Source organism: Actinomyces oris, assembly GCF_001937665.1.
Classification (GTDB): Bacteria; Actinomycetota; Actinomycetes; order Actinomycetales; family Actinomycetaceae; genus Actinomyces; species Actinomyces stomatis.
Map to the genome: position 1 here is coordinate 22,687 of NZ_MSKL01000004.1, position 47,441 is coordinate 70,127.

Here is a 47,441-nt window from a genome sequence, read left to right on the forward strand (position 1 = left end):
GAGGTGTCAGCCCGCCTGCTGCGTGGATGCCCCGCGTCAGGACTGGTTGAAGTCGGTCGTCGTCAGCTTCCCGTCGCGCAGCTTGGAGAAGAAGTCCGGAGCGGTCGTGTCCTGCAGCAGCACCGTCTCGCCAATATCGGCGTCCTCGGGGGCGTAGGCGGTGTCCTCAATGGGCGGTGCGCCGGTCAGGCCACTGCCGGAGGCGGATCGGAAGGCCAGGACCATCTGGGCGATGCTCATGGTGCCTGCGCTCTGATCCACCGTGAGGGCATTCGTGCCGGCGTCGACCAGGGCGTCCTGCCGGGAGAAGGAGAATGCGGTGGACGGCGCGGCCGCCTTGGAGACCACCGCGGAGATGACGGCACGCTGGCGCTGGCCACGCCCGACATCGCCAGTCGGGTCCGACTTGCGCATCCGGGAGTAGGCCAGTGCCTTCGACCCGTCCACCGTCTGACACTTGCCGTGGGAGGTGTCCCAGACCAGGCCCGAGTCCTCGTCGGCGACGTCGTAGTCCAGGCAGACATCGACCCCGCCGACGGCGTCGACCATCTGGGACACCCCGGTCATGCCGACCTCCACGTAGTGGTCCACGGTCAGCCCGGAGAGCTTCTCCACGGTCTGGACCAACAGCTTGGGACCGCCGAAGGAGTAGGCGGCGTTGATCTTGTTCTCCCCGTACTCGGGGATGTCCACGAAGGTGTCACGCGGCAGGGAGGTCAGGCTCGTCTGCCCGTTCTCCGCCTTGTGCAGCAGCATGATGGAGTCGGCGCGCGCCCCCTCTGTCTCGTCCTGGACGGCGCCTCCGCGCGCGTCGGACCCCACGATGAGCCAGGTCTCGCCCGGAGTGTCGGCCGCCCCGGACAGGGCGTCGACGCGGTGGAGCTGGGAGGAGACGTCGTTCCACAGCCAGGCGACCCGGGCTGCGATCAGTGCCAGGACGACGACGATGACGGCGACCGTCCAGCCCACGATCCGGCGCCATCTCGGACGGAATCGCTTCGGCTGGCGCGGCTGCTCGGGCTTGAGAGCCGGTTCACCCGGAACCGGCTCTCGTGGGGACTGTGGGCCCGGGGACCCTACGGGGTAGGTGCCGCGTCGCACGGGCATCGCCCGTGTGCGCTCAGGCCCGGACGCGGCACTGCCTTCGGCGGCATCCGACTCCAAGGGGATCGCACTCGACCCGGCCCGGGCGTGACTGCCTCGCTGAGACGGGGTGGTGGAGCGACGGGGCTGGACCGAGGGCGGCTGCTGGCCCTCTCGCTCAGAGGCGGACTGAGGCGAGGCCGGCTTGTCGCTGTCCTGACGGCCCAGGACTGAGTGCCGCTGGGGTTGTCGGGCAGCTGTCGATGACGGGCGGCGCGGGGAGCCGCCGGCGACATCAGTGGGCTGGGCAACGGACTCGCCATCGGGTGCCTCCCCGCGCTCGCGGCTGCGCTGGTTGACAGCATCAATGGGGCGCTGCCGACGTGGAGGCCTGCCTCCGCCGGAGCCAGGCGTGATCGAGGGCGGGAGTGAGTCGTCTGTCGGAGTCACACCGATGATTCTGCCTCAGGCGGGGCAGGCTGGGGTGGTCGGTTTCGCGGCGGGTTGCTGCTGGGGAGCACTCGCCTTCGGGGTCTGGGACGCAGGAGCCTGCGTCGGGGCGGCCTTGGTGGGCTCGGAGGTCTCGGAGGACTCATCAGTGTTCTCCGAGGCGGAGTCATCCGCGGCGGCGCTCGAGTCCGACGAGGCCGGAGCCGAGGTGTCGGAGGGGACCGGCTTGTCCTCCTCGAGGGCCTTCCAGACCTTCTTGGCGCCCTCTGTGGGGACCACTTGGTTCGGGTCGTCTGCGGGCTCGTGCGGCATGGTGATGAAGTTGATCTTGTCGATGCCGACGCCCTGGATGGAGTAGGCCAGGCCCGACAGGTTACCGATCTGACCGATGCGCTCAGAGGTGGTGAGCGTCTCGAGGGTGTTGGTCAGGAAGCCGGACTGCGTGATGAGGTTGGAGGACAGCGCCTTGGAGGCCATGGCCCTCATGAGGTTCTGCTGACGTGCGATACGGGAGATGTCCGAGCCGTCACTCACCCCGTGTCGGACACGGGCGTACTGCAGGGCGTTCTCGCCGTTCAGCTTCTGGCAGCCCTCATCGAGCTTGAAACCGGTGTACTCGGAGTCATCGATGGCCTCATCCACCTGCACGTGAACGCCTCCGAGGGAGTCGACCACCTTGGACAGGCCGGCGAAGTCGACGACGACGAAGTCGTCAATGCGGACGTGCGTCATCTTCTCCACGGTCTTGAGGGTGCAGGCCGCTCCGGAGGCCACGGCCTTCTTGTTGTCACTGCTGCTGCCGGCTCCGTTGGCGAAGGCCTTGTTGAACTGCTCGTCCTCATCGGCGGGGACCTTGTTGCCATCGAGAGTCGTGCACTCGGGGATGTCGACCAGGGTGTCGCGGGGGATGGATACGGCGTCGACGCGCTTGCGGTCAGCCGAGATGTGCATGACCAGCGCCGTGTCGGAGCGGGCCACGGAGACCTCGTCATCGCCCTGTGATCCGTCGACGTTGTTGTTCCCCGCACGGGAGTCGGTGCCCAGAATCAGGAGGTTGACGGCTCGACCCTCGTAGCTGTCCGGCGGCTTGGTGCCGGGCCGGTCCTCCTCGGAGAGCAGGCTGTCGATGTCGAACCACTTAATGCGTGACTGGATGTTGTGCCACGCGAAGCCCGCGGCGGAGACGACGAAGATCGTCACTGCGAGCAGGCTGAACCCTGCTCGGCGGGCCAGGCGGCGTCCGAGTTCTTTGGAGGAGTGCCGCGCGCGCGGCTTACTGAACTGAGGCACGGAAGCGATCATAGGGAATGAGAGGGGAGAACCATATGGGGCTTCCTACACCTGTTACATGAGATTTACCCAATGGGGGGTGAAGCCTCTCACACGGGTAACAGGGCTAGGCTCTCTCCGTGACCAGTGTTGCGAAACCCATGCCGACCAGTACCTCGGCCACTGCCCTCAGTGCTTCGGATCAGGTAGAGGAGCGCTTGGGGGCTCAGGCCGCCGCCCCGACTACGGGAAGGGGCGACGTGGAGGCGAATGGTGATATCAGCCAACCGAGCGGGCGATCGGACTCGGGTCCCTCCGGTGCGTCAGCGCCCGGCGCTCCCGACGAGCAGAGCGTGCGAGTGGTGACGGTCGCCTTCAACCCAGGTGAGGAGCTGGAGCGTTTCCTGGCCTCCCTGGCCACAGCGACGGCTCGTCGGCTCGTCGTCGTCATCGCGGACAACGGCACCGAGCACGACATCGTCACTGCCGCCGCTCAGCGCCACGGGGCGCGCGTCGTCGGGGACGGCACCAACCTCGGTTACGGGGCGGGCGCCAACCTCGCAGCCGCGGGGCTGGAGGAGGACTGGATCGTGGTGGCCAATCCCGATCTCGTCTGGAGGCCCGGGAGCCTGGACGCCCTCATCGATGCGGGCCTGGCCAACCCGGCGGCCGGCTGCCTGGGGCCCCTCCTACTCAATCCCGACGGCACCGTCTACCCCTCCGGGCGTGCCCTGCCCTCCCTGGTCAAGGGCGCCGGACACGCCGTCCTGGGCAGAATCTGGCCGACCAACCCCTTCTCCGCCGCCTATCACAACACAGTCGGACAGGGGGCTTCTGACCGGACCCGAACAGTGGGCTGGCTCTCCGGGGCCTGCCTGCTTCTGCCCGCCTCCGCCTGGAGGCGCCTGAAGGGCTTCGATGACGACTACTTCATGTTCTTCGAGGACGTGGACCTGGGGGAGCGGGTCGGACGAGCCGGATGGCTCAACATGCAGGTGCTCGACTCCGTCGTCATCCATGAGCAGGGGGCCAGCTGGAAGGCGCGCCCCGAGAAGATGATCCGGGCGCATCACGCCTCTGCCCGGCACTACCTCTACGGCGTCTATGACTCCCCATGGCAGGCGCCAGTGCGCTGGCTGCTCTCCGGCGGGCTGCGTCTGCGTGAAGAGCTCGAGGTCCGCGCCTCCCGGCGCTGAGGGGAGGGCGCTCGGCGCCTGCCGGACGCCTTGTGCTCAGTCGTGAGTCGCAGTGGTGAGTCGTGCGGCAGCAGGTGGTTCGGGCGCGTTGTCCAGGGCGATGCGCCGGGCCAGGTGCGTGATCTGCCGCTCTCTGGCGCTGTTGCGTCGGAAGGAGGAGAGGATCTGCGCCAGGAAGGCGATGACCAGGGCGTACAGCAGGAAGTCAGTGCCTCGCCCGACTCCCATCCGGTGCGCGATCGAGCTCATCACCCAGGGGAAGGTGATGTTGAAGATGGCGAAGGCCACGAAGGCCAGGGTGACCAGCCTTCGGGCAGCCATGTGACGGGCCCCGCCGGGGGTGCGCAGCATCATCCAGCCGACGGCGATCACGGCCAGGATCAGGGCGGCCTGGATGTAGAACTGGTGGTTCGTGATCGGAGTGACCTGGGCGGCGAACTGATGAATCATGGGCTGTGCCTTCCGTGTCGGGCTCAGGAGAAGAGCAGGTCGACCAGAATGTTGACCGAGTTCCACAGGGACTGGCCCTTGGAGCGGGAGTAGTCGGTGTAGACGATGTGCACCGGGAACTCGCGCCAGGGCATGCCGGTGGCGCCGATCTTGCGAATGATCTCGCTGGCGTGCGCCATCCGGTTCTGTTTGAGGTCGAGCTGCGCCAGGACGTCGCGGCGGATCACCCGCAGACCGTTGTGGGCATCGGTCAGGCGCATGCCGGAGGTGTGCGAGCTGACGGCCGCCGCCGTGCGCAGGACGACTCGCTTGAGCCAACCCACCGGCGAGGGCCCCTCGAGGAAGCGTGAGCCGAGGACGACGGCGAGATCCTCATCGCGCGCCGCCGCGACCATGGCGGCGGCGTCCGTGGTGGAGTGCTGGCCGTCGGCGTCGAAAGTGACGATGTAGTCGGCATTCGTCTTCTCCAGGACGTAGGAGAAGCCCGTCTGCAGCGCGGCGCCCTGGCCGAGGTTGACCGGGTGACGCACGACCACGGCCCCCGCGGCGGCCGCCTCCTGGGCCGAGCCGTCCTTGGAGCCGTCGTCGACGACAACGACGTAGGGGAAGATCTTGCGAGCCTGGGAGATGACCTCGCGCACGACGGTTGCTTCGTTGTACAAGGGAATGACGAGCCAGGTGTCGGTGACCGGGGGCACCGGGGTGGGCCCCCCGGTCTGCGGTGCGTTGGAGGTAGTCACTACTGCATTCTTGCACGCGATGAGGGGGTGTCATCCCTCTTGCGGCAGGCGGGGGCGGTCGCTGTTGGTGGGGTAGGTCTCGTTCGGGGCGTGCCCAGGCGTCGTCTCGGGAGGAGGAGTCCCCTAGGATGGGGCAGGTCGTGCAGCGCCCGCCGCCCCCGGCGACCGGAGCGGCACGGCCTCCGGCAGCCACCAGGTTGACCGGACTCTTTCGATCGTCAGGGCGGTCCGAGCCGCCCGCACAGGAGTCGCCGTGGCCACCCGCATCGCCCCGTCCGCCGATGTCTCCGAGGACGCCGTCCTCGGAGAGGGCACCAGCATCTGGCACCTCGCACAGGTCCGTGAGCACGCCGTCCTCGGGCGGGACTGCATCGTCGGGCGTGGCGCCTACATCGGTGAGGGCGTCGTCATGGGGGACAGCTGCAAGGTGCAGAACTACGCCCTCGTCTACGAACCGACCCGCCTGGCCGACGGGGTGTTCATCGGTCCAGCGGTCACGCTGACCAACGATCACTTCCCCCGGGCCGTCAACCCCGACGGCTCACTCAAGTCCGCCGCCGACTGGGAGCCCGTAGGAGTCACCATCGACGAGGGCGCATCGATCGGCGCCCGCGCCGTGTGCGTCGCCCCGGTGCGTATCGGGGCCTGGGCCACAGTGGCCGCAGGCGCCGTGGTCACCAAGGACGTTCCCGCCCACGCCCTGGTCGCCGGGGTTCCCGCCCGCCGCATCGGCTGGGTCGGGCGCGCCGGCGAGCCCCTCACCCCTGCCGACCCCGGCCCCGACGGAGCCCCGCGCTGGCGCTGCCCCGTCACCGGGACCCTGTACGAGCAGGTCGATACCGAGCCCGGTTCCGGGGCCGGTACGCAGTCCAGCTCCGAATCCATCACCATCCGAGAGGTCACCCACTGATGTCACGCGAGTTCATCCCAGCAGCCAAGCCGATCATCGGACAGGAGGAGCGCGACGCCGTCGACGCCGTCCTCGCCTCGGGCATGGTCGTCCAGGGGCCCCAGGTCAAGGCCTTCGAGGAGGAGTTCTCCGCCCAGGTCGTCGACGGCGTCCACTGCGTGGCCGTCAACTCCGGCACCTCGGCCCAGCACGTGGCCACGCTGGCCACTGAGCTCCAGGAGCGCGCCGGAGAGGCCCCGGAGGTCATCGTCCCCTCCTTCACCTTCGCCGCCACCGGCAACTCGGTGGCCATCAGTGGCGCCGTGCCGGTCTTCGCCGACATCGACCCGGTGACCTTCACCCTCGACCCCGCCAGCGTCGAGGCCTCCATCACTGAGCGCACGGCAGCCATCGAGGTGGTCCACCTCTACGGCCTGCCCGCCAACATGCCTGAGATCCTCGCCATCGCCGAGCGTCACGGCCTGGCCGTCTTCGAGGACTGCGCCCAGGCGCACGGCGCCGCCATCGACGGTAAGCCGGTGGGTGCTTTCGGGGCCTGGGGCTCCTTCTCCTTCTACCCCACCAAGAACATGACCAGCCTTGAGGGCGGCATGATCACCACGGCCGACGCCGAGCTGGCCCGCCGCTGCCGGCTCATCCGCAACCAGGGCATGGAGCAGCAGTACGCCAACGAGCTGGTGGGCCTCAACAACCGCATGACGGACGTGGCCGCCGCCGTCGGCCGCGTCCAGCTGACCAAGCTGGCCGGCTGGACCGCTGCTCGCCAGGCCAATGCCGAGCGCCTCAACGAGCTGCTGACGGGCGTCGACGGCGTCGTCACCCCCCTCGTTCCCGAGGGCTACACGCACGTCTACCACCAGTACACGATCCGCCTCGAGGGGGCCACGGGCACCGAGCGCGACGCCGTCCAGGCCGCCCTGCGCGAGGAGTGGCAGGTCGGCAGCGGCGTCTACTACCCGATTCCCAACCACCGCCTGGCCTCCCTGGCCCACTACGCCGAGGGCCTCGAGCTGCCCGGAACCGAGAAGGCCGCCCGTGAGTGCCTCTCCCTGCCGGTGCACCCCTCCCTGAGCGAGGCGGACCTGGAGCGCATCGGCCAGGCCGTGGCCGCCACCGTGAAGGCAGGTGCCTGACATGAGTGAGAACGGCGCTCTCGACGGCCAGGCCACGATGACCGCGTTGCCCGAGGTCCACCACCTGTCCGACAAGGGCACAGCGGACAACCCGCTGCGCGTGGGCCTCATCGGCCTGGGCTCCATGGGACGTCACCATGCCCGGGTCATCCGCGCCACCGAGGGCATGGAGCTCGTGGCTGTGGCCGATCCCGGCGGGGACCGCTTCGGCGTCGCCGGTGAGCTGGCGGTCCTGCCTGATGTCCACGCCCTCATCGACGCCGGACTGGACGCCGCCATGGTGGCCGTCCCCACCGTCTACCACGAGGACGTCGCCCTGGCCCTGGCCGAGGCCGGCGTGCACACCATGGTGGAGAAGCCCATCGCCCACGACGCCGCCGCAGGCCGCCGCGTGGCCGCCGCCTTCGCCGAGCGGGGGCTGGTGGGCGCCGTCGGCTACGTCGAGCGCTGCAACCCCGCCCTGCGGGCCCTGCGCGAGCGTCTCGACGCCGGCGAGCTCGGCGAGGTCTACCAGGTCCTCACCCGCCGCCAGGGCCCCTTCCCGGCCCGTATCAGCGACGTCGGTGTCGTCAAGGACCTGGCCACCCACGACATCGACCTGACCGCCTGGGTCGCCGGCGCCCGCTACACCTCCGTGGCCGCGCAGGTCACGCACCGCTCCGGGCGCCAGACCGAGGACATGATGGTGGCCACCGGCCTGCTGGAGGGCGGCATCATCGTCAGCCACCAGGTCAACTGGCTCACCCCCTTCAAGGAGCGCGTCACAATCGTCACCGGGGAGAAGGGATCCTTCGTGGCGGACACCCTCACCGGGGACCTCACCTTCCACGCCAACGGCACCGTGGCCTCCACCTGGGACCAGGTCGCCGCCTTCCGGGGGGTCAGCGAGGGCGACGTGATCCGCTACGCGATCCCCAAGCGCGAGCCGCTGGCCCTGGAGCAGGAGAACTTCCGCGACGCCGTGCGCGGCGTGGCCCAGCGCCACGTCACCATGGCCGAGGGCGTGGCCACGCTCGACGTCGTCGAGGCGGTGCTGACCTCGGCGAGCGAGAACCGGACGGTCGAGCTCTGAACCGGTCAGTCGCCTCGAGCGGACCCGTGGCGGGAGTGCTTGCCCGGGTCCGCTCGGTCATGGAGTCCTCCCCGTTCCTGCGCCATGTCCTGACACTGGTCAGCGGGACGGCCACCGCCCAGGCCATCGTCTTCGGCATGACGATGGTCCTCACCCGCATCTTCTCCGACGCGGACCTCGGCCAGCTCGCGCGCTACACCTCGGTGGTCTCGATCATCACGGCTGTGGCGGCGCTGCGCTACGACATGACGATCATGCTGCCCAAGAAGGACGCCTGGGCCCTGGCCTGCGCCCGCCTGGGAATGGTGTGCATCGTGGTGGTCTCGGTCGTCACGAGCGTCGTGGCCTTCCTCCTCAAACCGCTGATCACCCGGCAGTGGGGAGCCGATATCGCCGTTTGGATGCCGCTGCTGGGCGTGACCACGCTGCTGCTGTCGACGGTTCAGCTCCTCCAGTACTGGTACAACCGCCAGTCGGACTACCGGACGATCTCGATCAACCGGATCGAGCAGCAGGTCGGGCAGTCCCTCGGCCAGCTCGTCCTGGGGGCGGCGGGGATGGTCAGTGTCGGGGGCCTGCTGATCGGTCAGACGATCGGGCAGCTCTGGGCCTTCGTCAACCTGGGGCGCAAGGCCAAGCCGCTGCACCGGCCGCTGCCGCCGGAGGCTCCCAGTCTGCGGCAGGTCGCCCGCCGCTACCGGCGCATGCCCCTGCTCAACGGCCTCAACGCCTTCGTCGACGCCGTGCGGCTCAACGGCATCAACCTGCTCGTGGGCTCCTACTCGGTGGCCAGTCTGGGCCAGTTCAACCTGGCGTGGCGCTGCCTGGAGGTTCCGATGGCCCTCATCAACGCCGCCGTGGGCCAGGTCTTCTTCCACAAGCTCGCCACGCTGCAGCCCGGACAGATGCGCCCGCTGGTGCGTCAGGTCATCAAACGGGTCCTCATGATCGGGTCCGTTCCCTTCGCCCTGCTCTTCGTCGTCTCGCCGTGGCTCTTCCCCCTGCTCTTCGGCAGCCAGTGGGTCGAGTCGGGCGGCTTCGCTCGAGCGCTGACACCCTGGCTGTTCATTCTGCTGGTCACCTCGCCGCTGTCCAACCTCTTCGTCGTCACGGAGAACCAGGACTGGATGCTGATCTTCTCGGTGGTCTATGCCGCCGTCCCGCTGGCCTGGCTCTGGTTCAGCCCGTACTCGCTGCTGACGACCACCTACATCCTGGGTGCCATCATGTGCGTCATCCTCGTGGGACAGATCCTCATGGCCGACGCCGCAGCCCGCGGCTTCGACTCGCGCCCCCCGGCCTCGGAGGCCAATGAGGGGCACTACGAGGCCGCAGGCGAGCCTGAGCCCTCCGCCTCCGTACCCGCCGATCCTCACGATGAGGAGCAGTGACGTGCACGTCGTCCTCACTCCCTCGTGGTACCCGGACCGGTCCCGCCCCCACAACGGTTCCTTCTTCCGTGACCAGGCGCGCATGCTTCAGCGCGGCGGGATGCGAGTGGGCGTCATCGCCTTGGAGCCGGTCTCCTTCTGGCAGGCGCGCCGGGAGCTGACGGCGGATGTCGAGGAGGGGATCGTCGTCGTGCGCGGCACGGTGCCCACGATCCCCAAGGGAGCGCTGCCCGGGGACCGGATGGCGGCTCGCGCCGTAGCGGCCCGAGCGGTGCGGCTCTATGAGGAGACGATCCGCAGTCTGCCTGAGCCTTCCGGCAGTGGCGGGGCACAGGCGGCCCCTGACGTCGTTCACGCCCACTCGGTGTTCACCGGTATTCACGTCGGCCGCTATGCCGCCGAGCACTGGGGCGCCGGACTGGCCATCACCGAGCACCGCCCCAGCTCGACGGACCGCAGCGTCCACGGATGGCGGTACCGGGCCCTGCGGCGCGATCTGAGGCATGCCGGAGGACGGGCCGTCGTCTCCACCCCCTTCGCCGAGGCCCTGCGGGACTACTGGCGGCTCGGGGAGTGGAGGAGCATCGCCCTGCCGGTCAACGACGACGTCTTCGACGTCTCCAGGCCCGCCGACCAGGACCGCCAGGGCGACAACGCCAGAGCCCTGACTGTCTGCCATGTCTCCCACCTGGGGCGTAACAAGCGCCCCGAGGAGACCATCCGCGCTGTCGCCCGCCTGGCACGCGCCGATCTCGCCGCCGGGCGCGAGCCCACGCGACTGCTCCTCGTCGGAGGGGAGGATCACGAGATCGAGGCCCTCAGAGAGCTGGCCCGGGCCGAGGGCATTGAGCAGACCTCCACCTTCACCGGCCGAGTGCCCCACGACGAGGTCAGCGGACTCATGGCCGCCAGCGACGTCTTCGTCCTGGCCAGCGAGGTCGAGGCCGGGGGCACCGTCCTGGCCGAGGCGCAGGCCCTGGGGCTCGCCTGCGTGGCCACGCCCACCTGGGCGGGACGCTTCATGGTCGAGCCCGAGACCGGCCTCGTCCTGCCCGCTGAGGCCCAGGCCGACGACGACGCCCTCGTCGCCGCCCTGACCGAGGCCCTCACCCAGGTGACCGACGCGATCCGCGCCGGGGGCTACTGCCCTGAGACCATCCGGGCCCGCGCTCGCCGGCGCTTCGGGGAGGAGACCTTCGTCAAGGCCTGCCGAGAGCTCTACGAGCAGGCGTGCGGTGAGATCAGCGGGAGCGCCGGGAGTACTCAGTGACGGCGGTCTCGTAGGCGCGGCCGTAGGCGCGCGCCACCTCGCTGGGGGAGAAGGCCCGCGGCAGCGTGTCCTGGATGTCTCGCGCCGTCAGACCCTCGCAGCGCTGCATGACGTCGACGACCGCACCGGCCCACGTCGCCGGGTCGTCCTGACTGACGATCTCGGTCACCGAGGGATCCAGGAAGCTGGTGTGCGCTCCCCGATCACTGGTGACCACCGGCCGGCCTGCGGCAACGGCCTCGGCGGCGCCCAGGAAGAAGGTCTCCGCGAGCGTGGGGACGAGGAAGAGATCACTGTCGGCCAGGATCTGCTGAACCTGATCGCCCGGGAGCTGACCTGTCAGCTCCAGGTCGACGCCCAGGCGCTCAGCGAGATCGGCGCAGTGATCAGCCAGCGGCCCGCCACCCACCCAGGTCAGCCGGGCCGGCACCCCCTGCTCGGCCAGCGCCGCGACCACCTCGACGGCCAGGTCGGGGCGCTTGCGCTCGATGAGCCCCCCGATGCCGACGATCCGCAGCGTGTCGCGCCCCACCTCGATGCTGCGGCGCGGCGCCGGCTCCTCAGGCATGGTGACCTCATTGGGGACCGTCAGGATCTCGCCGTTGGGGCGGTAGGCCCGCAGGTCGGCGGCGAGCTGGTCGGAGACGGTGGTGACGACGTCGGGCCTGCGCTCCAGACGCAGAACCACCTGAGCGCCCGCCCGCGCCAGGGAACCGAGCTCAGCACCGCGCTGGGCGATCCCCGACCAGTGCTCCGTGTGGAGCCACGGCTGGCGGGGCCGACCCAGGGCGTAGGGCAGGAGGGTGGAGACCGCGTGGGTGTGGACGACGTCGCTGCCCCGAGTCAGGGCCGCCAGCTCCCGTCTGGCTGCGAGCAGCTCATGGGGCCGCGACAGCGTCATGGGCAGGCGGACGACGGGCAGACCCATCACTCGATCGTGCCGCACGCCGTCGTCGACGGAGGTCGAGGCGAGGTGGACGACGCGAATGTCGTGGCCGGCTGCCGCCATGGAGGCGGCGTGGCGTGCCACGAAGACCCCGAGACCGGGGGAGCGGCCCGTGGGGAACCAGGTGGTGACGATGGTGACGCGCATGATGCTGCTGAAGGAGCCGGTGCTGAGGCGATCAGCCGGGCAGGTGGTCAGTGAGGGCCTGAACCACTCGGCTCGCGGCGTTGCCGTCCCCGTAGGGGTGGGCATCGGCCTCGGCGGGCTCGGTCGGCCTCGGACGGGAGGCGGCGCTCACCAGGGCCTGACCGGGCTCGACCAGGACGTTCCATCCCAGGTTGACGGTCTCCACCCACTCGGTCTGGGGACGCACCGTGGTGCACGGCACGCGCAGTAGGAAGGCCTCCTTCTGCAGACCGCCGGAGTCGGTGACCACGCCGCGTGCGTGCAGGGTCGAGGCGACGAGCTCGGGGTAGGCCAGAGGCGGGTGCATCCGCAGGTTGCCGGAGTCCCCCAGGGCGATGCCGTGCTCGTCGCACTTGGCCACCAGACGCGGGTGCGCCAGGAGGACCACGGGGTGATCGACCGCCGCCAGTGAATCCAGGATGGAGCGCAGTCGCTCGCGGTCGTCGGTGTTCTCCGCCCGGTGGATGGTGGCCAGCGAGTAGCCGCCCTCGGGCAGGTCCAGCTCGGTCATGACAGGGGAGGGCTCATCGATGACGGAGTCGCGCACCGAGAACAGGATGTCGGTCATCACGTCGCCCACGACGACGGTCCGCTCGGCCAGCCCCTCGTCGGCCAGGTGAGCGGCCCCCACCTCGGTCGGTGCCAGCAGCAGGTCGGCGGCGTGGTCGGTCAGGATCCGGTTGATCTCCTCGGGCATGGCCCGGTTGAAGGACCGCAGGCCCGCCTCCAGGTGGGCGATGGGCACGTGGAGCTTGACGGCGGACAGGGCCCCGGCCAGCGTGGAGTTCGTGTCCCCGTAGACCAGGACCCAGTCGGGGCGGTGGGTCTCGATGGTCTCGTCCATGGCTGCGAGCATCGTTCCGGTCTGCACCCCGTGCGATCCTGAGCCGACTCCCAGGTGGACGTCCGGGGCCGAGATCCCCAGGTCGCTGAAGAAGACGTCGGAGAGCATCGGGTCGTAGTGCTGCCCAGTGTGAACAATCACATGGTCGATGCCGGCCTCTCGGAAAGCGGCGTCGATCGGGGCTAGCTTGACGAACTGGGGCCGGGCGCCCACTACTGACATGACACGCATGGCCGAGACTCTACCGTGACTCCGCAGGCTCCGGTGCCACCGGAGACCAACGCATCAAGCGCGGGGGCGTCTTTTCGTACGGTCGTGAATATCGCTGAGGCGGCGCTGAAAGGGCTGTGTCTAGTCGGCTGCGCGCCCCGGTTGGTCACCGCCACCGTGAGGATCCTGCCCGCCGTTGTCGTGGCATAACTGTGATCGGCCAATGGTACTATCATTCGCGCTCGAGTCTGTCTGCCTGGTGCGGCCGCGCCTGGTTCCTGAGATACCCCCTAAAGGAGGCGAGGCACCGTATGGCTGCGATCGTCTACCACGCCCCATTTCCCCTGGATCGGGAGGCGTCGTCGGCTTCCGGTATCCGACCTGTGCGCATGCTCGACGCCTTCCGGGACCTCGGTTACACCGTTCTGGACGTCACCGGCTCGGCGCGGGAGCGATCCCGCCGCCTGCGGGCCCTGAGGGACCGTCTTCAGGGCGGGGAGCGCATTGACTTCCTCTACTCCGAGTGCGCGACCATCCCCACCATGCTGACCGAGCCGCGTCACCTCCCGCCCCACCCCTTCGTGGACCCGGCGCTCATGCGGCTGATGCACCGGCACGGTGTGCCCACATCCCTGTTCTACCGGGACATCTACTGGGCGTTCCCGGACTATCGCGAACGAGTCGGAACCGCGCTGGCCACGGCCATGGGCTGCGTCTACCGCTACGACCTCGCCTGGTACTCCCGCTACATCGACCGCCTCTACCTGCCCTCGATGCGTATGGGCGCCCACGTCCCCGGGTTCCCCGAGGAGCGCATGGCCCCGCTGCCCCCGGGCTGCGAGATCGTTGATGAGGCGCCCTCCTCCCACGCCGACGGCGAGCTCAACCTGCTCTACATCGGTGGGCTGGGCGGCCACTACCGGCTCCAGGAGTGCCTGCGCGCCATCCTCGACGTCCCCGGCACCAGCCTGACCATCTGCACCCGTCCCGACCAGTGGGAGGCGGCCGGCGACCAGTACGCCGACCTGGTGGACGCCGCCGGCGGTAGGATCGAGGTCGTTCACCGTTCCGGAGAGGAGCTCTCCGCCCTCTACGAGCGCGCGGACCTCTGCGTCCTGTTCGTTGAGCCCGACCCGTATCGGGAGTTCGCCTCCCCGGTCAAGCTTTACGAGTACCTCGGACGCGGCAAACCGGTCATCGCCTCCCAGGGGACCCTGGCCGCCGAGGTCGTGGGCGCCGCCGGTGCCGGTTGGACCCTTCCCTACGATGCCGGCGAGCTCTCCGGGCTGCTGCGCGGACTCCTTGAGCGCCCCCAAGAGGTCGCCGAGGCCGCCGGTCGTGCCCGAGAGGCTCGGCAGGAGCACACCTGGCTCAGTCGGGCTCGCACGGTCGCCAAGGACATGGAGGCGATTCGGGCCGGTGAGCTCGCCCCGGCCCGCACGCTGCGAGCAGGAGGAATCCGATGAGTGCACGAGGCTTCGTCAAAGCGTCGCTGGGCGCTCTGATCCTCGGCGGCACGGTGGCTGCGCTGGCGAAGGGGGTGACGTCTCGTCGGTGCGCCCGATCCGGTCGACCGGGCGGCGTCCTGGTGGCCACCCGCATCCACCTGCCCGAGGCCGCTGCCGCCTCCTTCCGGCTCGACAGCGTGGAGAAGGCGCTCGTGGCTGACGGGGTGGCGGTGCGGGTCCTCACCAGCCGGGCCCCGGCCGACGCGCCGCAGGGCGACCCCGATCCTGACGGGGTCCGGGTCTCCCGCTGGCCGGTCCTGCGGGACTCCTCGGGCTACCTGCGCGGCTACGTGCCCTATCTCTCCTTCGATCTGCCCCTGGCTCTGAGGCTGCTGACGGCCTCTCGTCCGGAGGCGATCCTCGTGGAACCGCCCCCAACGACCGGTGCGGTCGTTCGGGTGGTGGCGGCCCTGCGCAGGATCCCCTACGTGTGGTACGCCGCGGACGTCTGGTCGGCGGCCGCCGCCTCCACCGGTGCCGCCGACATCGTCGTCCGGGTCGTCAAGATGCTCGAGGCCTTCGCCGTCGGCGGGGCCGCGCGAGTCATCGCCGTCAATGACGGGGTCGCCCAGTCCGTCGCCGAGCTCGTGAACGCGGCAGAGGACGATGACGCCTGGACGCAGCGGATACGGGTCGTGCCCAACGGGATCGACACCGCTGTCTTCGACGCCCACGGTCCGACTCCCTCTGAGCAGGATCGCGCTCGGATCGGGCTGAGCGGGCCGTACTTCGTCTACGCCGGAACGGCGTCGGAGTGGCAGGGAGCCGACGTCTTCGTCCACGCCCTGGCCCAGGTGCGACGCACTCATCCGAAGGCCCAGCTGCTCTTCCTGGGCCGGGGGACGGCCTGGGAGGAGATCACTCAAGCCGCCTCCCAGCTGCCCGCGGGGGCCGACGGCGCTCCGGCCGTCATCATGCACCCGGCCGTGCCGGCGGCCGAGGCCGCCGTATGGCAGCGGGGCGCCGCGGCGGCCCTGGTGTCGATCAAGCCCGGACAGGGCTACGACTTCGCCTACCCCACCAAGGTCCTCTCCGCCCTGGGGTGCGGCACACCGGTGCTCTTCGCCGGTCGCGGGCCGGTGTCCGCGGACGTGCAGGACTTCGACCTGGGATGGGCGGCCGAGCACGACGCGGCGGCGGTCGCCGAGGCCATGCGCACGGCGCTGGACGTCTACGACGCCGAGATCGCCTCGGGCGCGAGGCCCGCGACGGCGCAGCGCTTCCACGACTGGGTCGAGGACCATCGCTCGCTGCGTGCCACAGGGCAGTCCGCCGCCCACATTGTGCAGGAGGCCGCCGTCGGGGCCGCTGACGGCAGCAAGAAGAATGCTGAGTTCAATGACGTACGTCGAGTGAGTGAGGAACAACGTTGGTGACCAACAGCCTGGTCGACTGGTTCAACACCCTGCCAACCGCGCTCCTGCTTCTGTCTGCGCTCTTCGGGGTCGGGTGGCTCGTGCTGCGCGCCGCCGGGATGAGAGGGATCCGCCCCGTGGCGCTGGCCCCGACCATCAGCGCCCTCATCCTGACGGCCGACGGGCTCTTCCAGGCCGCCGTCGGCAAGCCCTGGGGCTGGATCCCCGTCATGGTGACGACTGCGATCCTGGCTCTTGTCGCCTCCACGACGAAGCGTCTCATCGACCGCTGGGACCCGGGGATCCTCCTCATGCCCGAGGATCAGCGGGAGGGTATGACCATGCGCACCGATGGCGGACGCGCCGAGCGCAGGCTCTTCCTGACGGTCCTGGTGTTCTGGGCCGTCACCGCACTGCCCGTCATTCTCACGATCCCGCCGAACGCCGTCTCCCAGAGCGGTGACGCCCTCTACCACTACATGCAGGTCGCCATCATCGAGCGCGAGGACTACGCCTCGATGTTCAACCCGAACGCCGGCATGTTCGGGTTGACGAGCCACGCGGGCTTCTACCCGATCGTGTGGCACCAGGTCGCCAGCCTGGGCGCGTGGAGCTGGCGTGAGACGCTCATCGCCAACAACGTCCTGCTGCTGGCCGTGGCGCTGGTGTGGTACCTCGGCCTGGTCTACCTGGCGCGTACCGCGCTGCCGAAGGTCCGCCAGGCCCCCTACCTGGCGCTGGCCGCCTCGCTTCTGGCCCCGGTGTTCCCCTGGCGGCTCACCTACGGTGCCGCGTTGTGGCCCTACTGCATGGCGGTGGCCACCTGCCCGGCCGTCATCGCCATGTCCATCGAGTGCTGGCGCCGAGCCCGCACCCTCCTGGTGGTGGCCGCCCGCGAGCAGAACACGTCAGAACGGGGCGCACGGGCGCGTGCGGCTATGGCACTGAGCGCCATCATCCCCTTCTTCGTCGGGTCCTGCCTCATCCACACCTCGGCGGCTGCGATGCTCCTGTGGCCGCTGTTCGGCATCGTCCTGTGCTACGCGGTGCGCTCGGGGATCAGGAGCTGGCGCGCCGGACGCCGCCCCCTGGCTGCGGCCTGGTGGATCGGTGCCCTCCTGGCGGTGGTCGTACTCGTCGCCTTCGTCTTCCTGCCCGGTCCTCAGCAGCACCACTTCGGCAGGTACACCGAGCTGGACTGGAGCAACCCCGCCACCAAGCTCCTCATCCCCATCGCCCTGAACTACTTCGGAGGATGGGCCACCGAGTGGATTGAGCTGCCGTTGACGGTCCTGAGTCTCCTGGGCGCCGCGATCTGCCTGTGGCGGCGGCGCAACTGGGAGCTGGTGGTGGGCTGGATCCTGAGCATGTCCCTCATCCTGGCCGCCATCGCCCCGATCCCGGTGCTCTCATCGATCACCGGCCTGTTCTACCGCAACCCGCACCGGCTCAAGGCGATGACCGCCGTCCTGGCCGTACTCCTCGTCGTCGTCGCCTTGGACGCTCTGCGCACATGGCTGGCCCCGGTGGTCCGTCGGGTCCGCTCCGGCTTCAACGGCGCCTTCGCCCGCGTTGGACTCTCCGACCCGACGATCTCGGTGGTGAACCGGGTGGTGGCCGCCTGTATCGTCCTCGTCCTGTGCGCGCCGGCCATGGTGGTCGGGAGCCACGCCATCGCCTCCGACGTGCGTGAGGGCTACCTGCCGGTGCACGGCGACACCCGCTTCATCGCGGACAAGGCCGAGCTCGACATGATCCGCCGGCTGCCCGAGGAGCTGCCGGACAACGCCGTCGTCATCGGTGACCCGGTGGCTGGAACGGGATACATTCCCATCCTCACCGGTATGCGCAGCGTGTGGGTCTTCCCCGGCCAGGCGGCCGACGACGCGGACGGGATCTACTTGCGCGAGCACTTCAAGCAGATCCGCACCGACCCCCACGTGTGCGAGATCCTTCAGCAGCACGGGATCCGCTACTTCTACGCGGACAAGGACATCCGCTTCAACAACTCCCAGCTCAGCAAGATCCGGCCCGGGCTGTACGGGGTCGACACCTCCAGCGGGTTCACCCTCATCGACAGCGGTGGCTCGGCCTCGCTGTGGCGTATCGACATCTGCGGCTGACGGCCACGGCCGCCTGAGAGCGTCAGCGTCTCAGTCTCGGCTCAGGTCTCCCGTGCCGTCCGTGCCCATGGGTGCGACGGGCTCGGCGCCCCAGGTCCCCTGCAGGAACAGTCGGGTCCACAGGCCCGTCGAGGTGGCCCCCCGAGCCATGCGCATGATCTGCTCGGTGCGGGGCATGGGGGCATTGAACGCCTCGAAGGCCATGGGATGGTGAAGCATGGTTCTCATGGAGACCGCTCGTGACAGGGCCGTGCGGGTGCCGGTGACGGTCAGCGCCGCCATGAGCAGGCGCCGCGGCCCTGCGGGGATCCGTGCGGCCGGCGCCTCGAAGAGCTGCGAGGCGGTGCCCGTCGCCTCGGCGTAGGCCTCCGCCGTGAACTGCGCGTACCAGTCGCGAGTGGCGGTCAGGTCCTCCGAGCCCCGCAGCCAGGTGCGCCAGACCTCGGTGTCGAGCATCGGCAGTGCCCAGCCGTATCCGAAGGCCTCGTAGGCCTTGAAGGACTCGTTGATGTACTTGGCCTGACGCTCCTGGAGGTTCACCCGCTCCACGAGCTCCTGGATGGAGCGTCCGCTTCCGGCCAGGTCCTTGCCCCGGCCGATCGGGAAGGAGACCTCCTGGGCGCCCTGCACCACCGCCCGGCGCAGCAGGGGCAGGTGGCGCCACGCGCTGCGGTCCCCCTGGAGCAGTGAGTGGTGCCGGGTCACGGTGGTGAGCACGTCGTTGCGTGACGGTCCGCCCTCGAGCAGGTGCTCGTCATGCATGTTCCCGACGATCGTGTGGCCGGGCAGAAACACCGCGTCGGTGTCGATCAGGGCGCTCCGCCGCATCTGGAGCAGGGCGTACCAGTCCTGGACGTGCGGCAGGGAGGTCAGGCCCCAGGTGCGCTTCTGGAAGTCGACGCCGTCGGGCCCGGCCCAGGTGCGAGCCATCTCGGTGGGGTCCAGGTCGACCGTGAACCAGTCCATCTCGAGCGCCTCGGCCACGCCCCGGGAGATGGCTACCTCGGTGCTGCCCGGCACCCCGTAGGTGAAGGTCACGACGTCACGGGCCCCGTGGCGCTTGAGCCAGACGGCCAGCAGCCGGGAGTCCAGCCCGCCGGAGAGGGGGACCAGGAGCTGGCGGCCGTCGGTCTCCTGAAGAACGCGCTCGACCGCGGTGTCGAGCGCGGTGCGGAAGACATCCGCGAACTCCTCAGGGGACGTGATCGGATCAGCGTCGTAACGGTAGGTCTCCCACGAGCGGCTGCTCCAGGTGCCGTCGGACCTCAGCTCCACCACCGAGCCCGCAGGAGTGGCGTAGACCTCATGGGCCAGCGTCCGCGTCCCCGGCGTGAAGCCCGCGTGCAGGAAGACCTCGGCGGCCTGCTCATCGCGGGCCCAGGTGGGGGCGTGTCGACGCAGCTCCTGAGGGTCGTCGCTGATGATCCAGGTGTCACCCGCGCGGGTGAAGAGGAGGTGGTGGGAACGGGTGCGATCCGTGGTCAGGCGTACGACGCCGTCGCCCGCCTCGATGAGCGTCCACGCCCCGGTGCGCCGGCCGGGCTGCTCCTGCCGCAGGGACTCCAGGTCGCCGGGCCCGGGCGGAAGCGGGCGCCACACGTGGCACTGGCCTGACAGAGGCGACGAGGACGCCGGGGACTCGGTACTCGCGGGACCGTGCGTCCACGTCGAAGATGTCAAGTGAAGCCGGTATCCGGATGCGGTCGTGTCCGTGCGGTCCGTGTGGTCCAAGTCGTGCATGTGGACATGGTAAGCGCCGTATCATACGGAGGGCTGCTACCCGAGCCGCCACCTGAGCATCAATCTGAGTCTCAGCCTGATCCGTCGGAAGGACCAACCCGTATGCGCATCGCCGTCGTCGCCCTGGGCAAGATCGGACTGCCTCTGGCTGTCCAGTACGCAGACAAGGGCCACGAGGTCATCGGAGTCGACGTCAACCCCGCCGTTGTCGAGGCCGTCAACGCCGGGACCGAGCCCTTCCCCGGCGAGGCCCACCTGGCCGAGAAGCTCGCCGCGCTGAGCCCCGCCACCGGCAACGGCGCCCTGCGCGCCACCACCGACTATGCCGAGGCCATCCCGGAGGCCGACGCGATCGTCCTGGTCGTGCCGCTCTTCGTCAATGACGCCACCTGGGAGCCGGACTTCGCCTGGATGGACGACGCCACCCGCTCCCTGGCCGCCCACCTGACCCCCAACACCCTCATCTCCTACGAGACCACTCTGCCCGTGGGCACCCTGCGGGGCCGCTTCAAGCCCATGATCGAGGAGATCAGCGGTCTGAAGGAGGGCGCGGACTTCCACCTCGTCTTCAGTCCCGAGCGGGTTCTCACCGGCCGCGTCTTCGCCGACCTGCGCCGCTACCCCAAGCTCGTGGGCGGCCTGGACGAGGCCGGCACCCAGGCCGGCATCGCCTTCTACGAGTCCGTCCTCGACTTCGACGAGCGCGACGACCTGCCCCGTCCCAACGGCGTGTGGGACATGGGCACCGCCGAGGCCGCTGAGATGGCCAAGCTCGCCGAGACCACCTACCGCGACGTCAACATCGGCCTGGCCAACCAGTTCGCCGTCTACGCGGACAAGGCCGGCTTCGACATCGAGCGCGTCATCGAGGCCTGCAACTCCCAGCCCTACTCCCACATCCACCGCCCCGGCATCGCGGTGGGCGGGCACTGCATCCCGGTCTACCCGCGCCTGTACCTGTCCACCGACCCCGACGCCTCCGTGGTGCGCACCGCCCGCACCTTCAACGCCACGATGCCCGCCTACGTGGTGGGCCGGGCCACCGAGGTGCTCGGTTCGCTCAAGGGGCTGCGCGTCGTCGTGCTGGGAGCCTCCTACCGTGGCAAGGTCAAGGAGACCGCCTTCTCCGGTGTCTTCCCCACCGTGGAGGCCCTGCGTGAGGCCGGCGCCGAGGTCCTCGTTCACGACCCGATGTACACCGACGAGGAACTGTCCGACTTCGGCTGGACCCCCTACCACCTGGGGGAGCAGGTCGACGTCGCCATTGTCCAGGCCGACCACCCCGAGTACGCCGAGCTCACCGCCGCCGACCTGCCCGGGCTGCGCCTCCTGCTGGACGGCCGTCGCGCCACCGATGCCGCCAAGTGGACCGGTGTGCCCCGTCTGACCATCGGCGGAGGCGAGTGACTCCGGAGGCGCACTGAGGTCGGCAGCAGGAATGACTGCGAGCGTGGCGGCCGGGCCGGCCGGAGACTCCGGCTGGATCCTGGCGGCCGCCACGCTCGTCGTGGCCGGTCTGCTGCTGATGCCCGGCTGGATCGTGGGGCGCTCGGCGCGCCTGGCGGCACTCCCGTCGCTGGCGGTGGCTCCCGCGCTCAGCTCGGCGATCATCGGAGTGGCGGAGATCCTCGCCCACGCCCTTGCACTGCCCTGGCGCCCCTGGGGGTGGGCGGTGATCGCCGCCCTGACGGTCGCCTTGGCACTGATGGCGCATCTGATCGCCGGCCCACCGCCCGAGCGCGTGCGACGAGCGGCGCCGCTGGGCCGGGCCGAGCGGATGATCCTGGCCGGGGGGCTGATCGTTGCCGTCGTCGTGCCGGCAGGGGCGATTCTGTCCGTCCTGCCCGGCCCCGCCTACCCCGCACAAACCTTCGACGCCACCTTCCACCTCAACGCGGTGGCGGCCATCCGCGAGGGAGGCAACGCCTCAATGCTGGGGGGCCTCTCCGCCCTCTACTCCGGTCGTGCCGTCTACTACCCCACGGTCTGGCACGGGGCTCTGGCACTGGCGCCGGGCGGCCCGGTCCCGGTCAGCACCGCGGGGGTACTGGCCCTTACCGCGGTGGCCTGGCCGCTGAGCCTGCTGGGGCTGCTCGCCCGGGTCACCGGTCTTGACGCCGCCTGGGAACCGGGGGCGGACGGAGCCCGCCGGCGGCAACGGACCTGCGCAGTCGCCGCGGTGCTCGCACTCAGTGCCGCGGTGGTGGGTTTCCCGCTGCTTCCAATGACGTCCCTGACGGTGTGGCCCTACGCCCTGAGCGTTCTGGGGCTTCCCGGCGTCCTCGTGCTCTACGATCTGCTGCGTCGGGGAACCGGCTCACGGCGTCTCCTTCTGGTGCTGGTCCTGCTCGCCCTGGCCGCGGCCGGCGGCGTGGTGGCCGCGCACGGCACCGGCCTGTTCAACCTCGTCGTCCTGACCCTGCCCTTCCTGGCCGACGCCGTCGTCTCCCTGTGGCGTCGCAGCACCACCAGACGGGGCGGTCGAGCCCTCCTTGCAGCGGGGGCGGTCGTGGCCATGCTGGTCCTGGCCACGGGGACCTGGTTCATGCGCGGCTCCCTGGCCTCCGTCCTGGGCTACCGGCGTCCCGCCGGGGGAGTGGCCGGTGCCGTGGCAACCCTGGGGCAGGCGATCATCGATCTGCCGATGTACGGGACGGTCCCGGGGGCCACCGTGCCCATCGGCATCGTGATCGGCCTGCTCACCCTGGCAGCGGCATGGTCGGCGCGATCGCGGCGAGATCAGCGCCCCTGGCTCATCATGTGGCTGCTGTCGCTGCTCCTCCTGGTCCTGGTGGGTGGACCCCAGTGGGCCGGCCGTCAGCTCGGAGCGCCCTGGTACCTCCAGAAGGCCCGGATCCTTCCGCTCGCCATCCTGCCTGCGTTCGTCCTCCTGGCACAGGCTGGTGCCGGGCGACCCGGACGACGACTGTGGGAGGTGCTGCGCCGGACTGCCTCGCGGGTCAGCGGGGTGCGGCCGGAGCGGGCGGCGGCCGCCATGCTGGTAGCGCTCGTGCTCCTGCCGGTGGCGGCGAGGACGCCCCTGGAGCGCAACCTCGCCGCCTCCGTCTACGACCCGCGGCGCATCCAGTACGGGACCCTGCTGACCAAGGACTCCATCACGCTCATCCGGCGCTCGGGGAGCGTACTGCCCGACGACGCGGTCGTCCTCGGGGCGCCATCGAGGGGGGCGGCCCACCTGTGGTCCCTGGGTGGTGTCCACGTCGTCTACCCGACGCGCGACAAGACTGCACCGGGAACCCCGGGGGCCGCCCTCGCCTCTGCCTGGCCCGCCCTGGGGCAGAAGGGCTCCCAGACCTGCGCACTCCTCAACCGTCTGGGCGTGCGCTACTTCTACAGCAGCTCGGACGCCACGGCCTCGGGCTCGGAGACAGGTGCCGCCCCCCTGCGCTGGGACGCGCGTTTGACCCGGATCCCCAGCGAGGGGCTCGAGCTCGTCGACTCCGAGGGCAGCGCCTCCCTGTGGCGCATCACCGCCTGCGACTGACGGGCCCAGGCGTTCTGCGTTCAGACCTCGGTGTACTGGACCACTGACGGTGGCTCGGCGCAGAGGTCGACCATCCGGGGCACGAGAGTGGTGAAGTGCGCTGAGGCGTTGTGGGCCTCGATCGCGGTGTCGTCGCGCCAGGTCTCGAGCACGACGAAAGAGGCGGTATCGTCCCTGGCCACGCACAGGTCGTAGGCGAGATTGCCGTCCTCGGCCCGTGAGCCCTCCACGAGCTCGCCGGCAAGTGCGCGGAACTCCTCAACGGCGTCGGAACGGACACGGAACGTGGCGATGATACGGATCACGGGGTTCTCCTCACATGGATTCAGGACTGGGACTCCTACGGGAACGCGCACTACTCAGCCGTGCCGGCTCCCAGGTGGCTCGGTCGGTGCCCAGCAGGATGGCGAGGCCGATCGGCGCAACCATGATGATGGGCACCATGTAGCGGAACGGTGTGACGGTGGGCGCCGCGATCAGGAGCGTCGCCCACAGCAGGATCACAGGGGCATAGATCGCCACCCACTCCCGCCGCCCGGCGTAGACGAACCCGACCACGCTCAGTGCCACCACCCACATCCAGGTTCCCGGACCCGGCGTGGCCTCCATGACCCGTACGGCGGTGCCCGCCACCCGCTGCAGCGGCTGCGGCAGGAGCGAGTGGTTGATGACGCCGGCGTTGGCGTAGTCCCGAATCAGCTGGTCCCGGCCGGCCGGGTAGTTCGAGACCGCGGAGATGAAGCGGGACTGCCCATCGGTGCTGATCGGGTCGGCGTCGAAGCGCCACAGGTTGGCGGTATGCACGAGGAATCCTGTGACGAAGGGGCGGGGACAGGCCACCAAGGCCCGCCCCCACGCGGAGAGGAACTGGCCGCGGTGCGTGTCGAGGTAGGCGTTGTTGAAGGTCGGGGAGTCCTTGGTCGGGTCGACGCTGGCGGGCCGGTAGACCTGTTTCCAGACCTCGGGCTCCAGGACGTTGTCGAAGACCTGCCGGCTTGCCGACGGCAGGCAGTCGGCGTCGTGGACCAGTGTGTAGCCGATCATCTGCAGCGGGATCCCCAGGGCCTCCTTGGCGTGCTGGGACTGCGCCGTCGCAGCCGTGGGAACGACGATGATGACCAGGGTGACGGCGCTGACCACCAGCGCTCGGCGCAGGTGCGCCCGCGACCACCACACCATCAGCGCCAGGATCACCAGAACCACCGGCAGGGCGTTGTTGCGCATGAGCGCGAACCCCGCCGGTGCCGCCACCACCACCGCGATGCCGCGCCTGCTCATCAGCACCTGCCCGGCACTGGCGCGCACCACCAGCAGCACCGGGATGAGCAGGGTGGTGAACAGGGAGAAGGCCGCGTCCTTGACCACGGCGAAGGAGTAGTCGGCCACCAGCGGCATGAGCGTGCAGTAGGCGATGAGAAGCCCGGTCACCCGGCGCGAGGCGCCCTGACGGTCCAGGAAGACCGCGACGCCGCTCACGCAGGCCGCCCACAGCAGCATCTGCCCCACCGACAGCAGCACGACGCCGGTCAGATCGCCTCCGACCAGGCGTCCCAGACGGAACAGGACCCCGATCGAAAGTCCGTAGGTGATCGGGTGCTGGGCCCCTGCCCCGATCGGATCCCTCAGGATCCAGGCCGTGTCGTTCATCGAGGCCATCGGCCACAGGTGCGCGTACAGGAGGGACCAACAGATCAGCGGAATCAGGAATGCCAGCAGTGCCAGCCGACGGCGGTCCCTCCACCCCGCCCCGGGCTGCGCTCCGACTTCCTGCGAACGGCGGCTCCTGCGCCGCGCGGCCAGGTCCACCAGCGCCAGGAGCCCCCAGCACGCGGCGCCGCTGAGAACCAGTGCCACCAGGAGACGCACTGGGTTGAAGGAGCCCTCCTGGAGCAGGCCGGTGGCCCGTTGGACCCGCCCCACCACTTGTGAGGCGGCGTCCACCGCTGCGAAGGCCGCCGCGAAGAGAATCGAGGCCGCTGCCCGACGCCGCAGGTGACGGTTTCCCCCCTCCGTCAGGTCCTCGGACCGGTCGGATGGGGAGGCGGAGCGGAACGGGGGCGGTAGGCACAGTGGCACGGGCGTTGATCTCCAGTCCGGGGGCACATGAGAAAGCGCCTCAGCACCGGCACCATTCACACGATCGCCGGGCTCGCAGCGGGTGCCGCTAGAATAGCCCCTACTCAGCACTCGTCCTGATTGGAACCAGGTGGATCTCTCCAAGCTCGATATCGCAGCGATCGTCCCGTGCCACAACGAGGAGGGCGCGATCGCAAAGGTCGTCGCCGACCTCCTGGCGGCCGTTCCCACGATGCGCGTCTTCGTCTATGACAACTGCTCAACCGACCGCACCGCCGAGGTCGCGGCCGCCGCCGGTGCCATCGTTCGCCGTGAGGAGCGCAAGGGCAAGGGCAACGTGGTCCGCCGGGCCTTCGCCGATGTCGAGGCCGATATCTACGTCATGATCGATGGTGATGACACCTATGACGCCGCCGCCCTGCCCGATATGATCGCGGCCCTCCTGGAGGGGCCCTACGACCACGTCCTGGGCGTTCGCCGTGACGTGCAGGAGAAGAGCTCCTACCGCCCCGGCCATGAGGCCGGTAACAAGGCCTTCAACCGCCTGACCTCCCGGGTCTTCGGGACCCACGTCACCGATATGCTCTCCGGCTACCGCGTCTTCTCGCGCCGGTTCGTCAAGTCCTTCCCCGCCATGAGCCGGGAGTTCGAGATCGAGACCGAGCTGACGGTTCATGCCGCCACTCTGCGCGTGCCCCAGGTCGAGGTGCCGGTCGGCTTCAAGGAGCGCGCCGCCGGCACGGAGTCCAAGCTCAACACCTTCTCCGACGGATTCAAGATCCTGGGGCTCATTGGGCGTCTCGTGCGCGATGAGCGCCCCATCCTCTTCTACGGCACCTTGGGGTTCCTCACGTGGGTCGTCGCCGTCGTCCTGGGCATCCCGGTTGTCGGGCACTTCCTGAAGTTCGGCGACGTCCCCCGCTTCCCCACCTTCTTCCTGAGCGTCGGACTGGTGACGCTCGGTTTCCTGTGGATGATGCTGGGGGTCATCCAGGCGGGGCTGCGGCACTCGCGGGCCAACGCCGCCCGCCTGTCATACCTCGCCTACCCGGCCGTCTCGCGCCCGTAGAGGTCTGCCTGACGAACCGGGACGTGCTCCGGGACCGGCGACGGAGACGAGTGTGGAGTCCCTGCAGGGGACCCCACACATCATGAGCCGTCGGCGACGACGCTTCCCGGTTACTGCCCCTGGGCGGCGTACTTGGCCTCGACCTCGGCCTTGAGCGGGCGCCACCAGGCCTCGTTGTCCCGGTACCAGTCGATGGTGGCCTGCAGGCCGGAGCGGAAGTCGGTGAACCTCGGTGCCCAGCCGAGCTCCTCGACCAGCTTGGAGTTGTCGATGGCGTAGCGCATGTCGTGGCCAGGGCGGTCGGCGACGTGCTCGTAGTCGTCGGGCGCGTGGCCCATGAGCTCCAGGATCAGCTCGACGACCTCCTTGTTGTTCTTCTCGCCGTCGGCGCCGATGAGGTAGGTCTCGCCGATGCGGCCCTTCTCGATGATGTCCCACACGGCGTCGTTGTGGTCCAGGACGTGGATCCAGTCGCGCACGTTCTCACCGGCGCCGTAGAGCTTGGGACGCACGCCATCGATGAGGTTGGTGATCTGGCGCGGGATGAACTTCTCGATGTGCTGGTAGGGGCCGTAGTTGTTCGAGCAGTTGGAGATCGTGGCCTCCACGTCGAAGGAGCGCACCCAGGCGCGCACGAGCAGATCGCTTCCGGCCTTGGACGAGGAGTAGGGGGAGGAGGGGTTGTAGGGCGTCGTCGGCTCGAACTTGGCCGGGTCGTCCAGCTCCAGGTCTCCGTAGACCTCGTCGGTGGAGACGTGGTGGAAGCGCGTCTTGTGGCGCCGTGCCGCCTCTAGGAGGGTGAAGGTGCCCACGAGGTTGGTCTGGATGAAGGGGGAGGGGTCTCGCAGCGAGTTGTCGTTGTGGGACTCGGCCGCGAAGTGGACGACGACGTCGGCCTCGGCCACGAGCGGGTCGACGACGTCGGCGTCAGCGATGTCTCCGACGACGAGCGTGACACGGTCATCCAGGTCCGCCAGCGAGCCCTTGTTCCCGGCGTAGGTGAGCTTGTCCAGGACGGTGACGGTGGCGTCCGGGTGACGCACCAGGGTCTGGTGGACGAAGTTGGCGCCAATGAAGCCGGCGCCTCCGGTGATGAGGACGTGCATAGAACTCGCTCCGATATGTGGGAACTGCGGGCGCTGAAGGCCCGTCATGGCCGACGCCATCATGCCACAGGAGCTCGCTCGAGCCCACGAGAGCCCGGGGTGGTCCCATCTGCTCTCCATTGGCGTCCTGCCGCACAATTCGTCCGCGGTGGCGAAATCAGATTGCAACGGTTCGTCGACATCTCGGAAGAACCTTGATCTATCAAGAAAAGATGAGGTCCGTGTCGCGGTCCGGGTGGCTGCGAGCGAGAAATGATGTCAGATGTCTCCGTTTTTATCAGTAAACTATCATTAATCTCTCGGAAACTATTCAGAAATTAAATACCGCCACCCGAGGGATCGGCGTCGGCGGCTGCGGTGGTGAGGCCCGATCGACGCCGGCAGGCATTCACCTCCAAAGGAACCCCATGAAAGTCCCTCGTCCTCGTGTCCGCACTGTCTACCGTGCTGTCGGGCTGGCCGCTCTGGCCCCGCTCCTCCTGTCCGGCCTGGTCCCCGTGGCCGTCGCCGCACCTGAGGCCGGTGACCCCGGTGGCCCGGGCAGCGCCTCCGGTCATGCTGCCGGCTCCGCCGGCCAGGCCGACAGTCCCGCTCCGGTCCAGATCCTCGACCTGACCACCTCCGGCGGACAGGCCACCGATATCGCCCAGTCGGGTCTCGACGACGCCCGGCCTAATACTGGGTCGGGCGCCAATGGTGGCGCTCGGCCTGATGCCGGGTCGGGCGCCAATGGTGACGCTCGGCCTGATGCCGGGTCGGGCGCCACTGGTGACGCCCGGCCTGGTACTGGGTCGGGTACCGGTGGCGACGCCCCGCACGGTCCGGAGGCGTCGACGCCGTCGGCCCAAGGAGCCAGCGGCTCGGGCAGTGGCAACGGTGCCTCGGTGCTCCCGGCGCTGGCGACCGGCGGTCGGGTCCCCTCCGTCCTGCCCGCTGCGACCGACCCGCAGGCCGACGCCGCCCTCCTGACCGACCCGCTTCAGGTGGACCGCTTCCTCGTTGCGGGCTTCACCTGGGCCGGCGGCGCTGACCTTCCCGAGGGCGTGCGCATCTACCTGCGTGTTCGCGAGAACGGCACCTGGTCTCCCTGGTACCTCAATGAGGCGGCTGACTCCGGGCGCGACGACCGCGAGACCGCCGGCACCGGTGAGTTCGTCACCGGCGGGGCCGACGCCGTCCAGGCCTCCGTTGTCGGGAGCTCACTGCCCGCTGGGCTCAAGCTCGTCCTCGTCCCCTCCCAGCCCCAGGGCGAGGAGGTCCTGGACTCGGGTGACGTCTCGACCACCGATGCCACGCCGACACCGGTCGTTGAGGAGGCAGCCGCTTGGCAGCCCGGGCCCGGTCGGGACGAGGTGTCGGGGGATGTAGGTGGGCCGGCTGTTCTGTCGGCTCCGGAGCTGACGACGGCATCCACCACGTCTGCGGTGTCGACCACGACGGCGCTGTCCGAGAGCGCTGTGCCAGCCGCTGTCCCAGCCACTGTGCCGGTCTCAGTGCCGGCTGCTGCGCCGGCTGGGACGACCGCCAACGGGCTGCCGGTGCCGGTCACCACCCGAGCCGAGTGGGGCGCCAACCCCTCCTACATGAGCTGGGACCCCGACTACGAGGACGCCGGTCACGTCGTCGTCCACCACACTGCCGGCACCAACAACTACTCCGCCGGGCAGTCCGCCTCCATCGTGCGGGGCATCTACTACTACCACGCGGTCACCCTGGACTGGGGCGACATCGGCTACAACTTCCTCATCGACAAGTACGGCACCGTCTTCGAAGGACGCTCCGGCTCCGTGGCCGCTCCCGCCGGCGAGATGAGCGTCGGAGCGCACGCCCGCGGCGTCAACACCGGCACCATGGGCCTGTCCATGATGGGCGACTACAGCAGCGTCAGTCCCTCGGATGCTCAGCTGAACGCGGTGGGCAGGATGGCCGGATGGTTCTTCAAGCGCGCCGGCATCGCGGATGCCAACGGCCATGCGGGTCTGCACGTGTGGACCACTGAGCGCTACCAGGCGGGCTCCACCATCTCGATGCCCCGGATCCTGGGGCACCGGGATGTCGGCTACACCACCTGCCCCGGGAACGTCGGCTACTCCAAGCTCAGCGCCATCCGCTCCATCGCGCAGACACAGATCGATGGCGGCTCGGCGTCGTCGACCGCCCCGGGATCCGTGACCCTGCGTGGGGCGATTCTGACGGCCTGGACTGCTGCTGGTGGGGAGCGCTCCAAGATGGGGCTGCCCACGACCAGTGAGATCGCCTCGTCCAAGGGTGGGGTGTATCAGCGTTTTGAGCACGGTGTGGCGTACTGGACCCGGGCGACCGGGGCGCAGTTCGTGGCCGAGCCGGTGCTGAGTGCCTGGGGCGGCTACTGGTACGAGAAGGGCTCGATGGGTTACCCGCGCAGCGGTGTGGTGAGCGGTCCTGGTGGCGGCTTCCGTCAGAGCTTCGAGGGAGGTGTTGCCTACTGGCGTTCCGGGGGCAAGGCCAGCTTCGTGCGTGGGGCGATTCTGACGGCCTGGACTGCTGACGGCCTGGACCGCTGCTGGTGGGGAGCGCTCCAAGATGGGGCTGCCCGTCGGTTATGAGGTCCGCCAAGCAGACGGAACCGTGACCCAGACCTTCGAGAAGGGACGGATCTCCGTTTCACCCACGGGAACGGCGACGATCGGCTGATATCGGATCGAGGCGCGCGGCGGGGCGGTCAGGAGTGCATGAGACACTGGCCGCCCCGCTGTTTCTTCATCAACCGCCTTCGTCGACCAGCCTGCCGGGAAGGGCCGCCACATGAACCGAGGAATCGTCTACTTCCACTTCGATTCTCATCATCAGGTCCGTGACTACGTCGTCCATGCCCTGGCCTCCTTGCGCCCCCATGCGGAGCACATCCTGGTGGTCTCCAACTCTCCCGTCGATGATGCCGACCGGGCTCGGCTGGAGACCTCCTGCGACGAGATCCTTGAGCGCCCCAACGAGGGGCTCGACGTCGGCGCCTACCGGGCCGGGCTGGAGCACCTCGGCTGGGACCGGCTCGCCGACTTCGACGAGCTCATCCTGACCAACCACACCTACTACGCGCCGCTACGACCCTGGGAGGAGGTTCTCACCCGGACCGGAAGCCGGCGCGACATCTCGTTCTGGGGCATGACCGAGCACGGCGTCATGCGCCCCCACCCCTTCCTCGCCAAGCGCGAGCTGCCCCGTCACATCCAGTCGCACTGGATCGCGGTGCGCCGTCGGCTGCTGTCGGACCCGGCCTTCCGGGAGTACTGGGAGCAGATGCCGCCGGTCTCCTCCTACCGCGACTCCATCCAGTGGCACGAGTCGCGCTTCACCGACCACTTCACCGGGATCGGCCACTCCTACGAGGTCGCCTTCCCCGTGGACCGCTACCACTCGGACAACCCGGCCATCGAGGAGGCCCCGGCACTGCTGGCCGATGGCTGCCCCCTGCTCAAGCGCCGGGCGTTCTTCCACGATCCCCTTCACCAGGACCGCCAGGCGGTCGTCGGCGGGGACCTGCTGAAGGCCGCTGCACAGGCGGGCTACAACGAGGACCTCATTCTGTCCGACGTCGTCCATACCGCGGCCGCCCGTGACCTCATCGTCAACGCGGGGCTCACCGAGGTCGTGACCGAGTCCGCCCTCGGGTCCGCAGAGCCCGGCCCAGACGCGAGCTCGCCCGCTCGGCAGCCCTCGGGCTGCGTCGTCGTACACGTCCCGGCAGCAGGGGAGGGGGGCGAGCGCGCCGAGGCGGACGGTCTTGCTCAGCGCCTGGCGAGCCTGCCACCGCACTGGCGGGTGGTGGTCACCTCACCCGAACCGCTGGATGCCGCCGACCTGGAGCGCGTCACCGGCCGCCGCCCAGTGGACGAGGACGGGGCGGCGGGGGACACGGCTGTCGCCTTCCGCGCGGTGCGCGACCTCGATCCGCGCGGAACCATCGCCTTCCTCACCGAGTGCGACGACCTGTGGGATCCCGGGCGCTCCGCCTCCTCCAATGGTGACGGCGTCAGCGATGGCAGCGGTGGCGGCGATGACGGTGTGGACCTCGTCCTGAGGATCACGGCGGGGCCCCTGAACGGTCCCGAGCAGGGGGCCGACAACGTCGCCCGCCGCCAGATCCTCGACTGCCTGCTGGACTCGCCGGGACACGTGGCCGGTCTCATCGACCTCTTCGAGTCTCACCCCAGCCTCGGGGTGGTCATGCCCGCCGCCTGCCACATCGGCTGGCCTCACGGCGGGCCCCAGTGGGACGGCCTGGCCGGCGCGGCCGAGGCCCTGTCCCGGCGGCTCGGCCTGACGGCGGCCCTGGACCCGATCGCCCCGGCGGTGCCGGTCGGCGCCATGTTCCTGGCTCGCCCGGAGGCGCTGCGCACACTGAGTGAGGGGGCCAAGGAGCTGGTGCGGATGACCGAGCAGGCAGCCGCCGACCCCGAGGAGTCGGTGCGGCGTCTGCGGCGCGCCCGCGTCGCCGAGGTGCTCGAGCTGCTGACCGTCTACGCGGCCATGTCCAGCGGCTTCCACCCCCGCGAGGTGCTCACCCCCACCTGGGCCGGGCGGCTCTACGGCGCCCTGGCCTACAAGCAGCGGGCCCTCACCGCGGACCTACCGGCCTACACCGACGAACAGGTCAGGTTCCTGCAGGCCCGGTTCGGGCCCCGGGCCGGGCTGGGGCCGAGAATGCGCTCCTACGTCGATGTCCATCACCCTGAGATGGCGGGCGCCCTCAAACCCGCATACCGTTACGTCACTGGTGGGGCGAAGGGCGTCACCGATGGCGTCAAGGGAGCGGCGAGATCCCTCGGCGGGCGTCTGCGCCCCCGGCGATCCGCGCGGCCCGCCTCCGACGCGTGACGGGATCCCGCCCTTCCACCCCTCCGCCTCATCGTGAGACCCCCACCTGTTAGGATTCCGGTCCATGGCACAGACAGTTCTCGTCACTGGAGCCGGCGGCTACATCGGCCGCCACGTCGTCACCGCACTGCTGGAGCGGGGCCTGACTGTCAAGGCCCTCGACCTGCGGCTCGACGGCGTCGACGAGCGGGCTGAGAAGGTCCAGCTGGAGCTCTTCTCCGGGGACACGGACATCTACGATCAGATGGGGCGCCCCGACGTCGTCCTGCACATGGCCTGGCGCGACGGTTTCAAGCACGCCTCCCACGCCCACCTGGACGACCTGGCCAAGCACTTCCACCTGATCGAGAACCTCTACGCCGGTGGCCTGCCCCAGCTCGCCGTCATGGGCACCATGCATGAGGTCGGCTACTGGGAGGGCGCCATCGATGAGAACTCGCCCTGCGCTCCCGCCTCGCTGTACGGCATCGCCAAGAACGCCCTGCGCGAGGCCACCTTCCTGTCCGCCCAGGCCCACGGCGCCATCGCTCAGTGGATCCGCGCCTACTACATCGTCGGAGACGACAAGTTCGGCAACTCGATCTTCTCCAAGCTCCTGGCAGCCGCCGAGGAGGGGCGCACCACCTTCCCCTTCACCACCGGCAAGAACCGCTACGACTTCATCTCCGTGGACGGCCTGGGCGAGCAGATCGCCGCGATCGTGGACCAGACCGAGGTCGACGGCATCATCAACGCCTGCACCGGCGAACCCATGACCCTGGCCGAGCGCGTCGAGGCCTACATCCGGGACAACGACCTGGGCATCACCCTGGAGTACGGGGCATTTCCGGATCGGCCCTACGACTCACCCGGTGTATGGGGCGATCCGACGAAGATCCGCCGTATCCTCGCATCAAGCGCAAGCTGACGCGTTCGGGTGGACCCGTATCGCCCGCTCTTTCCCCTGCCGCAGTGAGCGGCTCTGAACCACTGTCTAGAAGGGACACCATGGCAACGCTTGGCGAGGACCCGAAGCGACTCGGGATCTTCTTCTTCTTCGACGCCCAGGGCGTCGTGGACTCCTACGTGGAGACTCTGCTCGCCGATATGGTGAAGAACCTCTCCGAGCTGACCATCGTCGTCAACGGCGAGCTGACGGCCAAGAGCTACGCCAAGCTGGGTGCCTTCACGGACAACATCATCCTGCGGGAGAACGAGGGACTGGACGTCTGGGCCTACAAGACGGCCATGGAGAGCCACGGCTGGGAGAGGCTCTCCGAGTTCGATGAGGTCGTGCTGTTCAACGCCACCATCATGGGGCCGGTCTACCCCTTCAAGGAGATGTTCACCGAGATGGCCCGTCGGAACATCGACTTCTGGGGCATCACCTGGTTCCACGAGGTCCCCTTCGACCCCTTCGGCTATGCCGAAGAGGGTTATCTTCCCCGCCACCTCCAGTCCCACTTCCACGCCTACCGCCGCTCCCTGGTCACCTCCAAGGCCTTTCAGGACTACTGGGACGAGATGCCCGAGATCAACGGCTACGAGCAGTCGGTGGGCATGCACGAGGTTCCCTTCACCCAGCGCTTCGAGCGCCTCGGTTTCACCTCCGACGTCTACGTCAACACCGAGGACATGGAGGGCTTCAACTTCAGCCCCATTCTCTTCGCCCCGGTCGAGGTCATCCGGGACAAGCGCTGCCCGATCTTCAAGCGCCGTTCCTTCTTCCGCCCCTACGACGACGTCCTGCGCCAGTCCGTGGGCCAGCCCAGCGCCGAGCTCTACGCCTACCTGCGTGACCACACGGACTTCGATGTCAACCTCATCTGGGACAACGCCCTGCGCTCCATGAACATGGCGGACCTGGTGAAGAACCTCCAGCTCACCTACGTCCTGCCCACGCAGACCGTCACCCGCGAGCCCAAGCAGCAGAAGGTCGCTCTCATCGCGCACCTGTACTACATGGAGCTGGTCGAGCCGACGCTGGAGTACATCCGCAACATGCCCGAGGGCATCGACATCTTCCTGAGCACCTCGAGCCCGGAGAAGGTCGAGCAGGTCAAGGCCGCCTGCCAGGGGCTCCCCTTCAACATCGAGGTGCGCCTCGTGGAGAACCGGGGACGCGACGTCGGCCCCTTCCTCGTGGGGTGGAAGGACGTCGTCCAGAACTACGACGTCGTGTGCTACACCCACGACAAGAAGGTCACCCAGCTCTCCCCGTACTCGGTGGGTGACGGCTTCGCCTACAAGTGCTTCGAGAACCTGCTGCCGACGCGCGACTTCGTCAAGAACGTCATCGCCACCTTCGAGGCCGAGCCGCGCCTGGGCCTCCTGACTCCCACACCGCCGAACCACGCCGACTACTTCCCGGTCTACACCTTGGGCTGGGGCCCGAACTTCGACCGCACTGAGGCGCTCCTGCACGAGCTGGGGATCCATGCCCCCCTCGACCCGGACAAGGAGCCCGTCGCGCCGCTGGGCTCCATGTTCTGGTTCCGTCCCAAGGCCCTCAAGCCACTGTTCGACCACGACTGGCAGTGGGAGGAGTTCCCGCCCGAGCCCTGCGACATCGACGGCACCATCATGCACGCCATCGAGCGCGCTCACGGTTACGTGGCCCAGGGAGCCGGTTACTACTGCGGCTGGCTCTTCTCCGACTCCTTCGCCCGCATTGAGCTGACGAACCTGTCCTTCTACGTGCGCGACCTCACCTCCGCCGTCGCTGACCGCTGGGGCAGGGCCACGGAGACGCAGATGGTGCAGATGATCCAGGCCCCGCCGACAACCCGGCAATGGCTCAAGGGGCGGCTGAATCGGTGGGTTCCGTCGGCCTTCCAACCGGTCCTCAAGGGGCCGGCCAGACGCGCCTACCATAGACTGCGAGGAGCCTAGTATCCGGATGGTGCTGCGATGCCGGACATGACAACGAAACCGGCACAACAAGCAAGGACAAGGACCAGGATCTTCTACCTGGACCTCATCAGGGCTGTGGCCGCTGTGCTCATCGTCCTCACCCACTTCAATGCCCACCTCCGCGATCATGGCGGCGGGTACGTCCTGACCCACGAGCCCTTCGGCATTTACTCGGGTTCGCTGGGTGTCTCCCTGTTCCTCATCATCTCCGGGGCGGCCCTGACGCTCACCTACCGGCGGCCGATCAACCTCAAACGCTTCTACTGGAAGCGCTTCCGCAGCATCTACCCGATGTTCTGGACCGCCTGGATCCTGGGAACGTTCGCCCTCTTCCTCGCCGCCAATGGCAGATCCCCCAACGCAGCCCCAGCGAAGTCCTTCATCCTCACGGTGCTGGGTATTGACGGACTCGCCCAGGCCTTCTACTTCCGGACGATGTATCTGCTGGGCGAGTGGTTCCTCGGTTTCATCCTCCTGTACTACCTCGTCTTCCCGGTGCTGCTGTGGGCTATTGACCGCTTCCCGGTCATCACCGGAGCCGTGCTCCTCGTGGCCTACGCCGCCACCATCGTCATCATGTCGCGTTACTTCCCTGCCTACCCCTCCGCCGCGGTGCTGACCACGCGTCTTCCCGAGCTGGCCTTCGGCAGCTACCTCGTCCTGTACATCCGTCGGCTACACGGGGCCGTGGTGGTTCCGGCGGCAGCGGTTCTGGCCGTCTCAGCCATGTTCCCCGGGAGGATCCCCGAGGACGTGGCTACCACGATCGTCGGGATCTCGGTCTTCCTCATCCTCGTGGTGGCCGGCCGCTACGTGGCGATCCAGCCGGTGCGGGCCGTTGTCAGTCTCATCGCCACGTACTCCTACCCGATCTTCCTCGTCCACCATGTGGTGATCGAACAGGTCCTTGAGAAGATCGACGTCGCCGGCTTCTACCCCATTCAGCGCTACATGCTGTTGGCCGCCGAGTGCGTCATCATCTTCGCCCTGTCGGTGGCGCTGGTGAAGGTCACTGATGTCGTCGTCGGCTTCTTCACCAAGGCATTCCAAGGCATGACCTGGCGGCCCGAGGTCTCCGAGGCTGAACGCTGACCCGCACCGGGGGCGGGTCCGGGTGGTCAGTCACGGCCCGCGGTAGTGGCCTACGACCCCTGGGCGTGTCGAAGGCAACGGCATCTGCTGGCACTATTGGCTCCGGCAGCGCTGAGAATAGTGGCGAGGTCGTGGCGTGCCCCGTCAGCGCGCCATCGGCCCGACTCGACAACCCAAGGGAGACTCTCGTGACCCGTACCTGCCTCGTGACAGGTGGTGCCGGATTCATCGGTTGCGCGATCTCGCGTGACCTGGCTGACGCCTTCGACCGCGTCGTGGCCATGGACAACATGCATCCGCAGATCCACCTGTCCCAGGAGCGCCCCGCGGAGCTCGACGATCGCGTGGAGCTGCGCCGCCTGGACGTGTCCACTGCTGAGGACTGGGACCTCCTCTTCAGTGAGGTCACCCCGGACGTCATCGTCCATCTGGCCGCGGAGACCGGAACCGGTCAGTCCCTCACCGAGGCCTCCCGCCACGCGAGCGTCAACGTCGTCGGCACCACCCAGATGCTCGATGCCCTCGTGCGCCACGAGATCCGCCCCGACAAGATCGTCCTGGCCTCCTCCCGAGCCGTCTACGGCGAGGGGCAGTGGGTCGACGCCGAAGGACGGACCTCCTACCCCGGCCAGCGCACCCACGCAATGCTCGAGGCCGGGCAGTGGGACTTCACCGGCCTGACCCCCTTGGTCCAGTCCTCCACCGCCGTCAAGGCGTCCCCGGCCAATGTCTATGCCGCCACCAAGTTCTGCCAGGAGAACCTGGTGACCTCCTGGTGCGGATCCTTCGGCGTCACCCCGGTGCTCTTCCGGCTTCAGAACGTCTACGGCCCCGGTCAGTCCCTCATCAACCCCTATACCGGCATCGTCTCCCTCTTCGCCCGCCTGGCCAGGTCCGGTCGGTCCATCCCGGTCTACGAGGACGGTCAGATCGTGCGGGACTTCGTCTTCATCGACGACGTCGCCTCCGCCATCGTGGCCGGAGTCCTGCGCTCGCCCGCAGCGGCCCTGCCCTACGACATCGGCCTGGGGGAGCGGACCACCATCATGCAGGTCGCTCAGGCCATCGCCGAGCACTACGGGGCGCCCGCCCCGCACGTCACCGGACAGTTCCGCGACGGTGACGTGCGTGCCGCCTGGGCGGATACCGCGCGTGCCCGTCAGATGCTGGACTGGGAGCCGCGAGTCGGCGTCACCGAGGGCATCAACCGCCTGTGCGACTGGATCGACGCCCAGGAGGGGGCGGTTCCACCGATGCCCACCGGCACAGCGAAGGAGGCGTGAGCCCATGCAGCTGTCTCGACTGCTCCGTTCAGAGGATGCCCGTCAGACACTGGACCTCACCCTGCGGCTGACCCAGCGCTCGGTCTCCTCCGAGTTCAAGGGAACGACGCTGGGCCGTCTGTGGTCCTTCATCAACCCTCTGGCCACCATCGCCATCTTCGCCCTCATCTTCGGCGTCGTCTTCCGCGGAGGCGTGGAGCCGGGCCGCAACTCCGGGATCGACTCCTTCGCACTGTGGATCGGCATCGGGGTGCTCAGCTGGACCTTCTTCTCCAGCGGCATCATGACGTCCATGAATGCCCTCGTGAACAACGCGGGGCTCCTCACCAAGGTCTACTTCCCCCGCCAGGTCCTCATCTACTCCGCGGTGCTGTCCCTGGCCGTGGACTTCGCCTTCGAGCTGCTCGTGCTGGTCATCATCGCCATGATCATGGGGGGCCCCGGGGTCCTCCTCATGATTCCGGCGCTGGTCGTCGTCACCCTGCTGTCGGGCATGTTCGCCGTCGGACTGGGGCTCATCCTGTCCATCGCGACCGTCTACTTCCGGGACCTGGGCCACCTGTGGCAGATCTTCAACCAGATCTGGATGTACGCCTCCGGCGTCGTCTTCCCCTTGACCATGCTCAACGGGGTTCAGAACCGCCTGTTCGACGCCGGTTGGCAGATCAACGGAGCTCCGATCCCCATCGCGACGATCGCTCGGCTCAACCCCGCCGAGACCTACCTCGAGGCCTTCCGATCCTGCCTGTACGACTTCGCCCTGCCGTCACTGCCCGTCTCCCTGGCCTGTCTGGGGTGGGCGGTCGTCATGCTCACGCTGGGCCTGACCTTCTTCCGCCGGCACTCGGCGAGCATCGTTGAGGAGCTCTGAGACTCAAGATGGCTGCATCACATGGAACCTCCGCATCGCCCGCCGTGCGCATTGAGGACGTCTCCAAGCGTTTCAGGATCTACCACCACCGCAACCAGTCCCTCAAGGGCGCCATTCTGCAGCGCAGCCGCGGCGTCTACGAGGACTTCTGGGCGCTCAAGGACATCACCTTCGACATCCCCGAGGGCAAGACCTTCGGGCTCATGGGGCACAACGGATCGGGCAAGTCCACCCTGCTCAAGTGCATCGCCAAGATCCTGGCCCCCGACTCCGGCTCCATCACCGCCCGTGGGCGCATGGCCGCCATGCTGGAGGTCGGATCCGGCTTCCACCCCGAGCTCTCCGGGCGGGAGAACATCTTCCTCAATGGCGCCATCCTGGGGATGAGCCGTAAGGAGATCGAGGCCAAGTTCGATGACATCGTTGACTTCTCCGGGGTCGGGGAGTTCATCGACCAGCCGGTGAAGAACTACTCCTCGGGCATGTACGTGCGTCTGGGCTTCTCCGTGTCCATCCACGTCGAGCCGGAGATCCTTCTGGTCGATGAGGTCCTGGCCGTCGGAGACATGGAGTTCCAGGAACGCTGCATGGACAAGTTCGCCGAGTTCCGCGAGGACGGCCGCACCGTCGTCGTCGTCTCCCACGGACTCGCCCAGATGCGCACCTTCTGCGACGAGGTTGCCTGGCTCGACCACGGCCGGCTCAAGGAGGTCGGAGCGGCCCCCGAGGTCATTGACAAGTACTCAGATATCACCCACGGCGCCAAGAAGGTCAAGGACGGACAAGGCACCCGCTTCGGCAGCGGGGAGGCTCAGATCACGCGGATCGAGCTGCTCGACCGCACGGGCAGGCCTGTGGGCTCCATGCGCACCGGGGACGAGGCCACCATCCGGCTGCACTACCGCTGCGAGGAGACGATCGAGAAGCCCGTCTTCGGCTGCTCCATCGACACCCGTGAGGGCATCTTCGCCTGGGGCCTGCACGGTCTCGACGACGGCTTCCAGCCCGAGACGATCGAGCCGGGAGAGGGGACCGTGGACGTCTCCATCCCCGCGATGATGCTGCGCCCGGGCGCCTACCTCATCTCCGGATCCATCCAGCCCTGGCAGCTCTCCAGCGTCATCGACGCCTACCAGAAGGCCACCTCATTCGACATCGTCCCCGGACCGCGCATGGAGTCCGGGGGCCTGGTGGCCCTGGGCGCTCACTACGAACGGATCTCCCCGTCGCGCCCCATGGTCACGGTTGCCAAGAAGGACTGAGGGCACCGGCGGGGCCGTCGCTCAGCGCCGCCGGATCCTCTTGACGTGCTGTGCCACGGTGCGGAAGAAGGGCTTGACCGTGGCCTCCAGATGGTCGATCTTCGCCTTGGCGTCGTGGAGCTGGACCAGGACCTGCCGGACCGAGAGATGCAGGTCGTACATGCCCTCATGAAGCTTCGCGATCTGGGCGTCCTGCTGCTTCAGCTGCTGCTCGAGCCGGTGGTAGTACTCCGCTGAGACCAGCATGAGTCCCAGGCCGGCCGGCTCGGCCGGACCGTCGGAGGAGCCTGCGGCTCCGTCGCCCTCGAGGGACAGCCGCGTGTAGCGGTCCCGAATGGCGAGGTTGTCGATGCGGTGACGGACGTCGTCGACGACGACGGAGTTGCCCATCGTCTCGTCGGTGGAGTCGCGGTGGTGCCAGTACGCCAGCGGCTCGCCGGCGATGAATCCCACCGGCGAGGTCGCCAGCAGACGGAGGTTGAAGTCCCAGTCGGCCTGGGTCAGCAGGTTGCCGTCCCAGTGACCGATGCGGTCGGCCACCTCGCGGCGAATGAGCTGGGAGATCGGCGGTACGTAGTTGGCCACCATCGTGTCGATGAGGGTCCAGCTCTCCTTGCCCGGTGCCAGCGCCTCTCGCTTGAGCTCGGTCAGGGCCTCGTTGGTGACGGTCTCGAAAATCAGGTCGCAGCTTGCCGCCACGGCACCGTGGCCGGGGTTCTCATCGAGGTGAGCCACGCATGCCGCCAGGAAGCCGGGCTCCCAGGAGTCGTCGTCGTCATGGATGGCGAAGAACTCGCAGGAGGAGACGGCCAAGCCGTCCTCCAGGGCGGCCTCGCGGCCATGGGAGGTCTCGTTGGTGACCACCTGGGTGCGCTCCCGCAGCCATTCGGGTGCGCTCGCCAGGGCCTGGTCCACCGCTTCGCCCTCGCCGGCGTCATTGACGATGACGAGCTCGAGGTCCTGGAAGGTCTGCGCTCCAACCGACTGGACCGCTCTGGTGAGCATCAGGGGACGATTCCGAGTCCGGGTCACCACGGTGACTCGTGGGGATCGTGCGGCTTGTCCAGCCATCTTCGGGGGTCCTCCTTGATCCGATGAGGGGTACGCGGCGTGCGTGGCGATTACTGCCGAAGGGGTCGGGGCGTTCCGACAACGTCCCAGTTATGCAACTGTAGCCGTTGGGTGCGGTCGGCGTAGTCGGTTGCCGCAATCAGTGGATTCTCGACGGGCGTCTCGCGCGGCCCCTCGAACGCTGACGCAGCTCGCGCGGTAGGCCGGCAACGGCCTGGGCGAGTCCTGTCATCACCGGGCCGCGCTGCGGTCCCCGCAGGGCCCGCACCACCGTGCGGGCCAGTGCCTGCATCACCACCGGGGCCGGGCTGTGCGCGGCGGCCGTCAGGATCCGGTTGCGGGTGTTGACCCGGATGAACATCGCTGAGCCAGTACCCGAGGAGGAGGCGTGCTCGTGGAGTACCACTGCCTCGCGCACGTAGACGACTCGCCAACCGCGCTCGCGCAGGCGCCAGGACAGGTCCGTGTCCTCGTAGTACATGAACAGGTCCTCGCGGAAGCCGCCCAGGGCCTGCCACGCCTCGCGTCGGATCGCGCAGGCGCCCCCGCACAGGCCGAAGACCTCACTGGGGGAGTGCTCCTGCCCGGCAGGCACCAGCCAGTCGCGGTCGTAGCCATTGCCGGAGGCGTCCACCTGGTTGCCCGTGGAGTTGACCAGGACCTCACCCTCGCCGCGGGCAGCGGCCTCGTCACTGACACGCGTCCACCTGCCGGTGCGTGGTGAGACGAGCGCGTCCTGCCGACCCTGAGCGGCGGGTCTCCAACGGCCGGCCAGCAGGATCCGTGCCGTCGCCGCTGCCGGAGCCGTTGCGGATGGCGGATCGCTCAAGGTCCTCAGGAGCGCCTCGAGGAAATCGGGCTCGGCCACCGCGTCATTGTTGAGCAGGACCAGGACATCCTCAACCATGCCCTGGGCACCGAGGTTGACTCCGGCGCCGAAGCCCAGGTTCTCGCTCGACTCGACCACCGTGAGCCCCTCCCGGCGAAGCCGCTCGACCGAGCCGTCGCCGGAGGCGTTGTCCACGATGACGAGCACGTCCCCGTCTCCCAGCTGCTCACGGATGGAGCGGGCCGCCCGGATCGTCAGCTCGGCCTGGCGCCAGTTGACGATGACGATGCGAGCTGAGGGACGCCTGACGGGCTGCGTCACACCGCACCCCCGATGAGGGCGTGGTAGACCTCCGTGTGCGCAGCGGCGCAGGCCTCCCAGGTGAAGGTCCGGGCGCGCTCGCGGCCGGCCGCGGCCAGCTCGTCGTGCTCCGGACCGACGGCCCGGGCGAGCCTGCCCGCGATCTCGTGCGGTGAGGCGGGGTCGGCCAGCAGGCCGGTCTCCCCGCACACCTCGGCCATGCAGGTCCCGGTGCTGGTGACGACGGGGGTCCCGTAGGCCATGGCCTCCAGGACCGGCAGACCGAAGCCCTCCCAGATGGAGGGGAAGCAGAAGGCGCGGGCGCCGCAGTAGGCGGCCGCCAGCTCGTCGTCATCGAGCCTGCCGGTGACGTGGACCCGATCCCCCAGCCGGGTCAGCAGCTCGCGCTCGGCGGCGTCGTCGCCCCACCCGGCCGGACCGACGAGGACCAGGTCGAGGTCGCCGGCGTCGTCGTGCTCCTCGATGAGGAGGGCGAAGGCCCGCAGCAGTCCCAGCAGGTTCTTGCGCGGCTCGCGCGTGCCCGTCCACAGGATGTAGTCGCGCGTGAGGCCCCGGGTGGCCCGGAAGTCCCCGATCTGCTCGTCGCTGACGGGACGAGTGCGCACCCCGTGCGGAATGACATAGAGGCGGGCGGCATCGATCCCCGCCGCGATGCAGTCGTCGGCAGTGGCCTGGGAAGGGACGATGATGGCGCTCGCCTCGGCGATGACGCGCTCCAGGGAACGGCTGAAGTAGGCGTTGCCGCGTGCGGTGAAGTGCTCGGGCGCGCGCAGGAAGGCCAGGTCGTGCACGGTGACGGCCAGCGGCAGCGAGGTGGGGGGCAGGGCCCAGGTCGTGGCGTGAATGAGCTGGGCGCCGGGCAGGATGGACTCGGCCCGTGGCAGTCCCAGGCGGTTCCAGGACTCGTACAGGGCGGCGCGCGGCAGGTGGGACGAGCGCATCGGCATGGGCGGCAGGCCCGTCTCCCTGGGCGACGGCGCCGCCTGGTGGCGGGCGGTGATTCCGGCCACGGGCACCTGCCGGGCGCGCAGGGCCCGGGACAGCTCGACGATGTAGGTGCCCGAGCCCCCGGGGACGGGCTGCCACAGCTGCTCCACCACCATGCCCACCCGCGGGCCGCGGGGACGAACAGGGCGGCGGGAGCCGTTGACATCGGACGTAGCCGTGCGGGAGTCGGAGGGGGAGGAAGGGACCGGGGAGTGCGCCGGGCGGGAATGATCTGCGCTCATGGGCTCAGAGTACGGGGTGGCCGCGCGCGGCGCGGTAGCCTGCCGTCATGAAGGTTCTTCTTGATGCGACGGCGATCCCGGCTGATCTCGGAGGTGTGGGGCGCTATGTCGATGACCTCGTGCCCGAGCTCATCGCCTCAGGCGTCAACCTGGCCATGGCCGTCCAGCAACGGGATGTGGCGCACTTCTCCGCCAAGGTGCCTCGTGCCCACCTCTTCCCGGTCCCGCAGTCCATGGAGTCGCGCGGCGCCCGAATGGCCTGGGAGCAGACGGGGCTGCCTGCCCTCATTCATCGGATCCGCCCCGATGTCCTGCACTCGCCTCACTACACTTTCCCGGCCCTGCACCAGGTGCCCGTGGTCGTCACCCTTCACGACGCCACGTTCTTCTCCCACCCGCAGGCGCACTCGCCCTTCAAGCAGAAGTTCTTCACCAGCGCCATCCGCCGGGCCGTGCGTCGGGCCGACGCGCTCGTCGTGCCCTCCAAGGCCACTCGCGACGAGACCATCAAGTACGTCGGCGGCAGCCCCGAGCGCTTCCACGTCGCCTACCACGGCGTGGACACCTCCATGTTCCATCCGGTCGACGACGCCGAACGGGCCCGCGTGGCCGCCTCCCTCGGCCTGGAGGGCAAGCGCTACATCGGTTTCCTGGGGACCCTCGAGCCCCGCAAGAACGTTCCCAACCTGGTGCGCGCCTGGAGGGCGGTCTTCCATGACTCCGACGACGCCCCGGCCCTGGTCCTGGCCGGAGGACCCGGCTGGGACGCGGACATCGAGCCCGCCCTGGCCGAGGTCCCCCCGAACCTGAACGTTCTGCGGCCCGGCTACCTGCCCCTGGAGGATCTGCCCGGGTTCCTGTCCGGATGCGAGATCCTGGCCTACCCCTCCATCGGCGAGGGCTTCGGCCTGCCGGTGCTTGAGGCCATGGCCTGCGGGGCCGCCGTCCTCACCACCCGCGAGCTGAGCCTGCCGGAGGTCGGTGGCGACGCCGTGGCCTACTGCGGCTCCGATGCTCAGGCCATTGCCCGGGCCCTCGTGGTCCTGGACGCCCAGCCCGAGCGGCGTCGGGCTCTGGGAGCCGCCGCCCTCCAGCGGGCCGCCGAGTTCACCTGGAAGGCCTCCGCCCAGGCGCACGTCGAGGCCTACCGCGCCGCCATGGCGCGCTGACGCCTCGTGCCCCTCGATTGACTCTCTTTCACTGCAGCGTGCTCGTGTAGGCTTCACTGGTAGGTCACTCCTATGTGGGACTTCGGCGAGACGACGCCTGGCGGGAAGGAAAAGACGGCCAGTGAACGAGAGCATGCCTCTGCAGACTGAGGGGACCTCCCTCCCATGTGCCGGGCGCGAAGAAGGGCAGACGCGCTGCCGCGTTCTCGTCACCGGTGCCAACGGACAGCTGGGGCGTGCGCTCATGGCGCTCCTGCCACAGGCGGGATTCCAGCCCACCGGCGTCGATCTGCCGGAGGTGGACATCTCTGACACGGCCGCCATGTCCGCCTGGGACTGGTCCGGCTACGACGTCATCATCAATGCCGCCGCCTGGACCAATGTGGACGGGGCGGAGACCCCTGAGGGCCGCCGTCTGTCCTGGCGAGCCAATACGGTGGGGCCGGTCAATCTGGCTCGGGCGGCCACCCAGCACGGCCTGACCCTGGTGCACATCTCCACCGAGTACACCTTCGACGGCGCCACACCGGTTCACACCGAGGAGGAGACCCCCTCGCCGCTGGGGGTCTATGGGCAGTCCAAGGCCGCAGGGGACGCCGCCGTCAGCGTCTGCCCCCGCCACTACCTGGTGCGCACCTCCTGGGTGGTGGGCGATGGGAAGAACTTCGTCAAGACGATGCTCTCCCTGGCTGAGCGCGGCATCGCGCCGAGTGTCGTGTCCGACCAGACCGGCCGCCTCACCTTCGCCTCCGACCTGGCCGCGGGGATCATCCACCTCATTTCCTCGGGCGCCGATTACGGCACCTACAACCTCTCCGGCGACGGTCCGATCCTCTCCTGGGCCGATATCGCCAAGCGGGTCTATGAGCGTGCCGGACACAGTCCCGACGAGGTCACGTCCGTCACCACCGAGGAGTACTACGCCGATCAGGAGGGGATCGCCCCGCGGCCGCTGAGCTCTGCCCTGGATCTTTCCAAGATCAAGGCCACGGGCTTCACCCCGGCCGACTCCTCGGAGCGCCTGGAGGCTTATCTTCGGGAGCTCCTGTAGGTTGAATCCGACCGGATTGCAATCCCTAGTCCCTGTTTCCCGTCGGAGATCAGCATGAGACGTGAGCTCGCAAAATACTTACGACTGCCGACTTCAGTCCGCTCTGCGACTTCAGTGGCGTCGCCGCGGCGATCGGCACTGATCGCTGGGCTTCTCCTATTCCTCATGCTGCTCACCGGGCTCGGGTGGGCGGTGTCCTCGCCAGTGCAGGGCTCTCCTGACGAGGACTATCACCTGGGTAGCATTTGGTGCCCGCGTCCGGCGGACGGGTCATGCAAGATGGATACGGTCAATGGTAAGCCAGTGGTCCGTGTCCCCATCGCGGTGGCCAGCGATGTCGTGGAATGCTATACCTTCAAATCGAGTATCTCTGCGGGGTGTGTGCCTGGATATCAGGACTCCGAGATAGGGTGGTCGGCGCGTTTTGACAACGGCGCCTACCCGGTTGGCTACTACCACTTTCATCACCTCTTCGTCGGGCATGACGTGCAGACCTCGGTACTGGTCATGCGCGGGGTCAATGTGCTGATCGCTGTCACTCTTCTGGGGGCAATCGGCTTCTGTGCTCCCCAGAGGTTGAAGCGACCGCTGATCGGGGCGGTCGCAGCCTCGTGGATCCCCATGGGGGTCTATTTCATCTCCTCCGTCAATCCCAGTTCATGGTCCATCTCAGGGCTGCTGGTGTATACCTCGGCGCTGTATCTGGCAACTCAGCAGGAAGGGCGTCCCCGCAGCATCCTGCTGCTCTGTGCCGTGACTGGTGCCGTCATGTGCCTGACATCTCGGTATGATGCGGCCTTCTTCCTTCTTATTGTTGGCCTCGCCCTGCTCTTCAGTGTGCGATGGACTCGTCGGAGATGGCCGGAGCTGAGCGTTCTTGTCGGGGCGGCTGTCGTCGGCTCCATTGTCTTCACATCATCGTCCCAGACGTCTAAAGTCGCCTACTTCTCCCGTGTCGCGAATTTGATGGATTCGGTTGTCGGGAAGTCCTTGTTGGTTCTTCTTGTTATCGGTCTTGCTCTGATTTTCGCTGTGCGACGGGCTCGGCGATGGTGGCGAGAGCTGTGTGTTGCTGCCGGAGTCGTTGTCTTCGTATTCTTCACCTTCATGTCGTCGTTGCAGGTGTCCAGGGTCTCTATCTTCTCCCGGCTTGAGGAGCCGGCTCATTCTGCTGCTGAACAGTCTTTCTTCGAGAAGCTGATCGTCGGGATAGAGACCGCACCGAAGTATCTTGGCGGGTTCTGGGGGCATGCGTGGAGCCCGGGTTGGTACGATGTTCCTTTGCAGATCCGCAGCCCCCATATGTTGACTATTATGGCGGCGGGAGCATTTGTGGCAGTGTCTCTTCGTCGTGGTGGGTGGCGCAAGTGGGCGGCTCTAGCGGTTCTTGTGGTGACGATGATCGGGCTCCCGGCGGTGTTCTACGCGAACGGTGCCATGAATCCTATCGAGGAGTACCAGGCCCGGTATCTCTTCCCGCTGCTGGCGCCCACCTTCTTCCTCATGCTGTCCATTGATCAGGATGAAAGGGAATGGTTCACGGCCCCGCAGGCCGTCTGGGTCTTCATCTGCGGGGCGGTCTGCCAGGCGATCAGCCTGCATACGCTGATCATGCGGTATGTTCACGGGAACAGGGAGCCCTGGGAGTTCAATCTCAACAAGGAGATCGAGTGGTGGTGGAACGTGCCCGTGCCACCGATGACGGTCTGGTTCCTCACGACATGCGTTGCCACCGCGGCATTGGGGATCGCTGCGGCGCTGCTGACGCGTACAGCCGATCAGCAGGAGTAGCCGGCTCTCCGGCGTCCTCGTCAGGAACGGGGTCGTGTAGTCGAGTCGACGCTGAAGGCTGCGGGCGGGCGGCACCAGCTGGTGCCGCCCGCCC

Annotated in this window: 37 protein-coding genes; 24 read left to right on the top strand and 13 right to left on the bottom strand. The window is 68.5% G+C overall.

The annotated features are described in order from the left end of the window. Positions 1 to 36: 36 nt before the first annotated feature. Together BKH28_RS00935 and BKH28_RS00940 are read right to left on the bottom strand one after the other, a co-directional pair. Entirely contained in the window at positions 37 to 1,533 is a 1,497-nt protein-coding gene (locus BKH28_RS00935) for an LCP family protein (RefSeq protein ID WP_256695409.1), read from the bottom strand. Between the two features lie 15 nt (positions 1,534 to 1,548). Next, on the bottom strand, positions 1,549 to 2,823 hold the full coding sequence (locus BKH28_RS00940; RefSeq protein ID WP_075417138.1) for an LCP family protein: 1,275 nt from the start codon (positions 2,821 to 2,823) through the stop codon (positions 1,549 to 1,551). A gap of 119 nt (positions 2,824 to 2,942) precedes the next feature. On the opposite strand from BKH28_RS00940, the gene BKH28_RS00945 reads away from it, so the two are divergent. Continuing rightward, a complete protein-coding gene (locus BKH28_RS00945; RefSeq protein ID WP_256695410.1) occupies positions 2,943 to 3,998 on the top strand; it encodes a glycosyltransferase family 2 protein in 1,056 nt (351 codons plus the stop codon). Positions 3,999 to 4,034: 36 nt separating this feature from the next. On the opposite strand, the gene BKH28_RS00950 is transcribed toward BKH28_RS00945, so the two are convergent. Together BKH28_RS00950 and BKH28_RS00955 are read right to left on the bottom strand one after the other, a co-directional pair. Then, on the bottom strand, positions 4,035 to 4,448 hold the full coding sequence (locus tag BKH28_RS00950; protein WP_075417074.1) for a DUF2304 domain-containing protein: 414 nt from the start codon (positions 4,446 to 4,448) through the stop codon (positions 4,035 to 4,037). Between the two features lie 23 nt (positions 4,449 to 4,471). Continuing rightward, the gene (locus BKH28_RS00955; protein ID WP_075417075.1) at positions 4,472 to 5,188 is read right to left on the bottom strand and encodes a glycosyltransferase family 2 protein; all 717 of its coding nucleotides are present in this window, start codon (positions 5,186 to 5,188) and stop codon (positions 4,472 to 4,474) included. Positions 5,189 to 5,441: 253 nt separating this feature from the next. Between BKH28_RS00955 and BKH28_RS00960 the strand changes: the two genes are divergently transcribed. From BKH28_RS00960 to BKH28_RS00980, 5 genes are read left to right on the top strand one after another with little or no spacing between them, the layout of a single operon-like run. After that, a complete protein-coding gene (locus tag BKH28_RS00960; protein ID WP_075417076.1) occupies positions 5,442 to 6,098 on the top strand; it encodes an acyltransferase in 657 nt (218 codons plus the stop codon). Next, on the top strand, positions 6,098 to 7,231 hold the full coding sequence (locus BKH28_RS00965) for a DegT/DnrJ/EryC1/StrS family aminotransferase (protein WP_075417077.1): 1,134 nt from the start codon (positions 6,098 to 6,100) through the stop codon (positions 7,229 to 7,231). The genes BKH28_RS00960 and BKH28_RS00965 overlap by 1 nt, the downstream gene beginning before the upstream one ends. Before the next feature lies 1 nt (position 7,232). Then, entirely contained in the window at positions 7,233 to 8,303 is a 1,071-nt protein-coding gene (locus BKH28_RS00970) for a Gfo/Idh/MocA family protein (protein WP_075417078.1), read from the top strand. 26 nt (positions 8,304 to 8,329) lie between these two features. Further along, positions 8,330 to 9,694 (top strand): lipopolysaccharide biosynthesis protein, encoded by a 1,365-nt coding sequence (locus tag BKH28_RS00975; protein ID WP_075417079.1) that lies wholly within the window; start codon positions 8,330 to 8,332, stop codon positions 9,692 to 9,694. Position 9,695: 1 nt separating this feature from the next. Next, the gene (locus tag BKH28_RS00980) at positions 9,696 to 10,964 is read left to right on the top strand and encodes a glycosyltransferase (RefSeq protein ID WP_256695411.1); all 1,269 of its coding nucleotides are present in this window, start codon (positions 9,696 to 9,698) and stop codon (positions 10,962 to 10,964) included. On the opposite strand, the gene BKH28_RS00985 is transcribed toward BKH28_RS00980, so the two are convergent. Together BKH28_RS00985 and wecB are read right to left on the bottom strand one after the other, a co-directional pair. Further along, positions 10,936 to 12,162, bottom strand: a complete 1,227-nt coding sequence (locus BKH28_RS00985; protein ID WP_256695412.1) for a glycosyltransferase family 4 protein — start codon at positions 12,160 to 12,162, stop codon at positions 10,936 to 10,938. The genes BKH28_RS00980 and BKH28_RS00985 overlap by 29 nt on opposite strands. Continuing rightward, entirely contained in the window at positions 12,089 to 13,171 is a 1,083-nt protein-coding gene (gene wecB, locus BKH28_RS00990) for a non-hydrolyzing UDP-N-acetylglucosamine 2-epimerase (RefSeq protein ID WP_075417082.1), read from the bottom strand. The genes BKH28_RS00985 and wecB overlap by 74 nt, the downstream gene beginning before the upstream one ends. 290 nt (positions 13,172 to 13,461) lie before the next feature. Here wecB and BKH28_RS00995 point away from each other — a divergent pair, with 290 nt between their 5' ends. The 3 genes from BKH28_RS00995 to BKH28_RS01005 are packed head-to-tail and all read left to right on the top strand — an operon-like array spanning position 13,462 to position 18,136. Continuing rightward, complete coding sequence (locus BKH28_RS00995; protein WP_075417083.1) at positions 13,462 to 14,616, top strand: glycosyltransferase; 1,155 nt, start codon at positions 13,462 to 13,464, stop codon at positions 14,614 to 14,616. Then, positions 14,613 to 16,034, top strand: coding sequence for a glycosyltransferase (locus BKH28_RS01000; RefSeq protein ID WP_075417084.1), 1,422 nt, complete (start codon positions 14,613 to 14,615; stop codon positions 16,032 to 16,034). Before BKH28_RS00995 ends, BKH28_RS01000 begins: the two co-directional genes overlap by 4 nt. Then, positions 16,031 to 18,136, top strand: a complete 2,106-nt coding sequence (locus BKH28_RS01005; RefSeq protein WP_075417085.1) for a DUF6541 family protein — start codon at positions 16,031 to 16,033, stop codon at positions 18,134 to 18,136. Before BKH28_RS01000 ends, BKH28_RS01005 begins: the two co-directional genes overlap by 4 nt. Positions 18,137 to 18,166: 30 nt before the next feature. On the opposite strand, the gene BKH28_RS01010 is transcribed toward BKH28_RS01005, so the two are convergent. Further along, complete coding sequence (locus BKH28_RS01010; RefSeq protein WP_256695413.1) at positions 18,167 to 19,735, bottom strand: asparagine synthase-related protein; 1,569 nt, start codon at positions 19,733 to 19,735, stop codon at positions 18,167 to 18,169. Positions 19,736 to 19,978: 243 nt separating this feature from the next. Here BKH28_RS01010 and BKH28_RS01015 point away from each other — a divergent pair, with 243 nt between their 5' ends. Continuing rightward, positions 19,979 to 21,283, top strand: coding sequence for a nucleotide sugar dehydrogenase (locus BKH28_RS01015; RefSeq protein ID WP_075417086.1), 1,305 nt, complete (start codon positions 19,979 to 19,981; stop codon positions 21,281 to 21,283). A gap of 31 nt (positions 21,284 to 21,314) precedes the next feature. Further along, positions 21,315 to 23,381, top strand: coding sequence for a DUF6541 family protein (locus tag BKH28_RS01020; RefSeq protein ID WP_075417087.1), 2,067 nt, complete (start codon positions 21,315 to 21,317; stop codon positions 23,379 to 23,381). 20 nt (positions 23,382 to 23,401) lie between these two features. On the opposite strand, the gene BKH28_RS01025 is transcribed toward BKH28_RS01020, so the two are convergent. Then, positions 23,402 to 23,686: a putative quinol monooxygenase gene (locus BKH28_RS01025; RefSeq protein WP_075417088.1), complete on the bottom strand. Its 285-nt coding sequence runs from the start codon at positions 23,684 to 23,686 to the stop codon at positions 23,402 to 23,404. A 10-nt stretch (positions 23,687 to 23,696) separates the two neighbouring features. After that, positions 23,697 to 25,457: a DUF6020 family protein gene (locus BKH28_RS01030; protein ID WP_081379985.1), complete on the bottom strand. Its 1,761-nt coding sequence runs from the start codon at positions 25,455 to 25,457 to the stop codon at positions 23,697 to 23,699. 130 nt (positions 25,458 to 25,587) lie between these two features. On the opposite strand from BKH28_RS01030, the gene BKH28_RS01035 reads away from it, so the two are divergent. After that, entirely contained in the window at positions 25,588 to 26,526 is a 939-nt protein-coding gene (locus BKH28_RS01035) for a glycosyltransferase (RefSeq protein WP_075417089.1), read from the top strand. Positions 26,527 to 26,636: 110 nt separating this feature from the next. On the opposite strand, the gene rfbB is transcribed toward BKH28_RS01035, so the two are convergent. After that, complete coding sequence (rfbB, locus tag BKH28_RS01040; RefSeq protein ID WP_075417090.1) at positions 26,637 to 27,632, bottom strand: dTDP-glucose 4,6-dehydratase; 996 nt, start codon at positions 27,630 to 27,632, stop codon at positions 26,637 to 26,639. Positions 27,633 to 28,039: 407 nt separating this feature from the next. On the opposite strand from rfbB, the gene BKH28_RS01045 reads away from it, so the two are divergent. From BKH28_RS01045 to BKH28_RS01080, 9 genes are all read left to right on the top strand, one after another. Beyond that, positions 28,040 to 30,217: an N-acetylmuramoyl-L-alanine amidase gene (locus BKH28_RS01045; protein WP_256695414.1), complete on the top strand. Its 2,178-nt coding sequence runs from the start codon at positions 28,040 to 28,042 to the stop codon at positions 30,215 to 30,217. Beyond that, positions 30,195 to 30,305 (top strand): hypothetical protein, encoded by a 111-nt coding sequence (locus tag BKH28_RS13975; protein ID WP_335342697.1) that lies wholly within the window; start codon positions 30,195 to 30,197, stop codon positions 30,303 to 30,305. The genes BKH28_RS01045 and BKH28_RS13975 overlap by 23 nt, the downstream gene beginning before the upstream one ends. A 111-nt stretch (positions 30,306 to 30,416) precedes the next feature. Beyond that, positions 30,417 to 32,486, top strand: coding sequence for a rhamnan synthesis F family protein (locus BKH28_RS01050; protein ID WP_075417091.1), 2,070 nt, complete (start codon positions 30,417 to 30,419; stop codon positions 32,484 to 32,486). 64 nt (positions 32,487 to 32,550) lie between these two features. Continuing rightward, complete coding sequence (locus BKH28_RS01055) at positions 32,551 to 33,393, top strand: NAD-dependent epimerase/dehydratase family protein (protein ID WP_075417092.1); 843 nt, start codon at positions 32,551 to 32,553, stop codon at positions 33,391 to 33,393. 80 nt (positions 33,394 to 33,473) lie between these two features. Further along, a complete protein-coding gene (locus BKH28_RS01060; protein ID WP_075417093.1) occupies positions 33,474 to 35,357 on the top strand; it encodes a rhamnan synthesis F family protein in 1,884 nt (627 codons plus the stop codon). A gap of 18 nt (positions 35,358 to 35,375) precedes the next feature. Continuing rightward, complete coding sequence (locus BKH28_RS01065; RefSeq protein WP_075417094.1) at positions 35,376 to 36,470, top strand: acyltransferase family protein; 1,095 nt, start codon at positions 35,376 to 35,378, stop codon at positions 36,468 to 36,470. 188 nt (positions 36,471 to 36,658) lie between these two features. Continuing rightward, on the top strand, positions 36,659 to 37,753 hold the full coding sequence (locus BKH28_RS01070; protein ID WP_075417095.1) for an NAD-dependent epimerase/dehydratase family protein: 1,095 nt from the start codon (positions 36,659 to 36,661) through the stop codon (positions 37,751 to 37,753). Positions 37,754 to 37,757: 4 nt separating this feature from the next. Continuing rightward, positions 37,758 to 38,624, top strand: coding sequence for an ABC transporter permease (locus tag BKH28_RS01075; RefSeq protein WP_075417096.1), 867 nt, complete (start codon positions 37,758 to 37,760; stop codon positions 38,622 to 38,624). A gap of 8 nt (positions 38,625 to 38,632) precedes the next feature. Next, entirely contained in the window at positions 38,633 to 39,886 is a 1,254-nt protein-coding gene (locus BKH28_RS01080; protein WP_075417097.1) for an ABC transporter ATP-binding protein, read from the top strand. A 21-nt stretch (positions 39,887 to 39,907) separates the two neighbouring features. Here the strand turns inward: BKH28_RS01080 and BKH28_RS01085 are convergent, their stop codons facing one another. The 3 genes from BKH28_RS01085 to BKH28_RS01095 form a co-directional block, all read right to left on the bottom strand. Then, positions 39,908 to 40,957, bottom strand: a complete 1,050-nt coding sequence (locus BKH28_RS01085) for a glycosyltransferase family 2 protein (protein ID WP_075417098.1) — start codon at positions 40,955 to 40,957, stop codon at positions 39,908 to 39,910. A gap of 139 nt (positions 40,958 to 41,096) precedes the next feature. Next, positions 41,097 to 42,107 (bottom strand): glycosyltransferase family 2 protein, encoded by a 1,011-nt coding sequence (locus BKH28_RS01090; RefSeq protein WP_075417099.1) that lies wholly within the window; start codon positions 42,105 to 42,107, stop codon positions 41,097 to 41,099. Beyond that, positions 42,104 to 43,216: a glycosyltransferase family 4 protein gene (locus tag BKH28_RS01095; protein WP_075417100.1), complete on the bottom strand. Its 1,113-nt coding sequence runs from the start codon at positions 43,214 to 43,216 to the stop codon at positions 42,104 to 42,106. The genes BKH28_RS01090 and BKH28_RS01095 overlap by 4 nt, the downstream gene beginning before the upstream one ends. Before the next feature lie 167 nt (positions 43,217 to 43,383). Between BKH28_RS01095 and BKH28_RS01100 the strand changes: the two genes are divergently transcribed. The 3 genes from BKH28_RS01100 (at position 43,384) to BKH28_RS01110 (ending at position 47,347) form a co-directional block, all read left to right on the top strand. Further along, positions 43,384 to 44,505 carry a glycosyltransferase family 4 protein gene (locus BKH28_RS01100; RefSeq protein WP_075417101.1) on the top strand — a complete coding sequence of 374 codons (1,122 nt, stop codon included), beginning with the start codon at positions 43,384 to 43,386 and terminating at the stop codon, positions 44,503 to 44,505. Between the two features lie 133 nt (positions 44,506 to 44,638). Next, positions 44,639 to 45,556, top strand: a complete 918-nt coding sequence (locus BKH28_RS01105; protein ID WP_430515694.1) for an SDR family oxidoreductase — start codon at positions 44,639 to 44,641, stop codon at positions 45,554 to 45,556. Between the two features lie 54 nt (positions 45,557 to 45,610). Next, positions 45,611 to 47,347 carry a DUF2142 domain-containing protein gene (locus BKH28_RS01110; protein WP_430515695.1) on the top strand — a complete coding sequence of 579 codons (1,737 nt, stop codon included), beginning with the start codon at positions 45,611 to 45,613 and terminating at the stop codon, positions 47,345 to 47,347. Positions 47,348 to 47,441 lie beyond the last annotated feature (94 nt).

What these genes read in the sequence shown, in the direction of transcription:
- BKH28_RS01065 (WP_075417094.1), top strand. Translation starts at nt 35,376, where the DNA reads ATGCCGGACATGACAACGAAACCGGCACAACAAGCAAGGACAAGGACC.
- BKH28_RS01050 (WP_075417091.1), top strand. Translation starts at nt 30,417, where the DNA reads ATGAACCGAGGAATCGTCTACTTCCACTTCGATTCTCATCATCAGGTC.
- BKH28_RS01020 (WP_075417087.1), top strand. Translation starts at nt 21,315, where the DNA reads ATGACTGCGAGCGTGGCGGCCGGGCCGGCCGGAGACTCCGGCTGGATC.
- BKH28_RS00965 (WP_075417077.1), top strand. Translation starts at nt 6,098, where the DNA reads ATGTCACGCGAGTTCATCCCAGCAGCCAAGCCGATCATCGGACAGGAG.
- BKH28_RS01080 (WP_075417097.1), top strand. Translation starts at nt 38,633, where the DNA reads ATGGCTGCATCACATGGAACCTCCGCATCGCCCGCCGTGCGCATTGAG.
- BKH28_RS01105 (WP_430515694.1), top strand. Translation starts at nt 44,639, where the DNA reads ATGCCTCTGCAGACTGAGGGGACCTCCCTCCCATGTGCCGGGCGCGAA.
- rfbB (WP_075417090.1), bottom strand. Translation starts at nt 27,632, where the DNA reads ATGCACGTCCTCATCACCGGAGGCGCCGGCTTCATTGGCGCCAACTTC.
- BKH28_RS00950 (WP_075417074.1), bottom strand. Translation starts at nt 4,448, where the DNA reads ATGATTCATCAGTTCGCCGCCCAGGTCACTCCGATCACGAACCACCAG.
- BKH28_RS01000 (WP_075417084.1), top strand. Translation starts at nt 14,613, where the DNA reads ATGAGTGCACGAGGCTTCGTCAAAGCGTCGCTGGGCGCTCTGATCCTC.
- BKH28_RS13975 (WP_335342697.1), top strand. Translation starts at nt 30,195, where the DNA reads ATGGGGCTGCCCGTCGGTTATGAGGTCCGCCAAGCAGACGGAACCGTG.
- BKH28_RS00985 (WP_256695412.1), bottom strand. Translation starts at nt 12,162, where the DNA reads ATGCCCACCCCTACGGGGACGGCAACGCCGCGAGCCGAGTGGTTCAGG.
- BKH28_RS01085 (WP_075417098.1), bottom strand. Translation starts at nt 40,957, where the DNA reads ATGGCTGGACAAGCCGCACGATCCCCACGAGTCACCGTGGTGACCCGG.
- BKH28_RS00970 (WP_075417078.1), top strand. Translation starts at nt 7,233, where the DNA reads ATGAGTGAGAACGGCGCTCTCGACGGCCAGGCCACGATGACCGCGTTG.
- wecB (WP_075417082.1), bottom strand. Translation starts at nt 13,171, where the DNA reads ATGCGTGTCATGTCAGTAGTGGGCGCCCGGCCCCAGTTCGTCAAGCTA.
- BKH28_RS01060 (WP_075417093.1), top strand. Translation starts at nt 33,474, where the DNA reads ATGGCAACGCTTGGCGAGGACCCGAAGCGACTCGGGATCTTCTTCTTC.
- BKH28_RS01055 (WP_075417092.1), top strand. Translation starts at nt 32,551, where the DNA reads ATGGCACAGACAGTTCTCGTCACTGGAGCCGGCGGCTACATCGGCCGC.
- BKH28_RS01015 (WP_075417086.1), top strand. Translation starts at nt 19,979, where the DNA reads ATGCGCATCGCCGTCGTCGCCCTGGGCAAGATCGGACTGCCTCTGGCT.
- BKH28_RS01100 (WP_075417101.1), top strand. Translation starts at nt 43,384, where the DNA reads ATGAAGGTTCTTCTTGATGCGACGGCGATCCCGGCTGATCTCGGAGGT.
- BKH28_RS01045 (WP_256695414.1), top strand. Translation starts at nt 28,040, where the DNA reads ATGAAAGTCCCTCGTCCTCGTGTCCGCACTGTCTACCGTGCTGTCGGG.
- BKH28_RS01110 (WP_430515695.1), top strand. Translation starts at nt 45,611, where the DNA reads ATGAGACGTGAGCTCGCAAAATACTTACGACTGCCGACTTCAGTCCGC.
- BKH28_RS00995 (WP_075417083.1), top strand. Translation starts at nt 13,462, where the DNA reads ATGGCTGCGATCGTCTACCACGCCCCATTTCCCCTGGATCGGGAGGCG.
- BKH28_RS01075 (WP_075417096.1), top strand. Translation starts at nt 37,758, where the DNA reads ATGCAGCTGTCTCGACTGCTCCGTTCAGAGGATGCCCGTCAGACACTG.